At 38.7% G+C, this 57671-nt stretch carries 57 protein-coding genes and 1 other annotated feature (1 of these 58 running past the window's edge); of the genes, 51 read left to right on the plus strand and 6 right to left on the minus strand.

Annotated features, from left to right (window positions below; genetic code table 11):
- The 21 genes from terL to BMX40_RS16685 all read left to right on the plus strand — a co-directional run.
- On the plus strand, positions 1-1777 hold a 1777-nt coding region (gene terL / locus BMX40_RS16585), incomplete at its 5' end, for a phage terminase large subunit (RefSeq protein WP_342028690.1).
- A gap of 22 nt (positions 1778-1799) precedes the next feature.
- A complete protein-coding gene (locus tag BMX40_RS16590) occupies positions 1800-3335 on the plus strand; it encodes a phage portal protein (RefSeq protein WP_090872016.1) in 1536 nt (511 codons plus the stop codon).
- An 82-nt stretch (positions 3336-3417) separates the two neighbouring features.
- Entirely contained in the window at positions 3418-4116 is a 699-nt protein-coding gene (locus BMX40_RS16595) for a phage scaffolding protein (protein ID WP_090872018.1), read from the plus strand.
- A 67-nt stretch (positions 4117-4183) separates the two neighbouring features.
- Entirely contained in the window at positions 4184-5266 is a 1083-nt protein-coding gene (locus tag BMX40_RS16600) for an SU10 major capsid protein (RefSeq protein WP_090872020.1), read from the plus strand.
- A 65-nt stretch (positions 5267-5331) separates the two neighbouring features.
- A complete protein-coding gene (locus BMX40_RS16605) occupies positions 5332-5541 on the plus strand; it encodes a hypothetical protein (protein WP_090872022.1) in 210 nt (69 codons plus the stop codon).
- A 15-nt stretch (positions 5542-5556) separates the two neighbouring features.
- Positions 5557-5910, plus strand: coding sequence for a hypothetical protein (locus BMX40_RS16610; RefSeq protein WP_090872024.1), 354 nt, complete (start codon positions 5557-5559; stop codon positions 5908-5910).
- Positions 5907-6725: a structural protein gene (locus BMX40_RS16615; RefSeq protein WP_090872026.1), complete on the plus strand. Its 819-nt coding sequence runs from the start codon at positions 5907-5909 to the stop codon at positions 6723-6725. The genes BMX40_RS16610 and BMX40_RS16615 overlap by 4 nt, the downstream gene beginning before the upstream one ends.
- Before the next feature lie 161 nt (positions 6726-6886).
- Positions 6887-7120, plus strand: a complete 234-nt coding sequence (locus BMX40_RS20415) for a hypothetical protein (protein WP_170840832.1) — start codon at positions 6887-6889, stop codon at positions 7118-7120.
- Positions 7120-7479, plus strand: coding sequence for a hypothetical protein (locus tag BMX40_RS16625; protein ID WP_090872029.1), 360 nt, complete (start codon positions 7120-7122; stop codon positions 7477-7479). The genes BMX40_RS20415 and BMX40_RS16625 overlap by 1 nt, the downstream gene beginning before the upstream one ends.
- Positions 7480-7481: 2 nt before the next feature.
- The gene (locus BMX40_RS16630) at positions 7482-7919 is read left to right on the plus strand and encodes a hypothetical protein (protein ID WP_090872031.1); all 438 of its coding nucleotides are present in this window, start codon (positions 7482-7484) and stop codon (positions 7917-7919) included.
- Positions 7920-8378 (plus strand): phage major tail protein, TP901-1 family, encoded by a 459-nt coding sequence (locus BMX40_RS16635; protein WP_090872033.1) that lies wholly within the window; start codon positions 7920-7922, stop codon positions 8376-8378.
- Positions 8379-8445: 67 nt separating this feature from the next.
- Complete coding sequence (locus BMX40_RS16640) at positions 8446-8811, plus strand: tail assembly chaperone (protein WP_090872035.1); 366 nt, start codon at positions 8446-8448, stop codon at positions 8809-8811.
- An 89-nt stretch (positions 8812-8900) separates the two neighbouring features.
- Positions 8901-9185, plus strand: a complete 285-nt coding sequence (locus BMX40_RS16645; RefSeq protein WP_090872037.1) for a hypothetical protein — start codon at positions 8901-8903, stop codon at positions 9183-9185.
- Complete coding sequence (locus BMX40_RS16650) at positions 9182-12442, plus strand: phage tail tape measure protein (protein ID WP_090872040.1); 3261 nt, start codon at positions 9182-9184, stop codon at positions 12440-12442. The genes BMX40_RS16645 and BMX40_RS16650 overlap by 4 nt, the downstream gene beginning before the upstream one ends.
- A 15-nt stretch (positions 12443-12457) precedes the next feature.
- Positions 12458-15271, plus strand: a complete 2814-nt coding sequence (locus BMX40_RS16655) for a DNRLRE domain-containing protein (RefSeq protein WP_090872042.1) — start codon at positions 12458-12460, stop codon at positions 15269-15271.
- A complete protein-coding gene (locus BMX40_RS16660; RefSeq protein WP_090872044.1) occupies positions 15272-16384 on the plus strand; it encodes a hypothetical protein in 1113 nt (370 codons plus the stop codon).
- Positions 16381-16626, plus strand: coding sequence for a hypothetical protein (locus tag BMX40_RS16665; protein WP_090872047.1), 246 nt, complete (start codon positions 16381-16383; stop codon positions 16624-16626). Before BMX40_RS16660 ends, BMX40_RS16665 begins: the two co-directional genes overlap by 4 nt.
- A 51-nt stretch (positions 16627-16677) precedes the next feature.
- Positions 16678-16980, plus strand: coding sequence for a hypothetical protein (locus tag BMX40_RS16670; protein ID WP_090872049.1), 303 nt, complete (start codon positions 16678-16680; stop codon positions 16978-16980).
- 17 nt (positions 16981-16997) lie between these two features.
- The gene (locus BMX40_RS16675; RefSeq protein ID WP_090872051.1) at positions 16998-17267 is read left to right on the plus strand and encodes a phage holin; all 270 of its coding nucleotides are present in this window, start codon (positions 16998-17000) and stop codon (positions 17265-17267) included.
- Positions 17267-18391 (plus strand): N-acetylmuramoyl-L-alanine amidase, encoded by a 1125-nt coding sequence (locus tag BMX40_RS16680; protein WP_090872053.1) that lies wholly within the window; start codon positions 17267-17269, stop codon positions 18389-18391. Before BMX40_RS16675 ends, BMX40_RS16680 begins: the two co-directional genes overlap by 1 nt.
- Positions 18392-18489: 98 nt before the next feature.
- A complete protein-coding gene (locus tag BMX40_RS16685; RefSeq protein ID WP_090872055.1) occupies positions 18490-18834 on the plus strand; it encodes a DUF2614 family zinc ribbon-containing protein in 345 nt (114 codons plus the stop codon).
- Here the strand turns inward: BMX40_RS16685 and BMX40_RS16690 are convergent.
- Positions 18831-19082, minus strand: coding sequence for a helix-turn-helix transcriptional regulator (locus BMX40_RS16690; RefSeq protein ID WP_244513644.1), 252 nt, complete (start codon positions 19080-19082; stop codon positions 18831-18833). The two genes, BMX40_RS16685 and BMX40_RS16690, sit on opposite strands and share 4 nt — an antisense overlap.
- 140 nt (positions 19083-19222) lie before the next feature.
- Between BMX40_RS16690 and BMX40_RS16695 the strand changes: the two genes are divergently transcribed.
- From BMX40_RS16695 to BMX40_RS16760, 14 genes are all read left to right on the plus strand, one after another.
- Complete coding sequence (locus BMX40_RS16695) at positions 19223-19408, plus strand: hypothetical protein (RefSeq protein WP_090872059.1); 186 nt, start codon at positions 19223-19225, stop codon at positions 19406-19408.
- Complete coding sequence (locus BMX40_RS16700; protein WP_090872061.1) at positions 19405-20211, plus strand: ParM/StbA family protein; 807 nt, start codon at positions 19405-19407, stop codon at positions 20209-20211. The genes BMX40_RS16695 and BMX40_RS16700 overlap by 4 nt, the downstream gene beginning before the upstream one ends.
- A complete protein-coding gene (locus BMX40_RS16705; RefSeq protein WP_090872063.1) occupies positions 20199-20405 on the plus strand; it encodes a hypothetical protein in 207 nt (68 codons plus the stop codon). The genes BMX40_RS16700 and BMX40_RS16705 overlap by 13 nt, the downstream gene beginning before the upstream one ends.
- Before the next feature lie 122 nt (positions 20406-20527).
- The gene (locus BMX40_RS16710; protein WP_090872064.1) at positions 20528-20815 is read left to right on the plus strand and encodes a hypothetical protein; all 288 of its coding nucleotides are present in this window, start codon (positions 20528-20530) and stop codon (positions 20813-20815) included.
- 196 nt (positions 20816-21011) lie between these two features.
- Positions 21012-22229, plus strand: a complete 1218-nt coding sequence (locus BMX40_RS16715; protein WP_090872066.1) for an FtsK/SpoIIIE domain-containing protein — start codon at positions 21012-21014, stop codon at positions 22227-22229.
- The gene (locus BMX40_RS16720) at positions 22171-22782 is read left to right on the plus strand and encodes a replication-relaxation family protein (protein ID WP_170840833.1); all 612 of its coding nucleotides are present in this window, start codon (positions 22171-22173) and stop codon (positions 22780-22782) included. The genes BMX40_RS16715 and BMX40_RS16720 overlap by 59 nt, the downstream gene beginning before the upstream one ends.
- A gap of 415 nt (positions 22783-23197) precedes the next feature.
- On the plus strand, positions 23198-24178 hold the full coding sequence (locus BMX40_RS16725; RefSeq protein ID WP_090872068.1) for a tetratricopeptide repeat protein: 981 nt from the start codon (positions 23198-23200) through the stop codon (positions 24176-24178).
- Between the two features lie 373 nt (positions 24179-24551).
- Complete coding sequence (tig, locus tag BMX40_RS16730; RefSeq protein WP_090872070.1) at positions 24552-25838, plus strand: trigger factor; 1287 nt, start codon at positions 24552-24554, stop codon at positions 25836-25838.
- 363 nt (positions 25839-26201) lie between these two features.
- Positions 26202-27479 carry an ATP-dependent protease ATP-binding subunit ClpX gene (gene clpX / locus BMX40_RS16735; protein WP_090872072.1) on the plus strand — a complete coding sequence of 426 codons (1278 nt, stop codon included), beginning with the start codon at positions 26202-26204 and terminating at the stop codon, positions 27477-27479.
- Between the two features lie 248 nt (positions 27480-27727).
- Entirely contained in the window at positions 27728-30058 is a 2331-nt protein-coding gene (gene lon / locus BMX40_RS16740; protein WP_090872074.1) for an endopeptidase La, read from the plus strand.
- Positions 30045-30626 carry a ribosome biogenesis GTP-binding protein YihA/YsxC gene (gene yihA, locus BMX40_RS16745; protein ID WP_090872076.1) on the plus strand — a complete coding sequence of 194 codons (582 nt, stop codon included), beginning with the start codon at positions 30045-30047 and terminating at the stop codon, positions 30624-30626. Before lon ends, yihA begins: the two co-directional genes overlap by 14 nt.
- A 618-nt stretch (positions 30627-31244) precedes the next feature.
- The gene (locus BMX40_RS16750) at positions 31245-32060 is read left to right on the plus strand and encodes a transporter substrate-binding domain-containing protein (RefSeq protein WP_090872079.1); all 816 of its coding nucleotides are present in this window, start codon (positions 31245-31247) and stop codon (positions 32058-32060) included.
- Positions 32061-32114: 54 nt separating this feature from the next.
- Positions 32115-32777, plus strand: a complete 663-nt coding sequence (locus tag BMX40_RS16755) for an amino acid ABC transporter permease (RefSeq protein WP_090872135.1) — start codon at positions 32115-32117, stop codon at positions 32775-32777.
- 14 nt (positions 32778-32791) lie between these two features.
- Positions 32792-33529: an amino acid ABC transporter ATP-binding protein gene (locus BMX40_RS16760; RefSeq protein WP_090872081.1), complete on the plus strand. Its 738-nt coding sequence runs from the start codon at positions 32792-32794 to the stop codon at positions 33527-33529.
- Positions 33530-34051: 522 nt separating this feature from the next.
- On the opposite strand, the gene BMX40_RS16765 is transcribed toward BMX40_RS16760, so the two are convergent.
- On the minus strand, positions 34052-34534 hold the full coding sequence (locus BMX40_RS16765) for a LiaI-LiaF-like domain-containing protein (protein ID WP_090872083.1): 483 nt from the start codon (positions 34532-34534) through the stop codon (positions 34052-34054).
- Between the two features lie 235 nt (positions 34535-34769).
- Here BMX40_RS16765 and hemA point away from each other — a divergent pair, with 235 nt between their 5' ends.
- The 8 genes from hemA (at position 34770) to BMX40_RS16805 (ending at position 43896) form a co-directional block, all read left to right on the plus strand.
- Positions 34770-36143 (plus strand): glutamyl-tRNA reductase, encoded by a 1374-nt coding sequence (gene hemA / locus BMX40_RS16770; protein ID WP_090872085.1) that lies wholly within the window; start codon positions 34770-34772, stop codon positions 36141-36143.
- Positions 36144-36157: 14 nt separating this feature from the next.
- Positions 36158-36976, plus strand: coding sequence for a cytochrome C assembly family protein (locus BMX40_RS16775; RefSeq protein WP_090872086.1), 819 nt, complete (start codon positions 36158-36160; stop codon positions 36974-36976).
- 21 nt (positions 36977-36997) lie between these two features.
- The gene (hemC, locus tag BMX40_RS16780; protein WP_090872088.1) at positions 36998-37927 is read left to right on the plus strand and encodes a hydroxymethylbilane synthase; all 930 of its coding nucleotides are present in this window, start codon (positions 36998-37000) and stop codon (positions 37925-37927) included.
- Entirely contained in the window at positions 37927-38709 is a 783-nt protein-coding gene (locus tag BMX40_RS16785; RefSeq protein WP_090872090.1) for a uroporphyrinogen-III synthase, read from the plus strand. Before hemC ends, BMX40_RS16785 begins: the two co-directional genes overlap by 1 nt.
- A 1-nt stretch (position 38710) precedes the next feature.
- Positions 38711-39691: a porphobilinogen synthase gene (gene hemB, locus BMX40_RS16790; RefSeq protein ID WP_090872091.1), complete on the plus strand. Its 981-nt coding sequence runs from the start codon at positions 38711-38713 to the stop codon at positions 39689-39691.
- Between the two features lie 18 nt (positions 39692-39709).
- The gene (gene hemL, locus BMX40_RS16795) at positions 39710-40999 is read left to right on the plus strand and encodes a glutamate-1-semialdehyde 2,1-aminomutase (RefSeq protein WP_090872093.1); all 1290 of its coding nucleotides are present in this window, start codon (positions 39710-39712) and stop codon (positions 40997-40999) included.
- Between the two features lie 690 nt (positions 41000-41689).
- Complete coding sequence (gene spoVID / locus BMX40_RS16800; RefSeq protein WP_090872095.1) at positions 41690-42805, plus strand: stage VI sporulation protein D; 1116 nt, start codon at positions 41690-41692, stop codon at positions 42803-42805.
- Between the two features lie 83 nt (positions 42806-42888).
- Positions 42889-43896, plus strand: a complete 1008-nt coding sequence (locus tag BMX40_RS16805) for a phosphotransferase (protein ID WP_139177961.1) — start codon at positions 42889-42891, stop codon at positions 43894-43896.
- Here the strand turns inward: BMX40_RS16805 and BMX40_RS16810 are convergent.
- Positions 43893-44081 carry a hypothetical protein gene (locus tag BMX40_RS16810; protein WP_090872099.1) on the minus strand — a complete coding sequence of 63 codons (189 nt, stop codon included), beginning with the start codon at positions 44079-44081 and terminating at the stop codon, positions 43893-43895. The genes BMX40_RS16805 and BMX40_RS16810 overlap by 4 nt on opposite strands.
- Positions 44082-44248: 167 nt before the next feature.
- Positions 44249-44476 (plus strand) — a binding site (T-box leader).
- Between the two features lie 107 nt (positions 44477-44583).
- Between BMX40_RS16810 and BMX40_RS16815 the strand changes: the two genes are divergently transcribed.
- Positions 44584-47226: a valine--tRNA ligase gene (locus BMX40_RS16815; protein ID WP_139177962.1), complete on the plus strand. Its 2643-nt coding sequence runs from the start codon at positions 44584-44586 to the stop codon at positions 47224-47226.
- 16 nt (positions 47227-47242) lie between these two features.
- Here the strand turns inward: BMX40_RS16815 and BMX40_RS16820 are convergent, their stop codons facing one another.
- Together BMX40_RS16820 and BMX40_RS16825 are read right to left on the minus strand one after the other, a co-directional pair.
- Entirely contained in the window at positions 47243-48115 is an 873-nt protein-coding gene (locus tag BMX40_RS16820; RefSeq protein WP_090872103.1) for an ATP-grasp domain-containing protein, read from the minus strand.
- Complete coding sequence (locus BMX40_RS16825; protein WP_090872105.1) at positions 48116-49021, minus strand: ATP-grasp domain-containing protein; 906 nt, start codon at positions 49019-49021, stop codon at positions 48116-48118.
- A gap of 64 nt (positions 49022-49085) precedes the next feature.
- On the opposite strand from BMX40_RS16825, the gene BMX40_RS16830 reads away from it, so the two are divergent.
- The 4 genes from BMX40_RS16830 (at position 49086) to radC (ending at position 54172) form a co-directional block, all read left to right on the plus strand.
- Positions 49086-50366 carry a bifunctional folylpolyglutamate synthase/dihydrofolate synthase gene (locus BMX40_RS16830; RefSeq protein WP_090872107.1) on the plus strand — a complete coding sequence of 427 codons (1281 nt, stop codon included), beginning with the start codon at positions 49086-49088 and terminating at the stop codon, positions 50364-50366.
- Positions 50367-50478: 112 nt separating this feature from the next.
- On the plus strand, positions 50479-52203 hold the full coding sequence (locus BMX40_RS16835; protein WP_090872109.1) for a sensor domain-containing diguanylate cyclase: 1725 nt from the start codon (positions 50479-50481) through the stop codon (positions 52201-52203).
- Positions 52204-52328: 125 nt separating this feature from the next.
- Positions 52329-53288 carry an SPOR domain-containing protein gene (locus BMX40_RS16840; protein ID WP_090872111.1) on the plus strand — a complete coding sequence of 320 codons (960 nt, stop codon included), beginning with the start codon at positions 52329-52331 and terminating at the stop codon, positions 53286-53288.
- Positions 53289-53482: 194 nt separating this feature from the next.
- Positions 53483-54172: a RadC family protein gene (gene radC, locus BMX40_RS16845; RefSeq protein WP_090872112.1), complete on the plus strand. Its 690-nt coding sequence runs from the start codon at positions 53483-53485 to the stop codon at positions 54170-54172.
- A gap of 839 nt (positions 54173-55011) precedes the next feature.
- Here radC and BMX40_RS20420 read toward each other — a convergent pair.
- The gene (locus tag BMX40_RS20420) at positions 55012-55149 is read right to left on the minus strand and encodes a hypothetical protein (protein ID WP_170840834.1); all 138 of its coding nucleotides are present in this window, start codon (positions 55147-55149) and stop codon (positions 55012-55014) included.
- Between the two features lie 406 nt (positions 55150-55555).
- Here BMX40_RS20420 and BMX40_RS16860 point away from each other — a divergent pair, with 406 nt between their 5' ends.
- The 3 genes in view from BMX40_RS16860 to mreD are tightly spaced (at most 13 nt apart) and all read left to right on the plus strand, a layout consistent with a single transcriptional unit that may run on beyond the window.
- The gene (locus BMX40_RS16860; protein WP_090872118.1) at positions 55556-56596 is read left to right on the plus strand and encodes a rod shape-determining protein; all 1041 of its coding nucleotides are present in this window, start codon (positions 55556-55558) and stop codon (positions 56594-56596) included.
- A 13-nt stretch (positions 56597-56609) separates the two neighbouring features.
- On the plus strand, positions 56610-57473 hold the full coding sequence (gene mreC / locus BMX40_RS16865) for a rod shape-determining protein MreC (protein WP_090872120.1): 864 nt from the start codon (positions 56610-56612) through the stop codon (positions 57471-57473).
- Positions 57470-57671: the 5' portion of a rod shape-determining protein MreD gene (gene mreD, locus BMX40_RS16870; protein ID WP_090872122.1), read on the plus strand. Its footprint extends 332 nt past the window's final position; only the first 202 of its 534 coding nucleotides appear in the window; it begins with the start codon at positions 57470-57472; the stop codon falls past the right edge of the window. The genes mreC and mreD overlap by 4 nt, the downstream gene beginning before the upstream one ends.

Genomic DNA, 57671 nt, shown 5'->3' on the forward strand with positions numbered 1-57671 from the left:
GATAATGATCGCATGGGTTGACGGAAGATGGCTAGAACGAAAAGAACGGCGAGAATTAATCGGAGTATACGACGACTATATCGCAATGTTAGACGACAAGTACCCGGACATTGACGCTATGCCTAGCGAAGTTATCGCCGACTATATGGAAAAGGCGAATGAACTCGATAGGTTGCGAAGGATAGATCGATGTGAAGACGATAATCTACAGTTTGCGATCGAATACTTTTCCGAAGCAATGAATCCGGGTAATGACGGAAATTGGGAAGGCTTTGATATATCCGATAAATCGCAGTCACCGGAGTTCCATAAGGAAATAACCGACATTATGAACGAGGTATCAACGGATAAAGTTAATGCGAAAGTGGCAGTAGCTGCTCCGCGTTCCCACGCCAAGTCTACGTATCTATCGAAAGGGTTTCCGGTACATGAAGTCGTTTATCGAAAACGTAAATACACGATTATCATATCGGAAACACCGACGGTATCAATCGGTAACATGGAGTGGATACGTAACCAACTGAAATATAACGAAAAACTACGGAATGACTTTGGCCCGTTATTATCTCCGAAAGATCAATCGAATATAACCGATAAGTCCGATGCGTTTATAGCGTGGTATCAAGACGGAGATAGGCGGAGACAAATTGCGCTGGTTGAGGCGGCTTCAACCGGCCAAGCGTTGCGCGGACGTAACTGGAACGGCTCTCGTCCGGACTTAATCGTATGCGATGACTTAGAGGATGCGCGCCCAGGAGGTAACGCCAGTACGCCGGAGCAACGGTCGAAATTACGGGATTGGTTCTCGCAGACAGTCGTACCGTTAGGCGATCCAAAAGGCGAGAAAACGGCGATTGTGTACATGGGTACTACCGTCCATTGGGAAGCGCTCTTGATGAACGTATTATATAAGCGGTCGGACTTCGAATCGAAAGTATACCGAGCCATTATCGAATTTCCGAAACGGTCGGACTTGTGGGAAGAATGCCGAGAAATTTACACGGACCGCGAGAATCCGAAACGTAAGGACGAAGCGGAGGCGTTCTACAAGAAACACGAAAAAGAAATGCTCGAAGGGTCGAAGGTATTATGGGAAGATGTTCAGCCGTTATTTAAGCTGATGAAATGGAAGTGGGATAACGGAAGTAAAGCGTTTAACACAGAGTATATGAACAACCCTGTCGACGAGGAATCAATGATATTCAACCCGGAAACATTTACGTATTGGGACGAGAAATTTCCGAATCAAACGTTTGACCATAAGTCATATACAATTGCATTCGGTATTGACTTTGCGTTAGGAAAACAACGAGGAGACTATTCGGCAATATCCGTAGTAGCAAAGCACAAAGAAACCGGAACGATTTATGTAGTAGATTCATATGGCGACAGAATTAAGCCGGACGGATTTATTGAGGAAATTGTAAAGTACGTTAATAAGTGGCAACCCGATATTATCTCCGTAGAGGCGCAATTTGCGCAAGAGTTCTTCGGTATCATACTTAGCGAGAGGTTAGAAGCAGAAGGTTATCCCGCAAAAACGCGGTTGAAAAAGATATACCAACGGTCTCGGAAAGAATTACGTATCGAGACGATGTTACCTTATATCGAAAATAAAACGATTCAATTCTCGCGTAGGCATCATTTATTACTCGAACAATTTGAGAGATACGGACAAGGTTCCCACGATGATCTACCGGATAGTCTTGAAATGGCGGTATCTGCAAGTAGACAAAAGAGCGTATCTATAACGACGTCAGCGAAACGAATGCGATAACAATACGAAAGGAGGGCGTTATATGTCGATAATGGAAATCAATAGCTGGCTACGACCGGATCAAGAATGGATCGGAGCCGACGAATTAGAACGAATTAATCGCGTAATTAAATTGTACGAACGATACGAAGGTCAGCAAGTTTGGCGGTATTACAAGAAGCCCGGCGGATTAGAGTACGACCCTACGTTACTTACCGTTAACCATGACCGACTACTTATAGATACTATGGCGGCGTGGGAGTTCGAAATGGAGCCGAAATGGGAAGTTGAACCGCAAGTGATCGACGACCCTATCGATATGGTTAAGCCGGGTTACAAGCAATCTGACGAACAAGAACGCGAAAATAAGCGAGCTGCGGCAAAAGAACGATTGATTAACCGCGTCCATAAAGATAATAGGACGCACGAGAAACTACTTGAAGCGGCAAAAGACCGTAAGATTGCCGGTACTGTTTGGGCGAAGTTGTTTTATGATAAAAGGCTCGGAAGGATTCGATTAAGTTTCCGACCGGATTTCGAAGTTATTTCGAAATACAACCATGATGACGAGGAATTGCTAGAAGAAGTACATTTTCACCATTACCTAGACGACGAAAGTCGAATCTTATGGAAGCAGTCTTTTACGCTCGAATGGGACGAGGAAAAATACGATTATGAGTGTTGGTTACACGAGGCGGTATATGAGATCGACGAGAATAACGATATTTGGTTAAAAGATACGAAAGTAGAGAAGTCAAAAATGGGATTAAATTTCATCCCTGTTGTTGAAATACCGAATGAACGATTAACGGGAATGGATCGAGGATTTTCCGAGATTGAAAAATGGTCGGAACTAACCGACGAAATCAATAAGAAATTAAGCGACTATTCCGATGCGATTCGCTTCGAAATGTTCGCAATCACGTTATTAATGGGCGTCGATAACGATAAAGGTTTAAAGGTCGCACCGGGCGCAATGTGGAACCTTCAAGGGGATGGCGGACTATTAGAAGGAGAAAGACCTGACGCTAAGAAGTTGGAGTCTAATTTTAAATTTAAAGACGCAACAGAGTCGTATTTAGACCGCATGTACTCGAATTTATATAAGATTGCAGAAGTACCTAGCGTCAATACTGCGGAAATGAAAACCGGGGGAGTAAACGACCAAGCCGTTAAATTGATGCACCGAACAATTATCTCGAAAACGCAACGCTCATGGGTCGTATGGAAATCGAGGTTACAATTACTGAACGAATATATTTTGCGATACATGGAAGCGCGTGTTGATGACCCGCGTTTTTCTTATGATCGAAAACTAGTCGAACAAATGGACGATGACCGTTACGATAATGTCGTACATTTACGGTTGCCGTTACCGGAAGATCAGAACGAACTAGTAGAACGATTAACCAGCGAAATGAGCGCCGACTTAGAATCAATTAAAGGCGCATTAGCGAGAAAAGGTGTAGAGAATCCGGAAGCTAAGTTAATGGAGATTCTTGCAGAAGAAAAGTTAATGAAGCAAGAGGAGGACCCGTACAATGAACGCGGGTCAGTCTTAGAAAATAACGAAGAATAGTGTCTATGTCCGAACGTTAAGACGTTAAAAGAAACGGAAATCAATAGTCTACGCGGACTAAAAAACGTGGGAGGAATTTATCATGAGTGAAGAAGTAAAAAACGAGGAAGTAAACGAAGAAACAACGAAAGTGGACGAAACTAAAGAAACGTCTGAAACGACGGAAAAAACTAACGAAAAGTCCGATGACACATTCGTACCACAGTCGAAAGTTAACGATATTGTTCAGAAACGAGTTGCTCGCGAAAAAGAAAAGTACGCAGATTATGACGACTTAAAGGCGAAGTTGACCGAGTATGAAAAAGCAGAGCAAGAACGTAAAGAGGCAGAAATGACCGAATTAGAACGGTTACAGTCGCAGTTAGAACAATATCAAAAGACCGCAGAGGAAGCGGAACAAATTAAACAACAAACGCTAGAAAGCGCTAATCAACGGTTAATCAAATCCGAGTTTAAGGTATTAGCGAAAGATAGCGGTATTCGTAAAGATGCGTTAGAAGCTGCGTTCAAATTAGCAGACTTCGAAAGCGTAGAAGTAGACGAGGACGGAAACGTAAAAGGCGTTGATTCCGTGATTGAGTCGCTGAAAGAGTCGAGCAAATTCTTATTCGGCGGAAATGATTACGCTGACCCATCGCCGGGGCAACACGAGGCAAAACGAGATCCATCTAAGGATCAAATTAGGAAGAAACTTGAAGAATTAGAAACGAAAGCGCGTAAATCCGGCCGGATTGAAGATAAAGTAGCATACGCGAGTTACAAACGTGAAGTAGGTTTATAGTTTTGACGTCGACTTAATAGGCGTCTTTTTTAATACAAAAAAACTAACTTAAAAGGGGAAATATTAAATGTCAAAAATCTATGATGCTAGCTTAATTGGAAAAAAACAGTCTGTAGTTGATGAAATTATCATGCTTAACCCACATCAAACACCATTACTTAACCTATTAGGGTTTAGTGAAGCCGTAACACAAACTACTCACCAATGGTTTGAGGATGAAATGTTTGCTGACGAATCAACTGTAAATGGAGATAAATTAGCGGCGGATACTACTGTTACAGTAGCGGATGCCGAGCCATTCAGAGCTGGTCATGTTGTAAAAGTTGGAGACGAATTAATTAAAGTAACGGCAGTTTCGGGTAATGACTTAACTGTTGAGCGTGGTTACGCTTCTACAACTGCTGCGGACATCGCAGACGGTGCAAAAATCGAAGTCCAATTCGTTGAAGGTGTAGAAGGTGCTGACGCTCGTAATGCACGCTACAAAGCACGCAAAAAAGTGTCTAACCTAACTCAAATCTTCGATGACACTATCGAAATCAGTGGGACAGCTTCCGCAGTTCAGCAGTACGGAGTAAGTGACTTGTATGAGTACGAAAAGCAAAAGAAACAATTAGAATTAGCGCTTCAACTAGAAAAAGCGCTAATTAACGGTGTTGAATATGAAAACGGGCAAATCCGTCAAATGAAAGGTATTCGTCAATTCATTCAGTCTAACGTAGACGCAGTAGATGGCGCGCTTTCTGCGGACGCTATTAACAACTTAGCGCAAAAAGTTTACGAAAAAGGTGGTTTCGCTAACGGCGGAGAGTACAAAATCATCGTTCCTGCGAAACAAAAACGTGCATTGTCCGGTTTAGAGCAAGATAAAATCCGCCTAGAGCGCGCAGAGAATACTCGTGGTCAAGTAGTAGATCAATTCGTATCTGACTTCGGACAATTCGAAATCGCTGTCGACAATAACCTAGCTGCTGACGAATTATTCTTAGTAGATGCTAACCGTGTGGCTATCCGTCCATTAGTTGGTCGTGAATTCTTCCATAAATACATGGGTGAAAAAGGCGATTACACAACTGGTACTCTTGTCGGTGAATACACTCTTGAAGTACAACAAGAAAAAGCACACGGACGTCTGAAAGGATTAGCGTAAGTAATAATTAAATCAATAATGAACCCGTCGTTTCTCGGCGGGTTTTAAAGAGGTGATGTAAAAGTATGGCGAAATATAAATCGAAATATCCGGAGTTAGGATTCTATGTAAAAGACGAACGTAAGCAATTTATGAACGGTAATTACACAACAGAAAAGAAAGCGGAAATTGACGTTTTAGACAACTTAACAGACGTCGAAAAGGTGGAGGAAGAAAAAGCAGAACCGAAGCCGAAAGCGCAACCGAAGAAATCCGGTAGTAAAGCGAAAAAATAACGGAGGTGACGCCACTTGGCGACAGTAGAAGAACGAGTATTGAATCGACTGACGAAGATACCCGGCGTTACATCTGCGGATGTCGCCAGGTGGGTCGGTGAAGCTACGAACGAAAGTGGTATAACAGAAGGCGAAGAATCGTATCTTGATAACGCACTCGTATACTTGTCGTTACACCTTGCATACGAAGAAATATCGACCGACGCTGCCCGTTACTTTACGTACACAGACCGAGACGAAACCGTAGATAAGACGAATGTATTCGAAAACTATAGTAAATTAGCGAATCAAGCACTACGGAAGTATCGGTATCATCGTAATGGAGGGACGTCAATCACGGTAACGCCTGAAAGGGCGGATCACCGATGACCGCACAAGAACGGATTAACACGCAACTAGCGACTGCATTCGAACGTTACCAAACGGAGAACGAACGACTGCAACGATTCGCAATTTCCGAAATTGATCGCTCACGCCTCGAACTAATCGACTTACTCAACGAATACGCGAAAAAGGATAATACGATAAGTAGAGCGCGAGTTAATTCGTTGTTACGCGATTTAGACGAGGTAGAGCGTATCATTCGGAATAACGGAATTACGGCGTTAAACAAAGTAATCGAAGATTCGGCGGAATCAGCAGTTACGGCGAGCGCAACGGCATTAGGCGCTATTGTTGCGGTAGATGCGATTAGTCCACGGAGAATAAATCGGAACGTGTTACGTTATGTAACTAACCGATATTCTGACGATGGACTAGTCTTGTCTGACCGCATATGGCGGTTAGCAGGCGAACAACGGGATGAACTAAACAAGACGTTACGAAGCGGAATATTACAAGGACGTTCCGTTAATCAAATGACGGTAGATATACGAAAAGTGTACGATAACGAAACGTGGAAGATACGGAGACTCGTTACAACCGAAGGAAATACGGCACACCGCGTAGCAACGGCATATTCGGCGTCCGATTCAGATGTTGTTAAGGCGGTACAAATTATCGACCACCCCGGACACCGACGACACGAACATCACGAATGTTATCGATTGTCTCGGCAAAATCCGTACGGTTGGGGCGCTGGTATGTACCGACCGGAAGATACGTATATCTACGCTCCGCACCCGCAATGTCGCGCTAGTTTCCGTTATATCTTAAAGGACGAATATTTAGGCGGTGATAATTGATGATTACGCAACACGACATCGCATGGATTAAATCCAACCGCAAGGAAGTTACGCACAACCGTACGGTACCTATTACGCTAATCGGCAAAACAGAAACCGGTCGGCATCCGATAACTGACGAACCGATTACCGAAGAAGTGACGGAATCTACTGTCGCCGTGGTGGTCGAAATATCATCCGCGTTTAAACTAGACCGCGACCTTATCGACGGAGTAGAAGTCGAAGAAGGCGATATATGGATCGACATAGACATCGATGATTTACCGATACCTGCGAAGGACGTTATATCGGTAGAATACGGGGACGATGACGACGACTATACGATTATGGCGAAAGATAACGCAGGCATTGGCGCAACGAATCGCGTCATTATGGTCGGGAGGTTGACGGGGTAATGGCGAAATCAACCGTAAAAGTGACCGGTATTCATACGACTGTTCGTCGAAAATTAACCGACCAAACTGCGGAATCTGATATCGATAAGATAACGGAAGCCTATGCGCGTAAGATTGCGAGTGAAGCGTCGGAAAAGGCGCCTATATTGACGGGATTATTGAAAAATACGCTAGTTAGTGGCGTGCAACGGTCGCCTGTCAATCGTACCGGTATATGGGAAATTATCGCAGGTACCGACTACACATTACGCCAAGAGTACGAACACAAGACGCATAAAGGGTTCATACGGAGGTCTATATGGGATAACGAGGACGCGTATAAAAAAGCGGTTGAGAAACGAGCAAAGGACGGTGAATAAACGTGCAATTAGAACTCGGATATTCTATACAGGTGTTTCTCGAAGATAAGACGGGTATACCGTCTGTTTTAATATATGACGGAATAAAGCTGCCGGATGAAAAGCCGTTTATCACCGTCGAACAAATGCAGAATAACTTGACGGCTATTTCGAAACAGAACGAATCCATAGCGACTACTTTCCGTTTTCAACTCGGATTGTATGCGAGGACACATGCGGAGCGCTCATCGAAACAAGACGAGATACGAGAATTATTTCTATTCGAAGATATTCCGTTATATAACGAAACCGGGGGGCTAACCTCCGGCTTTTTTAACGTGTCGATAACAAACGAAGTACCGATTATACCCGAAGATATTTCGGATCAAACGAGAATGCACCGACTTTATTTCGATATTGAGGTCGAGCGTATTTCACATAAAAATAAGGGGGAAATATAAATGGCTGCTGAATACAGAGGCGATGAATTTTTATATTTAGTGGAGATTGAAGAAGAAGATGGTTCCGGAAGTACCACTAAAACAGACTACCGACCTTTTAACCAAACAAATGGATCTAACTCCATAGAAGCTGACTCTATTGACTTGAATACAAAAGATAAAACTGGTTCCGATTACTCTAATGTAACGGAATCTTTGTCTTTAGAGGGTGTTTTTACTGAGAATGACCCAGCTATTCCTTATATTAAAAAATCAATTAGGCAGAAGAAACTTGTAAAAATAACAACAGTAAATACTCGAACACTAGATACTGAATTCGGAAAGTACAAACTAGATTCTTTCGAACAATCGAACTCAAACGGAGAATTTGCGACATATTCTCTTGAAGCGACATTAAACGGCGATATACAAGTAGGAACTCTAACGGAAGTTCCGGAAGGTGCACCTGACGAAGCGTAATTTATGGCGGGCGGTATGCTCGCTTTTTTCTTTTTAAAATCGAAAATAAAACGGAGGTAATACGATTATGGAACGTTTTGAAATAAATAACGAAGAACACGAATTGAAAATCACACTAGATAGCGTTAAATACTTAAACGGATTATACGAAGGTGGAGCCTTTATGTTGATTCAAAAGGCGATTTCCGGCGACATTGACACGTATGTTTCTATCGTCTACGCAGGTCTTTTCCATACCGAAAAAGGATTCAAAAGAAAAGATGTTGAGAAGGCGATTGAGGACGGAATTGCCAACGAAAATATCGATTTAGACCTTATTAACCGTACTTCATACGGTGTGGTGGCAGAGAGTTTTTTCTACAAGAAAACGCTAGACAAGATGTTCAAGAACGATCCGGATGCGAAGAAACAGATCGAAGCGTTGATGAAGTAGACGAAGAAAAAACGAATTATATCGACGTCGACCAATGCGTCCGTCACGGTTGGCGGTATTTAGGATTACAACCTATCGAAGTCCTCCGAATGACGTACCGTGAATTTGCGATGATATGCGAAGAAAATATCGAACGAACACATGATGAAAATGAACGCGAAGCGATGTACGCAATCATGTACGCAGCGGCGTCGCGCGGAAAAGGTAAGCAAGGAAAGTTACCGAAGTTAGACGATCTATACAAGCGTCCTTCGGCAGAAGATATAGCAGGTAAAACGGTCGAAGAAATCCGCGAACAACAAGAGCATACGAAAGAGTGGCTCGCGCAATTCGACCTATCGAAACTAAACGGAAAGGAGGACGACGATAAATGATAGGTGACGTATTAGTTCGGATTGGTGCGGATATATCCGACTATCAACGAAGTCTAAATACGGCAGGGAACGACCTACAGAATTTCGGTAATAAAATGGAGACGGCAGGATCAACAATCGCAAAAACTTTCGGAGTGATCGCGGTTGCGTCCGCTGCCGGAATCGGTATTGCCGTTAAACAGGCGTCTGACTTTGAAAGTGCGTTTGCGGGAGTGCGTAAAACAATCGACGCAACTGAATCCGAATACGAAGATTTATCGAAAGCTATACGCGACATGTCGAAAGAGATTCCGGCTAGTGCCGAAGAAATTGCGTCTGTTGCCGAAATTGCCGGTCAGTTAGGTATCGAAAAAGACAACGTGATCGATTTTACGCGGACAATGGTCGACTTAGGTGTCGCTACCAATATGGGCGCAGAAGAAGCCGCGACGAGTCTTGCGAGATTGGCGAACATTACCGGAATGTCTATGGACGATATCGGTAGACTCGGTAGTACCGTAGTGTCTCTCGGTAATAATCTAGCGACAACAGAGTCGGAGATCACCGAAATGGGATTACGTCTAGCAGGTGCCGGTAATCAAGTCGGACTTACCGAAGATCAGATTCTATCGTTTGCGGGTGCGTTATCATCCGTTGGTGTGAATGCCGAAGCCGGAGGAACAGCGTTTTCTCGCGTTATGCTCGAAATGAATACTGCCGTAATGAACGGCGGAGACTCGCTCGAAAATTTCGCTAGAGTTGCCGGAATGTCTGCGGGAGATTTTGCGAAAGCATTCGAGAAAGACGCAGCGAGCGCTATGATTACGTTCATTGATGGTTTAGGGCAAATGTCCGATGAGGGCGCGAATACTGCCGAAGTGTTAGCCGAATTGGGACTCGGTGAAATCCGTGTACGAGATTCCTTAATGCGTGCTAGCGGTGCATCCGAAGTATTTACGGACGCATTAAATCTCGGCTCTAAAGCGTGGGAAGAAAATACGGCGTTAACGAACGAAGCGCAGGAAAGATACGACACGTTTGCGTCAAAAATGTCGATATTAAGAAACCGTATCGGCGGCATTGTCCGCGACATTGGCGGTCCATTTATGAGTACATTAAGCGGAATGATCGACGCGCTTGATCCTGTAATATCCGCCTTTGAGCGATTAGCCGAGTGGTTCACAAATGCGAGCGACAATACGAAGTTATTCATTACGACTATGGGAATTGTAATTCCGATACTAGCGACCTTAGCGGCTGGGTTCGGACTATTCCTCGTAATTATCGGAATGGTTACGTCAGCGATCGGAACATTAGCGGTAACGTTCGGAGGTTTAGGTGCTGCGATCTTAGTCGGACTAAAAGTAGTCGGTCTTGTCACCGCGTTTGGCGCAGTTGCATCGGCAGCTATCGCATTAGCAACCGTTATCATCAAGAATTGGGGAAATATTGGCGATATGACGTCCGAACTAGTAAGTACGGTCGGAGAAAAGTTAGGCGAACTACCTGACGCAATAAGCGGTATCGCTTCGAAAGTATCCGGAGCAGTGCGGTCGTTTCTACCTAATTCGGTCGTTAAGTTTCTTTTAGAAGCTACGGAAAAGATTGCGGAAGTGTTTAGCGACATGGTCGGTATGATAAAGTCCGTTATTAACGGTGATATAGATAAACTTGGCGAAGTATTTGCGAAGTTATTACCGAGCATAATCGGAATACTTGTCGGAGGAATTCCCGGCTTAATAATCGCAGGGTCGCGGTTTTTACCGGCAATAAGCGAAGGAATTACGAGCAATATCGATGTAATAACGGAAACTGTGACTTCGGTTATAAACGGATTCCTAGAAGCCATAACGACGTATTTACCGGTCATTCTCGAAGCAGGCGTCGGAATTATTGAAAACATCCTAACCGGAATTGTTACGGCAATGCCGTTAGTTATAGAAGGTGTGACGACGTTTATTACGACAATAATCGAAACGTTAGCGGTACTGCTACCTACGATAATGGAAGCGGGAGTAACGATCCTTACGACATTAATCGGCGGAATCGTTATGATGTTACCGTTAGTTATCGAAACATTGACTACGCTAATACAAACGATGGTCGGCGTAATAACTGAACTACTTCCATTAGTTATCGAGACCGGAATTGAAGTTCTAATGTCGCTCATAACCGGAATAATCGATACACTACCACAGTTAATCGACACTGTGACGATGTTAATTACGGAAACAATTAAGACGGTAGTCGGTATGTTACCGCTTGTATTGCAGTCCGGTATCCAAGTATTGATGGCAATAATCGAAGGATTGATCGATACATTACCGCAATTGATCGATACTACCGTAATATTAATTGAATCGCTAATTACAACGATAGTAGACTTACTGCCTACGATCCTAGAAACGGGTATCCAAGTTCTTATCGCCTTAATTGACGGGATTATAGACGCACTGCCGAAGCTGATTGAAGCAGCGGTATTATTGATAACGAGTGTAGTTAAGACATTAGTTAAGAACCTACCGCGAATTATCAAATCTGGTGTTCGTATTTTGGTGTCGTTAGTAGACGGTATTATTCGTACACTGCCGAAGTTACTTTCCGCAGGTGTTACGCTAATAATCGAGTTGGTCGGCGCAATAATCGGAATGTTACCAGATTTACTGCAAGCAGGCGTCGAGTTAGTCGAAGAATTAGTAGTCGGAATACTACGTATGCTTTACTCTGTAGGCGAAGCAGCGGTAGATATTGGTACCGAGTTAGTTAGCGGAGTAGGCGACTTTGTAGGCGACATGTTAAGCGCCGGTAAAGACTTAATCCAAGGATTAATCGACGGTATCGCAGGTATGAAGGATAAAGCGATCGAAAAGGTAAAACAAGTTGGAAGTAATATCAAAAATACGCTAACAAGTTTCTTCGGAATTAAATCGCCATCCCGCGTAATGAAGAACGAAGTCGGTAAAATGATCGGTCTAGGACTTATCGAAGGTATGGCGGGAGAGATTAGTGGGATTGCGAAAATGGCTCAAAAAGTCTCCGAAGCTGCAACGCCTGAACAACCGGAATTAGCCGGATTTAAAGTCGGCGATATGCGGGGGTATCACGGGAAAGTATCGGCGGAGTTACAAGCGGAAACGAAAAGATTTACTGACAAAAAACCGAATGTAACGCAGGATAACCGGAAAGTCAATATAACAGTAGACGCCGGCAATATTGATGAAGTGCAACAAGTTATAGAATTATTTACAGGTCTTAAACAAGCATATACGGCAAATTAGAAAGGAGGAATTCTATTGCCAACACAATCATTTAAAGTCGGAGAAATGAGAAACAAACGTACTCATAATAGTAAAACTTGGATAAATTTCGATGGGAGCTACACAACAGAAATACACCAAGGCCAAATTCACTATGATGATGAACACGGGAATCTCCATAACATCAACACTGATCTATATGACGAAGCAGACTTTGATGTGATTGATGAACCAGTTGCACTTGAAGGTTGTGAACGATTTAAACAAGCAAAAGTGGAATCTAAACAAGCGAAGGATAAACGTGTGTTGAATCGGAATAACCATAACTTCCAAGCATTGCGAGTGCCGTTTGATGCTCACATTCCACGTAATTTTCAACGAGGTTATACGATCGGTAAAGGTGTTGATAAACTTACGTTTAAACCCGTTAAGGCTTCACCAAGTATGGGGCAAGTCGAAAGTGTAGATAGAAGTATCATCACGTATCAAGATGTGTGGAATGATACGGACGTTGAATTGAAGATACAGCCTAATGGCATAAAGGAGACTATTCTTTTAAAAACGGATAGAGCTCCTTTTTCATTTGCATTTGAAGTTAAAGGGAAAGATATTGCTGACGATTTTACTGCTGGATCATTAAAATTAATTCCTGCATGGTTACGTGATGCTAATGGTACAGAACGTGATGTTGAAATGGTTGTCAATCGACATAACGACAACAAGGTATATGTAGAATTAAGTGCAGATGTTAGCGACTTAGTTTATCCTATCGAGATTGATCCGACTGTTACGATACAGCCTGGTGCAAGTACTGGTAAAGATTCATATATAAGAACTAGTTCACCTGATGCATCATACAATAACTCCGACGAGTTGTTCGTTGGGCAAAACGATGGTTTTAGGTTTTTAATTCAGTTTGATTTATCCACGATAGCAAAAGGGTCATTTATTAACAATGCCATTTTGTCTTTAGGTGGTAGAGGTGGCATAGGATCTGGATATATAAAGGCTAAACCATATGTGGTTACAGAGGCGTGGAGCGAGGGAGTTACTTGGAATAACCAACCACAACATACAGATGTCGGTATAAATGAGATTAGATTCTATACGGGACACGCTATTCAAGTTGATATTACCAATATTGCTCAAAATTGGTTTACAAATGAAAATAATGGATTGATGTTCAAACAAACCGACACAACAACAGTTTCAGCTTCATTTCATTCTAGTAATTCAGTAAATGAAAGTAATCGACCTAAATTAGAAATAACTTATAACGTTCCACCTTCTAAACCAAACTTGTTAATCCCAAACGGAGGAGAAACTTGGAATAGTTTACACACAATAACTTGGGATTCTTCGAACGATGGGTCTGACAGTAATTCTACACCAACGGGAGACTTACAATATAATATACAGCTATCTACAGATAACGGCGAAAATTGGCATGACGTCGTTGGACTAACTTCTTCCGGTGTAACTAGTTATGAGTATGATTTTATTAATGAATCAGAAACAAGCATTGCGAAGATAAGGATAAGAGCTTATGATGGATATTCTTATGGAGAATGGGATGAATCAGACGGTGTATTTACAATTGAACATAACTTTGCTCCTACTATCCCAACAGATTTAATACCGAGTGGTGGTTCTCCCCAAAATAGAGAGGAGTTAGTGCGTCTAGAGTGGAAACACAACGATTCTAATGATGATCCTCAAGCAGAATTTGATTTGCAGTGGAGGTTGCAAGGTAATACAACATGGAACACTGTTAATCAAGTGACTATCAATGAATACTATGAACTTAGTAATCTGCCACACGGGACAATTGAATGGCGTGTTAGAACATATGATCAAGAAGGATTAGCTAGCCCTTATTCAGATACCGCGGTATTCTTTGCTGGGGATAAACCAAGTGCGCCAACAATTACGAGCCATAATAATGGAGAAGTTATCAGCACTGCTAATCCTACGATTCAGTGGTCATCTAGTGGTCAAGTGGGTTACACCTTACGAGTATTAGAAAGCGGTGTAGAAGTTTATAGCTACTTCGGCACGACGAATAAAGCACATACAATTCAATATGATTTGGAAAACCAAATGAAGTATGTTGTGGAATTGACGATTACTAATTCAGATGGGCTGGAATCTGATGCTGATACAGCAACGCTAGATATTAGTTATACACCGCCAGCTGAACCAATTCTAGCTACATCAACAGAAGATGCTGCTATTGTAATTCATATTGATAATCCAACACCAGTAGACACTGAGCCCACTGTAAAATATAACAACTTGTATAAACGTATTGATGGAGAATTTGTTCGGATAGCAACGAACATTGAACCAAACGGACAATACACTGATTATGCAGTAGCTAGTGGCGAACAACAGGAATACTTTGTTAGATCGCATGGAGATAACAACACGTATTCTGACAGTGGTAGTATTTTAGAACTATTAATTTTAAACGTGGCGATTATAGCCAGTGCGAAAAATCCGTCTAATTTCGTAAATATTGAGTACGGTTCCGGAGCAGTTGGTCCGGATGTTAATGCTAACTTGCAGTTAGAACGCACTTTGTTAAACTTCGCGGGTAGAGCAAAATCCGTTGCAGAATTCGGCGGGAATATTACCGAATCTTTACCGACAACGTTCATTGTTAAAAGTAGAGAAGAACTCGGAAAATTACGTAATTTAGTTCGGAATATGGAGACTTTATTGTACCGAGATTATCGGGGGAGAAAAGTGTACGTCACAGTAGGCGGGTTAGAAGAACTCGATATATCGAACGGCATGTATGAAGTTTCGGCGATTTTTGACGAGGTTGACTATAAGGAGGAAGTTTAAATGCAGAAAATTTCAAGACAAGGGTATAGTAAGGAGACAGTTAAAAATGCTCTCCACGCCGTATATCAACCTCGTAATATACGCTTTAAGTACAATTTATTAGATAAAGATAACAATTATATACGTACTTTGAGTAATGTTTTAAGTGGCGAAGTATCGTGTAATTCAAACGCCAATATAAAACGAACCGCAGTCTTTAGGTTAGAGGATGACAATTCGATTAACTATTTAAGCGATAGGATACAACCTTTCTTTGAAATAAAAATGTTTGACGGTAAATATATCTCTTTCCCGTTAGGCATCTTTTTATTATCAAGTCCAACGAGAATTGAAAAAGATAACTTAATAATTCGCGATATTGAAGCATATGACGGCTTAATTATTCTTAAGGAGGATAAGTTTTCCGAACGGTATGTGATAGAGAAGGGTACTAATTATATAGACGCGGTTAAAAACATTCTAACTAGCGCTGGGATTACGAAGTGGAATATTGATTATACAGACAAGAAAATTGATAAAAGAATCGAGTTTGAGCCGGGAAAAGAAAAGTTATTTGCTATTAACCAGTTACTTCGACAGATAAATTACAACGGAATCAAAGTAGACGTAAATGGGTACTATACTTCGTCTTATTATAGAAGTCCTTCGCAGCGTTCGGCTGAATATACGTATATTGACGATAAGATTTCTGTTACACTTCCCGGAATGGAAGAGGAATTGGATCTAGTGGCAGTGCCAAATCAATTTGTTGTAGTACGTACTAACGGAGAGCAAGAACCGTTGCGTAGTTCTTATACCAACGATAGCATAGATAGTCCTACGTCTACAGTCAATAGAGGGAGAGTAATCACCGACCACCGCGAGATTAACGACATCGCCGATCAAGAAGCTTTAAACGGATATGTACGGAGAATAGCAAATGAATCGAGTCAAATATACGGCAAGATTAAGTTTGAAACAGCATTAATGCCGATGCATGATATAGATGACGTGATAAACATTGAATACTCAAAGCTAGGTGTCAAAGCGAAGTATGCAGAAACGTCTTGGAAATTACCTTTAAAAACCGGAGGGAGAATGGTTCATCAACTAAGGAGGGTGATCGACATATGAGTATACCAACCGCAAACGAGTTCATTAGTATGTTTAAAAACCCTGAAAGTGAAAAGATACTCGAATTTGCAAAAGTTGATCCGAACTACGTCGAGGGTGACGCGAAGGTGATATACGATATAGACGTAGGCAGCGGGACTTTATCCGAAGTAACTTGGGCAGATCACATCAACCCTACAGCTAATAAATCAGTCATGATTATAAACGGGGTCGTAGTTGCACAGTACGACCGCACCAATTAATACGCCAACTAAGGCGTTATTTTTATGCCGTAAAACGGGAGGTATCGAACATTGGACGAAAAGGAGTACGCGCAGACGATCGCAGAAATACGCGAGTGGCTCGTTAAGATTGATACGAACCAAACGCACCAAACGAATTTACTCGAAACGATTAACACGCAGGCAACGAACGCCTTTGCCAAAGCGGACAATGCCGAGGATAAGGCGGACAAGGCGTTAAGCCTAGCGCAACGTAACGAAGAAAACTTCGACAACTACGTCGAGAATGAGCGGACAGGTAGGCGTTGGCTTATCGGAATATTGATAACGATTGGCTTGGCGCTATTGCCGATTATGAATAGCTTTTATATGTAACGAAAGGGGACGGTAATATGGCGAAAGTAAATTGGAAGGTACGCGTTAAGAATAAGTCGTTTTGGTTGGCGATAATCCCTGCGGTATTAGTTGTCGTACAACTTGTCGCAGGATGGTTCGATATTCCGATTGCAGCCGACTTAATTGGCGCAGAACTGGCGAAATTGGTTAACGGAGTATTCACCGTACTAATCTTGCTCGGAATTGTGACCGACCATACAACCGACGGAGTAGGCGATAGCAAGCAAGCGTTAGGTTACGTTAAACCGCGAAAGGATGACGAGTAATGAGTAAGTCGTTATTTATCGACCCGGGACACGGCGGAAGTGATAACGGAGCAAACGGATTCGGCGTTAACGAGAAAGACTGGACGCTAAGAATATCGTTATACCAATACGATAGATTAAGCGAACTTGGTGCGGATGTTACAATCGGACGGAAAACGGACGTAACGCAGGACAGCGTTAGTCGTACCAATGCGATCAAGAATAAATACGACTATTGCATGTCGAATCACTTTAACGCATTTAACGGAAAGGCTCGCGGAGTTGAGACGATTTATTCGATTTATTCTGACGATGAAATTGCGGAACGTATCGCGAATGCTATCGTTGACGAATCCGGACTTCCGTTACGTCGCGTATTCAAACGGAAAGGTAGTCGCGGAGACTACTACTTTATGCATCGTCTAACCGGAAGTACGACGACTATTATCGTTGAATACGGATTTATCGATAATAAAGTCGACCACGACTTCTATAAGGACGAGGACAATTTCTACGCAGTAGCCGAGGCTGTCGTCGAGGTATGGTGCGACATTCTAGGCGTAGAATACAAGGCGCCTAATGACGAAGAACCTACGAAAGAACAGTCGCAAGCTAACGAAACATACACCGTACAAAAAGACGACACACTAAGCGCTATTGCGAAATCACACGACACAACTGTCGCAGTATTGGCGCAGATAAACGACCTAGACGATCCTAACGTTATTCATGTCGGACAGAAAATCGTATTACCGGACGGAGTTGTATCGGAATCTAAACCGAAACCAAAGCCGAAGAAAGAATCGAAGCCAAAGGCGAATTTGACGGTCGATGGTTCGTGGGGTCCGGATACAACTCGCGCATTACAAGCGTATTTAGGCACGCCAGTAGACGGAGTAATTAGCGGACAGTCTCGACATTCCATTACCGAAGCTATTCCGAGTGTATCTTACGGAAATGGCGGAAGTCTCGTAATTAAGGCGCTTCAAAAGAAGATCGGCGCAAAGCAGGACGGACGTATTGGTCCGAATACTGTACGCAAATTACAAGCGTACTTAGGTACGGAACAAGACGGCGTCATAAGCCGACCATCTTCGCTAATGGTTGCGGAGTTACAGCGGAGATTAAATCGCGGAAATCTATAATACTAACGCCTACCTTAACGGGTAGGCTTTTTATTTTTGCGTAATATTAGAAGTTGTGCGAAAATATACATATGTATAAACGAAAAGGAGGCGTTGTTATGTCGCACGCATACGAATATATGACGTTAGAAATTACGAAGAAAAAACCGAAGAAGTTGAGTTGGGCGTGGCGTATTCCGGCAATGGTCGTATTACCTGCGATTGCATTATTCATGACTCTAATAGGATTATTAATGTCGTTAACTATTATCGGATTCATATTCGCTATTCCGTTATTTATGGGAGCTTTAGGGATGGCTGTATATCCGTTTGCACCCGGTAAGTTTAAATCGTATAAGGTAACGTGTCCTAACTGCGATAAGAAGGCGACCGTTCTACAAGATAGAGAGGATTTTAAATGTCGCCGTTGCGGAATGCCAGTTGCGCTAAAATGGCACAGTTAATCCTCGGTGTATTCGTACAATTCGTCAACGGATTTGCCAAGTAATTTCGCTAGTTTAAATAAATCTTCTGCTTTCGGCGTTGTCTTTCCTCGGCACCAATTAGAAAGAGTATTTGTAGATACTTCCATATGTTTTTCTATATAATCTCTCCGATAAGGGGAGTTTTTTATTATCTCTCCAATATTGCTTTTTAACATGATATCACCTCTATTAATACTTTCTACACCAACTACTAAAAATCCTTTCACAACATTACCTTAAAATTTTTCCAAACAAATTTGTGTAAGACAGGCAAGTTTCTAGGTATTCGCCCATAGATTAAAAGTAAGTTAAATCTAATTTAGTTAATATAACGTTAGATTTAAAGTAAATTAAAGGGGTGAATGAATTGGAAATTACCGTTATTCAATTTAAACGAAGTAAAGACGCTCAATGGGAACTCGGAGTTAGTTTAGACACGGAACTAGTCGTCGACCATAACTCGCGACCTGTTGACGAAATATACGACGCAATGCCTTCCGAACTATTTCACGTTAATATCGCGCCTATCCTAAAAGGCGGAGATACCCGATGATTGTCGGAATTGATTGGGGCAACTATCGCACGAAAATTTGTACGGATACTACGGTAGAATCGTTCCCTTCGGACATTCTGCCGTACCGTACGCAAAAGGTAACGAACTCTATGCGAAAATACGACTTTATCTTCGAATATAACGGACGACGCGGAATAGCTGGCGAACTGGCTCACGATGAGCGGACGTTATTAGACCGAAATAAACGCGGAGATACGAAGCTACACGAAGATGCGCTTATACGCGCGTTATTGGCGCTCTCAACGCTTTCTCTAACGGAGCCAGTACGTTTGGTCGTCGGTCAGCCAATCGCACGCCACAACGCCGATAAGGACGATATCCGACGTATGTTAATTGGTACGCATGAGATTACGGTCAATAACGTCAAGAGGCGTATTATCGTCGACGATGTGGCGGTCGGAGTTGAGGGCGGATCGGCAGCGTTAGCGGGATTACCTTCGAAATCCAAGTCGTACTATATCGATATTGGTAGCGGTACGATTAACTTCGCATCGGTATCGAGTGGGCGCTTCATCAACGCAGAGAGCGACACGGTTTCTCGCGGAATGGAGAATATCGCAGGCGGTAACGAATCCATTGCGGAAAGTATCCGGAATATAACGATTGATCTCGGGTGGAGTCCGAATGCTAGCGTCCAACTAATCGGCGGAGGTGCGGAGGAGTTATCGGAATATCTCGGCTACCCTCCGTTGTATTCGATTTATAACGGAAAGACGTATCCGCCGGAGTTTGCGAATGTAATCGGCTATTATCGGATAGGTGAGCGATTATGGCGAAAGTAGTACGGTTAAAGACGAAAGGTGTATCGTTCAACGTGGCGGACGATGGCCAACGGGAATTATTCGAGCATTGCGAAGGGAAATCGAATTTTAGTGCGTATGTTAAATCGTTGATATTGCGGGATATATTAGGTGAGCCGGTTGTTCCGAAGGTGGAGCCGGAAAGTCAAGAAGCCGATGTAAATTCATTTATATAGGAGGAGATAGTATGATTAGGTGGATTTGGGAGAAGCGTTATTGTCGTTGGTGTGGGAAGGTTGCGGAATTTGCAACTACTGATTCGAGTGATATGTGTAATAGCTGTAAAGGAGCGTAGAGTATGGGCGTTAAGATTAGCGTTAATGGCGAAAAGATAGGTGACGTAGTAAATGGGGAGTTTGAACCAGTGAAAAGTTTCTTCGATTTTCTCGACTATACAACGCCTACAGAGCGGGTTTATAACGTCTGTTATACGAATGAATTAATATGTGAGGCGGATTATGCGGTTAGTTCTATTGCAGATACACTTAAATTAGATTGGGCATACAAGTGGATAAATCACAGCATCGATGTGGTTAACGAAAGTGTCGCGCAGGAATGGGACCATGTTTTGTCTCTACTATTCTAAAAAAATCCGCCACCGAGAAGTTGGGATAGAAAGGAATGATAAGAGCAACTTCTAAAGAAGTGTTCAAGTTAACTGGAATAGATAAATAATAACAACAAGAGCGAGAATTCAACTTTCCTAGTATACCATCTACCAATTCTAGGGTGGTCAATTAAAAGAATATAAAAAGGAATAAGTAAAAGGAAGGGGGAATGTTATGTTTTCTGTTTTTGCATACACATCCATAGCGGCGTTAACCGCTGCCGTATTTATGCCTGAAACTAACATGTCGTACAAAAGACGGTTATCGATCATTTTCCGCCGTACCGGTTTTCTCCGGGAATATCGCGACCTCTACGGAAACCTTAAGCAAGGATTACCGAAATACCTCGGAGAAACGACGGCAGGAAATTACGCGGAGTATTCGTATTCTATCCCGTTAGGTAACGTATTATCCGAATCACTCGAAAAAGCAATCGTAGAGGCGTTCGATGTCCCCGTTAAGGTTTACGCAGAGGGTGGTCGATTATACGTCCGATTCTATAACGAAAATTTACCGGAGAATATTTCATACGCTAAGGTGCCGAATCGTGGCGGTTACGTTGTGCCGATCGGAAAGTCGCTTGACGGGTGGTTATTCCATAACTTCGATAAAACTCCGCACATGACGGTAGCTGGCGCAACTCGGCAAGGTAAGACGGTGTTTTTGAAGAATGTACTGACGTACCTATCCGAACGGCACGGCGAAGATATACGCTTTTATATGATCGACCTAAAGGGCGGATTGGAGTTCGGGAGATATGCGAAATTACCGCAAGTGGTCGAGGTAGCCTCGGATGCGTCGGAAGCTGCGGAAGTATTTACGAAACTCCGTCAACAGATGAACGAAACAATGGCGTATTTCCGCGATAACGGCTATACAAACATCGTCAATACTCCGATCAAACAACGGACATTTATCATTATCGATGAAGCTGCGCAGTTAACGCCGGAACCGTTTATGGACGACGAGGAAAAGAAACTCATGCAGTATTGTCAGTGGTGTATGGCGGAGATCACGCGCATTGCAGGAGCGCTAGGTTGGCGCCTTATACACGCGACCCAGTATCCGACTGCCGATTCGCTCCCTCGCGCGGTCAAACAGAACGCAGACGCTAAGATGGCTTTCCGATTACCTACCGAGTTAGCTTCGCGCGTAGCGATCGACGAAAATGGCGCGGAATATCTTCCGAATCCGGGACGCGGAATATACCGCACGGTTGACCGCCAAATCGTACAGGTGCCGTATTTATCCGACGAGGAAATGGCGAAGCGCCTAAAGCTTACGAAAAGGAGCGTTATCACTTGGGGCGAATTAGGCGAAAGGAGGGACGATCGTGTACGCACAAACGAAGTTCCAACGGAGAACGACCGAGATATTATCGAGTTTGAATAAGCTAGTATTCGCCACTAGATCGCAATTACAAACGGCTTGTAACCTCGGAGGAGTCCGCAATGCTAACCGTATACTTGCACGCTTAGAGTCCGATAATTTAATACGGTCGATACGGTGGCAACAGAAGATATACGGACTAACGAAAGAGGGGCGCGAGCTGATAGGCGAAGATAACAAGACGCCATTTAAGCGGAGGTATGTCGAACATACCATATTATGTAACGAGGCATACCTTGCGCTAGATATGCCGACGGACTGGGAAACGGAAAGGGAAGCGTCCTTTCGCGGTAAGTACGGAAAAGTCCGGTTTGTTTCCGACGCTACATTTACGCAAGGCGGGCGTAGGTGGTTCGTCGAGATTGATCGGACGCAACGGATGACGGAGAATCGGAAGAAAATCGAAACCTATGCGGAGTTGCAAAGTGTTCATGCCCGAGCGAAAAAGCGACCGCCTTACGTTAAATTTTACGGAATAGATACGGCTAGGGTCGATAGGCTTCGCGAAATGATGGCGGAGGAAGGTGTCGAGGGGACGGCGGAATTAATATCGTAGTTAGTCCGACATACAGACACTATATAATAGGTAGATTCTCGTTCCTTATTGTAATTCGACATAAAATCGGATATAATAACACCGTAAGACTAATAAATGCGGTGATTGTCGCCCCTTAAGGAAGTGCGAGGACTAGTTTTCACCGGTAACTTACCGTATAGACCACCGCCAGAGTAACGTTTGAGTGGTCGGAATACATAACGGATAGACTCCGAACCTACCTTCTAAGCTGTGGGTCGCAGGTTCGAATCCTGCCTGGGACGTTTACCTAGAAACCTATTTCATGTAGGTTTCTATTTTTTTTGGAGGTACACGTACGTCAAAGGGGATCTTGCTGTCGCTTCTCTGTTTAAATTTTGCATGAACGGGAATGTATATTACTATTAAGTAAATAATAGGAAAAAGGAGGGAAGAAATGGAAGGTGAAAAGGACAAGGTTATTCTCTTTCCGAAGTGGAGAGTGACCTTAGAAGAGGAAAGCTTGGAAGCATTAAAGGAAAAAAGATATGAAGAAGCATTAGGGAAGCTAAATGAGCTTCTAAACTATCAAATACATAGTCATGAAATCATTATTGGTAAGCTAATTTGTCTAATGGAATTAGGTAGACACGAAGAAGCTCAAGTGCTGTGTGAAGAGGCAATGAGTCAAAAGGATGAAGATTACTACCATTATGTACATATATATTTAACGATTTTATTTCAAACAAATCAATACAGTCTTCTAATGGAACAAGTTGATCGTGAATTGGAAGGTTCTAATGTACCGTATATGATGCGGGAACAGTTCCGGCAATTGTATGATGTGAGTTCAAAAATGGCAAAAGAAGTGAACAGTGAAGAATCAAACGAATATTTAAAAGAATTGAAAACAGCAGTCGAGTCTCAAAATCACGAAAACCAATGGCGAATTATTAATCGTCTACATCAATTAAATGCTACGCCAGACAAAAAATTATATTCTTTATTGAAAGAGGAATATATTCACCCAGTAATCAAAACAGCGCTGTTTCGTTGGTTTCAAGATCAAGAAGTATCTGATTTAATTGATGTAGAAAAGTTAGGCTCTCAACTACATGTAAAACCAATTGATGTAATTGGCCTAAAGACACATCCTACAATGAAACAAACAATGCTGCTAATTAGTGAATTGGAGCAAGAAAATCCAACGCTATTCCAGCTTATAAAGCAATTATTAGATCGGTATGCATATGTAAGGTATCCATTACTTCCACCTAGTGAAGAAGCAGTACATATAGCTGGAGCATTACGATATATTGGCGATCAGATGTTGAATATTCCTAATGAAACTAGGGAAGAACTTAATCATAACCAGTTTCACTATGTTGACGAGATAAAAATGTGTGAGCAGCTTTATTTAAGTATCATAGAAGACTAACATCACGGCTTTCATAACGATTTGATTACATAAAATCAACATTTTTCATTACCATATTCTATTAAGTGAATATCTTTCAATACTATTTTACGTTTTCTGGGCAGATAAAAGGTATTACTATTTTCTTATATATATAACAATATTGGTGATTCATACGATAGGCTTGGTACATGGCAACTTTTCTAATGTAATTGCTTGAAAGGCGATATAATTATGTTATAATTAGGTGGTTGTAAATATGAGATTTACCATAGCTTCTATATACATATTTATCGTACTTATTAGCTGAAATGAGTAATTATGAAAAAATATGATTGTTGATTTAAAATAATAGAAGTAATAAATGGAAATAATAGATTTTGGAGGGAATTATATGTCAACAAAATGGGAAAAACAAGAAGGCAATGAAGGAGTTTTAACTTTTGAAGTTACAGCAGAGGAATTTGATACTGCTTTAGATAAAGCCTTTAAGAAAGTAGTAAAAACAGTACAAATTCCAGGTTTCCGTAAAGGTAAAATTCCACGCAGTATTTTTGAAAAACGTTTCGGTGTTGAATCTTTATATCAAGATGCTGTTGATATTGTATTACCAGATGCTTATATGAAAGCTATTGAAGAAGCTGGAATTGAGCCTGTTGATCAACCATCAATCGACATTGAAGAAATTGAAAAAGGAAAAGAGCTTATCTTTACTGCAAAAGTTACAGTTAAACCAGAAGTAACGCTAGGTGATTACAAAGGTCTTGAAGTAGAAGAGCAAGATGTAACTGTTACAGATGAAGACGTTGATTCTGAATTAGAACAGCTACGAGAGCGTCATGCTGAACTTATTGTTAAAGAAGAAGGAAAAGTTGAAGAAGGCGATACCGTTGTGATGGATTTTGAAGGATTCCTTGATGGAGAAGCTTTTGATGGCGGAAAAGGTGAAAATCATTCACTAGAAATCGGTTCTGGTCAATTTATTCCGGGGTTTGAAGAAAAATTAGTTGGTAAAGAAGCAGGAGAAGAAGCTGAAATCGAGGTAACTTTCCCTGAGGATTACCATGCTGAAGAACTAGCTGGTAAAAATGCTACATTTAAAGTGAAAATTCATGAAATCAAAGCGAAAGAGCTTCCAGAACTTGATGATGAATTTGCTAAAGATGTTGACGAAGAAGTGGAAACACTTGCTGATTTAAAAGCTAAGAAAAAAGAAGAACTTGAAACGCAAAAGAAACAAGATGCTGATAATCAAATGCGTGAAACATTGATTGAAAAAGCTTCTGAAAATGCACAGGTTGAAATTCCAGATGCAATGGTAGATACAGAGTTAGATCGCATGGTCAAAGAGTTTGAACAACGTCTACAAATGCAAGGAATGACAATGGATATGTATTTCCAATTCTCTGGTCAAGATGAATCAGCATTAAAAGAACAAATGAAAGAAGATGCTGGTAAACGTGTGAAAACTAACCTTACGTTAGAAACAATTGCTAATGTGGAGAATTTAGAAGCTTCAGATGAAGATGTTCAAGCAGAATTAGAAAATATGGCGTCTATGTATGGAACAGATGTAGAGCAATTAAAACAAATGCTTGGTGGAAATTCAGATGCGATTAAGGAAGATTTGAAATTCAGAAAAGCGATTGACTTTTTAGTTGAAAATAGCAAAACTGTTTAATATAATAGCATAACATCCTTTAACATAGTGAATAAAACAAGGTGCGGATTTTCGCACCTTGTTTTACACTATATAAATAAATTTCATCAGAAAACATTTATACAATGAATGAGTCATGATGAAAATAAGGGATAAATAAGCAACAAAAAGACATGAATAACATAGGTTGTATCATATACTACATTAAGTATTAGGAAAATAATTGCTTTTACTCACGCAACATGCCTCTATACTTCATCCAGATTATTGATTAAAGAGTATATTGTTTTGTTTTCTAAATTTGATCTGATATGATTACTATGAGTTGAAACAAAAATCGTAGAGCTTAGAAGTCGATTCAAACTTTTAGGGGTGAAAAATTTAATGTTTAAATTTAATGAAGAAAAAGGGCAATTAAAATGTTCATTCTGCGGTAAAAGCCAAGAGCAAGTCCGTAAATTAGTTGCTGGCCCTGGCGTTTATATATGTGATGAATGTATTGATCTTTGTACAGAGATTGTTGAAGAAGAACTTGGTACGGAGGAAGAAACAGAATATAAAGAAATACCTAAGCCAAGAGAAATTAATGAAATATTAGATGATTATGTAATTGGACAAGGGAAAGCGAAGAAAAACCTTTCTGTTGCCGTTTATAATCACTATAAGCGTATTAATTCTACAAAAAATACGGATGATGTAGAGCTTTCTAAAAGTAACATTGCTATGATTGGTCCAACAGGTAGTGGTAAAACATTGCTTGCTCAGACACTAGCTAGAATATTGAATGTACCCTTTGCTATGGCAGATGCTACATCATTAACAGAAGCTGGCTATGTAGGAGAAGATGTGGAAAATATCCTGTTAAAGTTGATTCAGTCTGCTGACTATGATGTAGAGAAAGCTGAAAAAGGAATTATCTACATCGACGAAATTGATAAGGTAGCACGTAAATCTGAAAATCCGTCAATTACAAGAGATGTCTCTGGTGAGGGCGTTCAGCAAGCACTATTGAAAATCCTTGAAGGAACGGTAGCAAGTGTACCACCACAAGGCGGACGAAAGCATCCACACCAAGAATTCATTCAAATCGACACTACAAATATTTTATTTATTTGTGGTGGTGCATTTGATGGAATCGATCAAGTAATTAAACGTCGTTTAGGTAAAAAAGTAATCGGTTTTGGTTCGAACGAAAAACAAGAGGATTTAGACAAAGGCGAATTATTATCGAAGGTCTTACCAGAAGATTTATTACGCTATGGATTGATTCCAGAGTTCATCGGAAGACTACCGGTAATCGGAAGTCTTGAACCGTTAGATGAAGACGCGTTAGTTGAAATTTTAACAAAACCAAAAAATGCTCTCGTAAAACAGTATGAGAAGCTATTCCAAATGGATAATGTGGAGTTAGAATTTGAGGACGATGCGTTAGTTGAAATTGCTAGAAAAGCAATCGAACGTAAAACAGGAGCACGTGGTTTACGCTCTATTATCGAAAGTATCATGTTGGATGTTATGTTTGAGTTACCTTCACGTGCAGATATCGAAAAATGTGTTATAACAAAAGACACTGTGGTAAATGAAAATGGAAGTCCAAAATTGATCTTTACGGATGGTACGATTAAAGAAGGTAATGAAACATTACCGAGAGAAAGCGCATAGTAGTAAATTAATCCCCATCATTTTGAGACTGACATAGCTATGAGGTCCTTTGATCATTTTAAAAAGGTATCCTTCATGCTTTGTTAGTCTCTTTCTTTTATATAGTATTTTGGATGATCATGGATCTGGAGGGAATACTAAGTAGGCGCTAAGTTTTACAAGTTAGGTAATTTTTTATAAACTTTAAAGAAACATAATACATATGAAGCAAGAAAATAATTTCATAACATTTTGGAGGTACATACTAAATGACTAATGATTATAAACAACTCCCCCTCCTTCCTTTACGTGGATTACTAATTTTCCCGTCTATGGTACTGCATCTTGATGTAGGTAGAGACAAATCCATTGCAGCTTTGGAAAAGGCAATGATGGATGATCAAACGATATTTTTAGCTGCGCAGAAAAAGGTCAGTATAGATGACCCAAAACCTAATGAAATATACCAAATAGGTACGTTAGCACGTGTGAAGCAAATGTTAAAACTCCCAAATGGTACGGTTCGTGTACTAGTTGAAGGGTTGTATAGAGGGGAAATTGTCCGCTTTGTAGAGGAAGAAGAGGAGTTCGTTGTAGAAATAAATGAACTAGAAGAGATTTCAGGAGACGAGAATGAACAAGAAGCGCTAATGCGTTCACTTTTAAGTCAATTTGAAAATTACATCAAAATATCTAAGAAAATAACGAAGGAAACGTTAGCAACCGTTTCAGATATTGATGAACCTGGAAGAATGGCTGATATTATCACCTCTCATTTATCATTAAAGATCAAAGATAAACAAGAATTACTGGAGATTGTTCACATTCAAAAAAGGTTAAAACACTTAATTAAATTAATTTCAAATGAACAAAAGGTATTAGATCTAGAAAAGAAAATTGGTCAACGAGTAAAAAGCTCGATGGAAAAAACCCAGAAAGAGTATTACCTTCGTGAGCAAATGAAGGCAATTCAAAAAGAACTAGGCGATAAAGATGGAAAAACAGGCGAAGTTAGTCAACTGAGAGAAAAGCTAGAAGAATCCGACATGCCTAAACGTGTGATGGAAGTTGCTATGAAAGAATTAAACCGTTATGAAACGGTTCCACAAAGTTCAGCAGAGAGTTCTGTTATTCGTAATTACTTAGAATGGCTTTTAGCTTTACCATGGACCGAGAAGACAAAGGACACAATTGAAATCGAGCAGGCGAAAGGCATCTTAGATAAGGATCATTATGGGTTAGAAAAAGTAAAAGATCGAATACTTGAATACTTAGCAGTACAGAAATTAACCCAATCCATTAAAGGACCGATCTTATGCCTGGTAGGACCTCCTGGTGTTGGTAAAACATCACTAGCAAAATCTATTGCATCATCCATTAACCGAAATTTTGTTCGCATATCACTAGGTGGGGTTCGAGATGAAGCTGAGATACGTGGCCATCGTCGAACATATATAGGAGCAATGCCCGGAAGAATTATTCAAGGGATGAAAAAAGCGAAGACAGTCAACCCAGTATTTTTATTAGATGAGATTGATAAAATGTCTAATGATTTTCGAGGAGATCCATCTTCGGCGATGCTTGAGGTATTAGATCCAGAACAGAACAGCACATTCAGTGATCATTTTATTGAAGAAACGTATGATTTATCAAATGTGTTGTTTATTGCAACGGCAAACTATGTCAATAATATACCTGGTCCTTTACTTGATCGGATGGAATTAATCTCTATTTCTGGTTATACAGAAGTTGAAAAACTACACATTGCTAAAGAACATTTAATTAACAAACAATTAAAAGAAAATGGGTTAACGAAGAGTAATTTACAAATTCGTGATGAGGCTTTGTTAAAATTAATTCGGATGTACACAAGAGAAGCGGGGGTTCGTGGACTCGAAAGACAAGTTGCGAAGCTTTGTAGAAAAGCAGCAAAAATTATTATTTCCGAGGAAAAGAAACGCGTCATAATTACGGAAAAGAGTATCGAAGACTTGCTTGGTAAGCCGATGTTTCGTTATGGTCAAATGGAGAAAGAGGACCAAGTGGGTGCTGCAACCGGATTAGCTTATACCGCAGCTGGTGGAGATACCTTGTCGATTGAAGTTTCCCATTATCCTGGGAAAGGCAAGCTTACGCTTACCGGCAAATTAGGCGAAGTGATGCGTGAATCTGCCCAAGCAGCATTTAGCTATATTCGCTCACGTGCTGATGAATTACAGATTGATCCTGATTTTTATGAAAAGTATGATATTCATATTCATGTTCCTGAAGGTGCAACACCAAAAGATGGGCCTTCAGCTGGTATTACAATGGCAACGGCGCTTGTATCGGCACTGTCAGGTCGTGCAGTACGAAAAGAAGTAGGGATGACTGGGGAAATTACGTTACGTGGACGTGTATTACCTATTGGTGGTTTAAAAGAAAAATCATTAAGTGCACACCGTGCTGGTATTACAACGATCATTATGCCAGAGGAGAATAAAAAAGATTTAGATGATATTCCTAAAAGCGTTCGTGAAGAACTAACGTTTATTCCAGTAGGTCATTTAGATCAAGTTTTAGAGCATGCTCTTGTGGGGGAAAATCATGAAAGTAACTAATGCAGAAATTGTCATAAGTGCAGTAAGTCAGAAGCAATATCCAAATGATCAGTTGCCAGAAATTGCTTTAGCAGGACGTTCTAATGTTGGAAAGTCTTCTTTTATTAATAAACTGATCAATCGTAAAAACCTTGCTCGAACATCTTCCAAACCTGGGAAGACACAAACATTGAATTTTTATAAAATCAATGAAGCTTTTTATTTCGTTGATGTACCGGGATATGGTTATGCAAAGGTTTCAAAAAAGGAAAGAGAAAAATGGGGAGTTATGATGGAGGAGTACTTCCAAACAAGGGAGACTCTGAAAGCAGTACTGTTAATAACAGATATCCGTCATGAGCCAACTAGAGATGATATTCAAATGTATGATTTCCTCAAACATTTTGATTTACCAGTAGTCATTGTGGCTACAAAACTAGATAAGATTCCTAAAGGAAAACGATCAAAGCATTTAAAACGAACAATCCAAACGTTACAAGTTGAGCAAGGGGACATCGTCCTTCCTTTCTCAGCTGAAACAGGAGAAGGTAAAGAAGAAGCATGGGGAATCTTAAAAAAATATCTTTAGTAATAAGAACCTATTCATTCTAAATGGATAGGTTTTTTGATGTTTTCGAGGTTCACGAAGCTAATCTATCCATTTTTAAAAAGGCAGTTCCCCCTCGGCTCACGTAGCACATTCGGCGCAATTATATTTATGAGGTGAGTATATACGTATATCTAGCGAAACGACTAAGTATGTATTCATGCTAAACGACGATAGATAGGTGACCCATTATCGAAAGCAAATACTATGGGTGGACGAACCAGACATTTCACTTTGAATGGCCCACACTTAACCTTATAGGTTTGAAGTGGGGCAGGACATCGCGTTTAAGTCAGTCTGCTAGCTATGTGCAGGAAAACCTCCCTATATCAAACTCGGATTTCTAGTGTCTTTTTCTGAAAATTTCAAGCATGCTGGAGGTATAAATAGAATCGCAAAGGATATATAAGGTTCTGGGATTTATTTCATATTAATAAATCAATATCCAAATGAATAAAAATATATTAAAGAATATGCCATTGGTTGTTTATGTATAGTCTTGGTATACTTATAATGAAAATGTGCGAGTGTTAATATTATTCCGTATTTTCTATTAATACATACGCACGAAAAACTCAAAGAGAGGGATGTTTCAACGGAATGAGAAAACTGAAAATTGCATTATTTCTCGCTATGTTTATATTTGTGTTGGCTGCATGTGGAACAGATAGTTCATCTAATGGTGATGATGGAGAAGGTAATACGAATAATGGATCCGAATTTGATTTGATCGAGGATGGAAAACTTACTTTTGCTGCATCCGGTGAGTTTAAACCATTCAGTTATATGGATGGAAATAAAATGATCGGCTATGATATTGCCGTAGCAGAAGCAATTGCTGATAAATTAGGATTAGAAGCTGTACAGCAGAAGGCTAAATTTGATGGAATTGTAACAGGAGTAAAAGAAGGGCGTTATGATATTGCTGTTGCTAGCCATACCATTACCGATGAACGTTTAGAAGAGGTTAATTTTTCAGATCCGTACTATTATTCTGGTCCGGTTATCTATACTAGACCAGACAGTGATATTAACACAGCAGAAGATTTAAATGGAAAGGAAATTTCTGTATCAAGGGGATCCACATATGTGGAAATGGCACAAGAATATACTGATAATATTCCTAAAGTAGATAGTGATGTTGTAGCGCTACAGTCATTAGCGTCGGGACACCATGATGCCGTAATAACAGACGATATCACTGGCCAAACAGCAATTGAAAATGGCTTAGAAATAGAGAACCGTGGCCAGTTAGGTGTTAGTGAACAAGCGGTTGCAGTAAGTAAAGAAAAAGAAGCTTTATTAGAATCAATTAATGAGGCTTTACAAGAGCTAAAAGAGAGTGGGGAATTGGCTGAGCTTGCTGAAGAATGGATTGGAGTAGATATAACGCAGGAACCTGAAGAGTTAGAATAAAGTAAGATTCAAATGTGCGCAGATTGATGCGCACATTTGTCCTTCACAAAGGAGTTGACCTTTTTGTCTCATTTAATAGAAGTATTTATTGATACCTACGACCTATTTTTAAATGGGTTATGGATTACATTGAAGCTTTCAGCAGCTTCGTTATTTATTGCTTTTTTTATTGGTTTGTTTTTTGCAATCTTAAAAATATCGAATATTAAAATTTTAGAATGGATAGCAGACGCCTATATTTGGTTAGTTCGTGGGACACCGTTAATTGTTCAAATTTTTGTTTTATATTATGGTTTAGTTGAGATTGTTTTAATTCCAATGTTTTGGGCTGGGGCAGCTGGACTAGCGTTTCATAGTGGAGCCTATATTGCGGAGATTATTCGTGGAGCTATTCAATCGATCGATAAAGGGCAAATGGAAGCTGGGAGATCTCTTGGAATGACTACGGGGAAGACGATGAAACGAATTATTTTACCACAAGCATTTCGCCGAGCGGTTCCTTCGTTAGGTAACCAGTTTATCATTGGTATTAAAGACTCCTCGCTTGTTTCATTCATCGGATTACAAGAGATATTCGGTGTTGCAAGTTCAGGAGGCTCCAATAACTTTGATTACTTAACCTATTACTTTATTGCTGCAATTTATTATTTAGTCATTGTACTTGCCTTAACATTGATTGTGAATTATATCGAAAATAGAATGGCTAAAAGTGATTAGAGAGGAGGACTGGCATGAACACCAACGAAATGATTAGGGTTGAAAAATTAAATAAATTCTTTGGAGACTTACATGTTTTAAAGGATATTGATTTAAAAGTAAATGAAAGTGATGTAGTAGTACTTGTTGGAGCGAGTGGTTCTGGAAAAAGTACGCTTCTGCGTTGCCTCAACTTTTTAGAAATAAAAAATGACGGAAAAATTATCATTGATGGGGAACAAGTAGAAAAAGAAACGCATGACTTAAATAAGATACGTGAGCGTGTTGGGATGGTTTTTCAACACTTCAATTTGTTCCCTCATAAAACCGTGATTGAAAATGTCATTGAAGCCCCGACACAAGTGAAAGGTATTGCGAAATCTAAAGCGATCCAAGAAGGGAAAGAATTACTTGACAAAGTAGGTTTGGGTGATAAATATGATGTTTATCCGTCTACTTTATCCGGCGGACAGAAACAACGCGTTGCGATTGCTAGAGCCCTAGCCATGAAACCAGATGTAATGCTGTTCGATGAGCCTACTTCAGCTTTGGATCCTGAATTAGTTGGAGAAGTACTTGCAACGATGAAGGAATTGGCTGAAGAAGGCATGACAATGGTGGTTGTGACGCATGAGATGGGGTTTGCGCGAGAAGTTGGCGATTGGGTTGTATATATGCATGATGGCAAAATCGTAGAATATGGTCATCCAAGTGAATTATTTGATAACCCTAAAGAAGAGCGTACCAAAGCTTTTCTAAGTTCCATTTTGTAAGGATAAGAATTAAGTATTACACCATCAGCCGATTACTAGAATATCAATTTTTTAGTACGTGATATATTATATCGACTTTGAATGAAGTTTAACAATGACCTTCCTATCATTAGATCTCGTCATCCGTCAGTGGTGGAATAAAACAAGATTCAACGAAAAACCATTAGGTCTAAATAGTGGAATGAGGGTCATCATCTTAGATGAAGTGGAACCCCATTCCACTAAATGAACGAAATAATTCGTCTAGAGCATGGTTTTGGTTCCTCATTCCTTTATTTACCTTTATCCAGTACAATTTTCGCTAATTTATGTCTAATAGCGGAATGAGGATCATCATACTCATTGTTTGGGCTGTATTTTTGCTATTTAGAGGAACCACGATCCTCGTTATTCCAACATAGTTAATAAACCAAAACCCATCCGACGATATTTTAAGGGGGGAGAGTTTCAAATGGTGGATGGGATTAACTTTTCCCATTCTTAGCTTATAAGCATAAAAATAATCCAGTCCATGCGACTGGATTATTTTTTCTTTTTTAAGACATATACTCCAACTATAATAAGTGCAATTGGCCAGTATGTTTCCAAAAATTGAATGATCGGATAAATCCAATGGAAGGTACTGGGTAATTGAATTGAAAAAATCATGATAACCGAAATTCCTATTAAGATAATACTCGTCAACAGCCCCTGTTTCGTTTTTACATAACGAATAAGAAACGCGATTCCTACAATTAACGGGTACACTGCCCAATGGTCGATCCAAAAACGGTAATGCTCCAAACCATGAAAATGAATTCCTAAACCAAGAAGAAGTGTTCCAGTAAATAAATTTTGATAATCTTTGGAACGATAACTATATATTAAAAATGCGATCCCTATGATAATCAATAATGTAGGCCACGAATAAAAATCCGTGAAGATAGGTACTTTCAATTGCTTTAGTAAAAAATATAGGCCAAAGCCTACTAACAAATAACCAATAAATGGATTCGACTTCTTCATGTCGATCACCTCTTTCAACATTCAGTCTGATTTCTTGCTTCTTATAGGTTGTTATGATAGAGTACAATCGAGTTCGAACATAATATACGTTTTATCCTATCATATTGTTTCAAATTATGTTCACAAATTAAGAAAATGTGTATAATTACCTATGTTATAATAGATTGTGCATAATAAGTGTGAGTTCAAATTTTATTCTTTTTGAACCTCTTGTTTTAATGGAGGAGAGATAAAGGTGCATATACTCAAAGTTGGCTTCAACTATAAAACTGCTCCAGTAGAGATTAGAGAGAAACTTTCATTTTCAGAGGAATCCCTACAGGAAGCAATGACTGAACTGAAAAAGCAAAAAAGTATTTTAGAAAATGTAATTGTTTCTACTTGTAATCGTACAGAAATATATGCAGTTGTAGATCAACTCCATACTGGACGTTATTATATTAAGCAATTTTTAGCCGATTGGTTTGCTATTGATAAAGAAGAATTTTCTACGTATTTACGAATTACAGAAGATGACGGAGCCCTGGAACATTTATTCCGTGTTTCTTCTGGTTTAGATTCCATGGTACTAGGAGAAACTCAAATCCTTGGACAGGTTAAGCAATCCTTCTTAACCTCCCAAAAAATTCAAGCTACAGGAACCATTTTTAATGAGTTATTCAAACAAGCAATTACATTTGCCAAACGAACGCAAAAAGAAACAGCCATTGGTGAGCATGCTGTTTCTGTAAGTTATGCTGCTGTTGAACTGGCTAAAAAGATTTTTGGAGAGCTACAGGAAAAACATGTTGTCATTTTAGGCGCTGGTAAAATGGGGGAACTTGCTGCAAAAAATTTGCAAGGCTCCGGAGCAACTAAAATAACCGTTGTTAATCGTACGTATGCCAAAGCAGAGCAATTAGCGGAAAAGTTCGAGGCAAAGGCAGGTCACATAGATGACCTACAGGATGTAATGCTTACAGCAGATATATTAATTAGCTCAACCGGATCAGAGAATGTTGTGTTGACGCAAGCAGACTTAACTCCTATCCAAAAGAAACGAAAAGGAAAACCATTATTTTTGGTCGATATTGCTGTACCAAGGGATTTAGATCCTGCTATCAGTACATTGGATAATGTGTTCCTATATGATATTGATGATTTACAACATATTGTTGATCAGAATTTAGAAGCAAGAAAACAGGCTGCAGAAAAAATAGAACTGATGCTAGAGCAAGAAATTGTTACGTTTAATGAATGGTTAAAAACATTAGGCGTTGTGCCAGTTATTTCAGCTTTACGGAAGAAAGCATTATCTATTCAATCTGAAACAATGAAAAGTATTGAAAGAAAAATGCCCGATTTGACGGATAGAGAGAAAAAAGTTCTTAATAAACACACGAAAAGTATTATTAATCAGCTTTTAAAAGAGCCGATTACGCAAGCAAAAGAACTTGCTGCAGGAGAACAAGCGGAAGAAGCACTTGATTTATTTATAAATATTTTTGGAATTGAAGAAGAGGTTAAAGAAGAAGTAATTAATCAAGCAAAAAAAAATGAAACTGTGATAAAAGTAAGTCAAGATGATAAAGTGTCCTTTCCATTATTTGAAAAACTAGCAGGTCGTTAAGAGGGGATTTCCCTATGATTGAGACAAAATGGCTTTACGAAATTATATTATTCGTATATGGATTAAGTCTAACGGGGTACTTTATTGACTTTATACAACAAAACCGGAAGGTGAATCAATTTGCCTTCTGGTTACTTAGTATGGTTTGGACATTGCAAACCGTTTTTTTATGTATTCAAGTCTTTATTGTCCACAGCTTTCCAATCGCTACATTAACAGATAGCTTATTTTTTTATAGTTGGATTTTAGTGACTTTTTCCTTGATTATAAACCGGATATTTAATGTACATTTTATCGTCTTTTTCACAAACCTTTTTGGTTTTTTTATTTTACTGTTATTCATATTAACTAGGGCACAAGAAAGCATGCAGGATAGCGGAATACAACTTGTAAATGAAGTGCTTATCACCCATATTGTATTAGCTATCGTATCCTATGGATTTTTTACCTTGTCTTTTCTTTTTTCAATTATGTATATCATGCAATATCTTTTTCTAAAGAAAAAGAAAGGGTTAAAATGGATGTGGAGGTTCGGGGACTTAGGGATGCTTGATACCTATTCCTTTAAATCTATTACAATTGGAGTACCTATTTTATTGATCGGCATTATTATGGGGTTTGTTTGGGCTTTTGTTTCTGGAGAGGAATTTTATTGGTTTGATTTGAAAACTATTGGCTCGATCCTTGTACTATTGGTTTACTCTACTTATTTATTGCTAAGAATAGTCTTAGGATATACAGGAAAATCAATCGCTAAATATAATATCGCAGCATTTTTAATTTTACTGATAAATTTCTTTTTATTTAGTATGCTGTCTAATTTTCACTTTTGAAGACTTTAAGGAGGAAAATACATGCGCAAGATAGTCGTTGGTTCAAGGAAAAGTAATTTAGCACTAACCCAAACAGAATGGGTAATTAATCAATTAAAAGAAGCAGGCATTCCAAATGAGTTTGAAATCAAAAAAATCGTAACAAAAGGGGATCGTATTCTTGATGTTACGTTATCAAAAGTAGGAGGAAAAGGCCTGTTTGTTAAAGAGATTGAGCAAGCAATGTATGATAAAGAGATTGACTTTGCTGTACATAGTATGAAGGATATGCCTGCCGTATTACCAGATGGACTGGTTATCTCTACCATTCCAATACGAGAAGATCACCGAGATGCATTTATTTCAAAGGGGAATGTTCTTTTAGCTGACCTACCTAATGGCGCTATCGTAGGAACCAGTAGTTTACGACGTGGTGCTCAAATATTAGCAGAAAGACCGGACGTTACCATTAAATGGATACGAGGAAATATTGAAACACGTATTCGCAAGTTAGATGAAGAAGATTATGATGCTATTATATTAGCTGTCTCAGGACTGAAGCGTGTTGGGTTAAGTGAAGAACTAATCACCGAATACCTAGAACCGGAAGTTTGTGTGCCGGCAGTTGGCCAAGGTGCATTAGCTATTGAATGTCGTGAGGACGATAAGGAATTAAGAGACCTATTAGCGAAAATTAATGATGATCATACAACTAGGACCGTACGTGCGGAAAGAACCTTTCTACATTTACTCGAAGGTGGTTGTCAGGTTCCTATCGGTGGATATGCGTATTTAGATGGTGAAGATGTTGTCCTGACTGCACTAGTTGGTACGCCTGATGGGAAAACTATTTTAAAAGAGGTTGTACGTGGAAATGATCCTGAACAGGTAGGAGAAATTGCTGCGAAGAAATTAATTGATCAAGGTGCCAAAGAAATCGTGGATCGTGTTAAAGAGGAGCTGGACAATTAATGTCCTTATCTTCATTACATGGAAAGAAAATAATTGTTACTCGGGAGAAATCGCAAGCGAAGGCATTTTCTGATAAAATTCAACAGCTTGGTGGAATTCCTATAGAGGTACCATTATTAAAAATTACATGTAATAATACGGAAGAAATTCGACCTGTAATGAATGGGTTATCTGATGGACAGTGGGTTTTTTTCACGAGTTCGAATGGAGTACACTGTTTCGTTCGATTACTCGAAAAGTATAGAATTGAAATCGATAGGTTAAATCGTTTTAAGATAGCAGTTGTTGGTGAAAAGACAGGTATAGCAGTAGAAAAATATGGCTTAAAACCTACATTTAGTCCTTCGATATACAATGCAGAAATAATGGCAAAGGAATTTCTTGAATCTATTTATGATGGTGAACCCATTTTATTAATACGTGGGAATCGATCGAGAGATGTATTACCGAATATATTTGAACAGCTAGGTATAGATTTTCAAATGGTCGAAGTTTATCAAACTTCATTTCACATGGAGAGTAAGGCTCTTCTACATAAGGTTCTAGATAATTCATTTGATTTTCTTACATTTACGAGTCCTTCATCGGTTGAAGCGTATGTAGAGTTAGGATCTGATCATCCTAATCTTGAAAAAAGTCTATATAATAGATGTGTTTGTATTGGGACGACAACGGAGCAACGCGCAATAGAATTAGGGTTTAACGATACTTATGTCCCAGAAAGTTTTACGATTGACGGAATGATAGGATGTATGAGAAAAATTAATAGAGAGGATAGTTAGTATGGAACAAATGCCAGAATTTAAACGTCACCGTCGCTTACGCTCTTCCCATGCAATGAGAGCGGCAATACGGGAAAATCATTTGCGAACGGAAGATTTTATTTACCCAATGTTTGTCATTGAAGGGAACAATATTAAAAATGAAGTACCTTCTATGCCAGGAGTATTCCAAGTTTCCTTAGACCTTTTGAAAGAAGAAGTCCAAGAAATCTATCAGTTAGGTATTCGATCTATAATTTTCTTTGGTGTTCCAAATGATAAGGATGAAGTAGGAACAGGGGCATACGTGGATGATGGAATGATTCAGCAAGCAACCAGACTTGTTAAAAAAGAATTCCCTGAAATGCTTATTGTAGCTGATACTTGCTTATGTGAATATACGTCACACGGTCATTGTGGCGTCATTCATAATCATGATGTCGATAACGATGAATCCCTTAAACTTCTTGCTAAAACTGCTGTTTCACAAGCAGAAGCGGGAGCTGACATTATTGCACCATCAAACATGATGGATGGTTTTGTTGCAGTAATTCGTAAGGCACTAGATGACGCAGGTTATCAACATATTCCAATTATGTCCTATGCTGTAAAATATGCCTCTGCGTTTTATGGGCCGTTCCGTGATGCTGCAGATAGTACACCTCAATTTGGTGACCGTAAAACATACCAAATGGATCCGGCAAATCGTATGGAGGCATTACGTGAAGCGGAGTCAGATGTTAATGAGGGTGCAGATTTCCTCATTGTAAAACCAGCAATGTCTTATTTGGATATTGTTAGAGACGTGAAAAACAACTTTCATTTACCTGTAGTAGCTTATAATGTTAGTGGGGAGTACTCCATGGTAAAAGCTGCTGCCTTAAATGGTTGGATAAATGAGAAAGAACTAGTAATGGAAAAATTAACAGCAATGAAGCGCGCAGGTGCAGACCTAATCATTACATACTTCGCCAAAGATGTAGCAAAATGGCTTAGCGAATAAAATAGTTGAGGTGATAAAGTGAAGAATTTTCAAAACTCCGTAGATGCTTATAAAGAAGCGGTTGACTTAATGCCAGGTGGGGTGAATTCACCCGTCCGTGCATTTAAATCTGTTGGGATGTCTCCAATTTTTATGGAACAGGGAAAAGGCTCTAAAATAGTTGATGTTGATGGCAATGAGTATATTGATTATGTATTAAGCTGGGGACCACTCATTTTAGGACATGCTGATGACAGAGTTGTTGAAAAGTTACAAGAAGTTGCAGCCAAAGGAACGAGCTTTGGAGCTCCTACAACTTTAGAAAATGAGCTTGCCCAATTGGTAATTGATCGGGTACCATCCATTGAAATGGTACGAATGGTTAACTCAGGTACCGAAGCAACCATGAGTGCGTTGCGTCTAGCTAGAGGCTATACAGGCCGTGATAAGATCTTAAAGTTCGAAGGGAATTATCACGGTCACGGGGATTCCTTGCTTATTAAAGCAGGATCAGGAGTGGCTACACTTGGATTGCCTGACAGTCCAGGAGTTCCAGAATCAATTGCCCAAAACACAATTACAGTTCCTTATAATGATTTAGAAAGTGTCCGTTATGCTTTTGAAAACTTTGGTAAGGACATTGCAGCGGTTATCGTAGAACCCGTGTCAGGGAATATGGGAGTTGTTCCTCCACAGGATAATTTCTTACAAGAATTACGAACGATCACCGAAGATAATGGTACCGTTCTAATTTTTGACGAGGTAATGACAGGATTCCGAGTTGGGTATAATTGTGCCCAAGGTCATTTCGGTGTAACACCTGACTTAACTTGTTTAGGTAAAGTAATTGGTGGTGGATTACCTGTTGGTGCTTATGGTGGTAAAAGAGAGATCATGGAGCAAGTTGCCCCAACTGGATCAATTTATCAAGCTGGAACATTATCTGGTAACCCATTGGCAATGACGGCTGGCTATGAAACCTTAAATGCTTTAGCAGAATCTTCCTATGAAGAAATTAATCATAAAGTGGAAAGGTTAATGGAAGGCTTTCGAACAGCTGCAGATGAGAATGGCATTCCACTAACAATTAATCGAGCAGGTTCTATGGTTGGTGTGTTTTTCACAGATGAACCTGTTATTAACTATGAAACAGCACAGAAATCAAACTTAGACTATTTTGCACAATATTACCGTGCAATGATAGAAGAAGGGATATTCTTACCACCATCCCAATTTGAAGGACTATTCCTATCCACTGCACATACAGACGAAGATATTACGAAGACAATCCAAGCAGTACGGAATGCATTTGCCAAGATTGAAAAATAAACACACTCCCAAAATATTGAGGCTACTCCATGTGAGTGGCCATTTCTATTACAGTTTTTACCTAAGGTGTATCCTATGATTTGTTGCGCATTACGCATATAATACGACGTAACATTTGGTTTCGCCTAATGGAAATATTGTTGATAGCCGCTACGGCAGAATGCTTCGCTTTCCGTGGATTGCCTGAGCCTATATAAAGGAACGAGGTTCCACTTCGTAATTGATGAGGATCGTGGTTCCGTTAAATGACAAAAACACAGCCCAAACAAGGAGTATGATGATCCTCATTCCGTTATTAGTCATAAATCAGTGAAAATTATAGTGAAAAATGGTGAATAAAGGAATGAGGAACCAAAACCATGCTCAAACGTCTTATTTCTATCATTTAGCGGAATGAGGATCCACCTCGTTTTTGATGAGGATCGTGGTTCCGCTATTTGGATCCAATGACGGTTAGATGAATCCTACTTCCCCCATTGGCGGATTACGTATTCCACCATCAACTTCATTTTTGAATACATTTTTTACGTCGCATCATACATCTACTATGAATCATCACTTGAATTAGCCGGGGCTTTTAATAAACAGCTTCAAACAATTTCATCTCGACAAGCATATCCTTTTACATGCCCTCATATAGATAATTAAGACATGTAAGTATATGGATTTATGCTGAAGGGAGGAAGCCACTTGTCTAACGATCAATCCGTGTTTAGTTTTGAGTTGAACGAGTCTCTTTATTTTGAAAGAGGACAGGAAGTTGGAGAAATTATGGGGATATCCTTGGAGCCTGAGATTTCAATTCAGCCTTTTAATGAGTATATTTCGATACGCGGGGTAGTAGAGTTGCAAGGGTCATATTTAAAAGCAGAAAATGAAAACGAAGTGAGTGATGAACCTTATTTTACAGAATCCTATCATTCCAAACGTTATATGGAAAGAGTAGTAGATATAGAGAATGGAAGTGCAGAATTTGTTCATCGCTTTCCGGTTGAAATATCTGTGCCTACTTATCGAGTAGATGATTTGGATGATGTTACGGTTATGATTACTTCGTTCGATTATGAATTGCCAGACCCAAATCAATTACAATTAAAATCAACGATTGAAATTCACGGGATCAATGATCAAGCAGAGGAGTCTCGTGAGGTAGAAAGCCCTGTAAATGAACTGTCAAATGAAGTAGAACATCGTGTAGAAGAAGTAGTAGCTCGTGATGAGGAAAAATCTGAGGAGAGAGAGGCTGAAGATACATTTGAGTTTGAAATAAAGAAACCAAAAGAGGAATCTTCCAGTGAAGTTGAATTAGCAGATCAACCCAATACACCTACCTTATCAACGAATGTAGAAGATACAGAGTCTGACTCAAGTGAGGATGGCAGATGGAAGTATAAGCAAACGCAAACATTCTCGGAATTTTTCAATAAAAACAAACAAGAATCTAGTGAATCTTCACCGGAATATGCTGAAGCAACCGATGATTCACCAGATGACATATCCTCTGATTATCTGGATTTAGAAGAATCCCCTAGTCCGTTTGAAAGTAGTGAATTGAGTAGGGAGAGCAATGAAGGTGAGTCAAGAGAAAAGGCTGATTTAAGCTATTTATCCGATATGTTTCGAAACGATGAGGAAAGCTATTCTCAAATGAGATTATGTATTGTACAGGAGTCTGATACACTCGATTCCATTGCAGAGAGGTACGAAACAACCTCTATACAAATTGTGAATCAAAATCATTTGGATGATGACCATATTAAAGAAGGTCAGTTATTGTATATTCCCTATCGAAAGCAAGAAAAATAAAGTGAACATTGTACCCCTTGATTATCAAGGGGTATCTATTTTTCATCCAGTTATATATTGTGAAACCTGGTGGTGAACGTACAATGGAACAAATACGTGCAGTATTACAGGAATATGGTATTACCTCTGTTGAGATAGAACCTATTACCGACCGACTATATCGTGTAATAGATCCATACCATAACCAATATGCTTTAAAAAAAAGCACGCTTACGGAGAAATCAGTTATGAATTGGAAGCATGTTCTTCATACTGCCAATTCCAACAACCTAGTAAACGTTTCCCCTGTTTATCTTACGAAGCAAGGGGAATTGTATTATGAACGAAATAATGAGATATTTTATTTGACTCCATGGCTATTGGCAAAAAGTGAACCAAAAAATCTGGGAAAAATCTTTCAAGCGATCGGTTTCATACATCGTACTACCAAAAAAACACAATCCTTCTCTCCAGAATCAACAACTACTTCCTTTAAGGAATATAAAAAGCACTGTGATTCAGCTCGGCTATCGTTGTTATCTTATGTGGAGCAATTTGAACAGAGGCGTTATATGTCCCCATTTGAATTACTTGTTTGTACCCAATTTCACGTATTGAACAATGTATTTAGAGAATTGATACGAAAACTGGATCAATTAATCTCAAATTTAGATGAAGATGATGGTGTTTGGAGTACTAGTTTGTGTCATGGGAATTTAAGGATGGATCATATTATAGAATCAAATCAATTATTATTTATTAATTGGGAGAACGCCTCGTATCATAATGCTATACAGGACTTGGTCAGCTTTTTTAAGAATAATGTTATTTATTACGATAGTCCTACAGATGATTTGTTAAATAACTTTGCAAATTACATGAATGAAAATAGCCTTGAAAGTAGTGAGATTTATTTATTAACGATTTATTTGTTGGATCCAACTTATTACATGGATCTCATCCGTACGTACTATGATGGGAATGATACATCCATGATTGATCAAATAAAAAAACTTCAACAAACGTATCGTCAATTGATATTTGCGTTGAAGTTTTCACAACACGTTGAAACAGAATATGAAAGTCTTTCTTTAGAGGATCTAGAAAGCTAGATCCATTTCATATAAAAGCAAATAAATATGCCACCTAACATTAGTGTTAGTAACACATCAAAAGTAGTTGGAAAAAAGATTGTTCGAATAAGTTGAAAGATGAATAGTGGTAATGTAACACTTTCTGCAACCACAATACATTTCTTAGCCCATGGTGGAAGCCGGTAGCGATAATACCTTGCCATTCAATCACTCCTTTAATTGATACTCACCTTATACATTGGTTTCATACACATCAATCCTGTAATAATATATGTATACAATGAATGAATTCGTGCAATGATTATTATAATAGTTGATTTTATTTGAGAAGTTGGCTAAAATATATAATTATAATATGAAATTAGCGTAATGAAAGGCTAGGAGAGGGAAGAGTACAAAATGATCACCTTCAGAGAGGGAAACCATGAGCTGAGAGTTTCCTAGGAAGATGTTTTGGAAGGTCGCCCTTGATGCTGCTTCTTTGAAATATTAGTAGAAGAATGCCGGTAGTTGACCGTTATCAATGCAGAGTGTGCAAGATATAATTGTCTTGTAAACAAAGGTGGTACCACGGAAATATACCCTTTTCGTCCTTTTTAGGATGAAAAGGGTTTTTTTATGCAGGTGGAAGCTAGCTTCGGAACCTTGCAAATCAGCTTAAGGACTCCCTTAAGTGTAAATTATTTATTCTTAGGAGGTTAAATGATGAGTGAAAAGGAAACATCCCTACCGTCCAAATATGATCCGCAGGCAGTTGAAAAGGGTCGCTATAAGTTTTGGGTTGATGGTAAATTTTTTGAAGCAACAGGAGACGATGAGAAAGATCCATTCTCCATTGTTATTCCACCCCCAAATGTAACTGGGAGGCTGCATTTAGGGCATGCATGGGATACGACGATGCAGGATACCATTTCTCGAATGAAACGAATGCAAGGGTATGATGTACTGTGGTTACCTGGAATGGACCATGCAGGGATCGCAACACAAGCCAAAGTTGAAGCCAAATTAAAAGAGCAAGGTCAAAGTCGTCATGACCTAGGTCGTGAAAAGTTTCTAGAAAAGTCCTGGGAGTGGAAAGAGGAATATGCCGATTTCATTCGTGCTCAATGGGAAAAATTAGGCCTTGGTGTGGATTATTCGAGAGAACGTTTTACGTTAGATGAAGGACTTTCCGACGCTGTAAAAGAGGTTTTTGTAAAGCTTTACGAAAAAGGTCTCATCTATCGTGGTAAATATATTATTAATTGGGATCCACAAACGAAAACAGCATTATCTGATATTGAGGTTATTTATGAGGAAGTACAAGGTAAGTTTTATCATATGAAATACCCTATCAAAGATAGTGATGAAACGATTGAAATTGCAACAACAAGACCTGAAACAATGCTTGGTGATACGGCAATTGCCGTTCATCCAAAAGATGAGCGTTACCAGCATTTAATTGGGAAGACGGTTGTATTACCGATAGTTGGCCGGGAAATAGAAATCGTGGCAGATGAGTATGTTGATATGGAATTTGGGTCCGGAGCAGTTAAGATAACTCCAGCACATGATCCAAATGACTTTGAAATAGGGAACCGTCACAACCTTGAGCGTGTCCTTGTTATGCATGAAGATGGCACAATGAATGAAAATGCAGGGAAATACGAAGGTTTAGACCGATTTGATTGCCGAAAACAAATCGTTAAGGACCTCCAAGATCAAGGTGTATTATTTAAAATCGAAGACCATATCCATCAAGTTGGTCATTCCGAACGTAGTGGGGCAGTAGTAGAGCCTTATTTATCGACCCAATGGTTTGTAAAAATGCAGCCATTAGCAGATGAGGTTGTGGGGATGCAAGAAACAGATGATAAGGTTAATTTTTATCCTCCGCGTTTTGAACGTACGTATTTAAATTGGATGGATAATATCCGAGATTGGTGTATTTCACGTCAGTTGTGGTGGGGACACCGGATACCAGCATGGTATCACAAGGAAACAAATGAAATCTATGTTGGAAAAGAAGCACCTAAAGATATAGAGAATTGGGAGCAGGATGAAGATGTATTAGACACATGGTTTTCTAGTGCGCTGTGGCCGTTTTCTACGATGGGGTGGCCAGATGAAGAGAAAGAGGATTTTAAACGTTATTTCCCTACAGATGTTCTTGTTACAGGATATGATATTATTTTCTTCTGGGTTGCACGAATGATTTTCCAGTCCAAAGAGTTTACTGGAAAACGGCCTTTTAAAGATGTGTTAATGCATGGTTTAATACGTGACTCTGAAGGGCGCAAAATGAGTAAGTCCTTAGGTAATGGTGTTGATCCAATGGATGTTATTGAAAAATATGGAGCAGACTCCTTGCGCTACTTCTTGTTAACAGGATCCACACCTGGTCAAGATTTACGATTCTATTGGGAAAAAGTAGAGTCTACCTGGAACTTTGCGAATAAAGTTTGGAATGCTTCTCGCTTTTCATTAATGAATATGGAAGGATTTACGTACGAAGATATTGATCTAAGTGGTGAAAAGTCGCTTGCAGATAAATGGATTTTAACTCGTTTAAACGAAACGATTGATCAAGTGACTAAAAATACAAATAAATATGAATTTGGTGAAGCGGGTCGTCATTTATATAACTTCATTTGGGATGAATTATGTGATTGGTATATAGAAATGGCAAAGCTTCCTCTATATGGGGAGGATGAAGAGCAGAAGAGAACGACTCGTTCCGTTCTTGCCTATGTTCTGGATCAAACAATGCGTTTATTACATCCATTTATGCCATTTATTACCGAGGAAATATGGCAGAAGCTTCCACATCAAGGTGACTCCATTACAGTTGCGTCTTGGCCAGTAGTTCGTAAAGAGTTTCATGATGAAAAAGCTTCCAACGAAATGAAGCTGCTCGTATCTATTATTAAATCGGTACGTAATATTCGTTCGGAAGTGGATACGCCAATGTCGAAGCAGGTTAGTCTATTTATTCAAGCAGAGTCAGAAGCAATCCAAGAAGAGCTGGAGACGAATCGTGCCTATTTGGAAAAATTCTGTAACCCAAGTGAGTTAATTATCAGTACCAAAGTAGACGTTCCAGAAAAAGCAATGTCTGCCGTTGTTACCGGAGCTGAATTATTCCTTCCTCTTGAAGGCTTAATTGACTTTGATAAGGAAATAGAGCGTTTAGAAAAAGAACTTGAAAAATGGACAAAAGAAGTGGAACGTGTTCAGAAAAAATTAGCGAACCAAGGTTTTGTTAGTAAGGCACCACAGGCTGTAGTTGATGAAGAGAAAGAAAAAGAAAAAGACTATCTGGAAAAACAAAGCAAGGTACAAGCACGTTTGACAGAGTTAAAAGGGTAAAACAGAAGCGGGAATTTCATGTATTGAAATTCCCGCTTAGTTTATTTTTTATAAAGGTTACATAGCTTTCAAGTATATTCTTGTTACTCACGGCACTAAGGGTTCGTGAGCCAACAACATCTTCAATCTCATTAAAAATCAGGGTTCCATCCTCACCTACGAGAAAATCGATTCCAACCATTCCAAAATCAAAGTGATTTATTATTTTGGAGATCATAGCTACTTCCTCCAAGGAAAGTTCATACCATTTTGCAGAACCGCCGAGTTTGTAATTGGCTCGGAAATCTGAATTACTTTCACGTAAGACAGAACCAATGATCTCTTTGCCGACTACAAATACTCGAATATCCTTCCCCAACTGCACATTGGATGATGATTGGATCAAAAACTCATTTGTTAATTTCTCTTGGCAATTTTGCCATTCTAGTTGATCTTTAATGAAAAAGACTTGTTTGCCCCCTCTCCCCGTAACCTCTTTGACAACAAATGGAAATGGAATCGGAGAAGAAAATGGAATTCCTTCTTTTTTATAAAAATATGTATCAACCATTGGGATGTTTAATTTATGAACCTCCATATGGGTAATTCCCTTGTGGTTACTTAATCTTGATACAGATGATGAATTGAAGACTTCAACTCCAAGCTCTTCAAGGTGTGCGTTTAATAAAGGTTCAACAGTCCGAACGATCGCAAAGGTTGGTTGTTTTACTGGTGAATTATTTAATAAGATCTTTTGGTTTTGGTTCACTATTCCTATTTGTAGATGTTCTCGTAAAATTAATTTAAGGTTTAATCCTTGTTTCGAAGCTTCTTGGATAAACCAATTGATATACGACTTGTTTTCGTTTGCATCCTGTTCACTATAGATTAACCAACCTGTGTATTCCATTTATTTATCCTCGCTTATCTGTTCTAAAGTATAGTCAATGATGTAATCGGCAGTATTTATGCCTGTGCATTCTAGTAAATTCCGTATATGAGCATTTGAATTAATTTCACAAACTAGGGGCTGTTCATTTGGTCCAAATAGTAGATCTACACCAGCAAAGTCTGCTTGAATTGATTTTGTAGCTTGTATCGCTAATTTTTTTTCCGGTTCTGACGGTTCATATGCTTCCATTGTTCCACCAGCAGTAACATTAGCCCGAAAGTCATCGATTGCTTGTCTTTTCATTGCGGCTACAACTTGATTACCTACAACTTGAATTCGAATATCTTTTCCAAAGCTTGATTTTATAAATTCCTGGAACATGAATGGCTTTCCTTGTAATTCATCAATCTTGTTACGTAACTCCTCTAATGTGCGGATGAGATAAACCTGTTCTCCAAATGAGCCAAATGCTTCCTTAACAATCATTGGTATACCGAGTGTATTTATTACTGTTTCCAAGTCAGGAAAACTAGGATAGTTTGTATTCCTAATAAATATTTTTGGTGCAATAATCGTTTTCGGTATGGGTAATTGGGAATATGCTAGTCGTTGATAGGTTGCAATTTTATCATCGCTTATTTCAATGGCGCGTGCACTATTAAAAACAGGGACACCAAGCAATTCAAATTGTTTAGCTAAATATAAGTCTTTATCCGTAAATAACACATAATCAGGTAAAGCATTTGGTAATTGGTTTAGGATTTGTAGTTGATCACTGTCCAAAAGTGCTAGTAATTCAGTATTTTTATAGATTTTCGTGTGACTATTTTTTCGAGTTGCAGCCTCTTGGAGCATCTGTGCAAAATCAAAAAATTTATTTCCGGGTAAATTGCCATTGTATATAATCCAACCTGTCTTATTCATTGTCGCTATCCTTTCTATGTATGCTATACTATCTTTTAATTCTAACAAAAAGATGGTGTTTTTTATGATAAAAAATATGTCTCAAGTAAACGAATTTTTTCAAAATAGACGAAAATTTGGAATTAAACCAGGTTTGGAGCGAATAAATCGTTTATTATCGATACAAGGTAATCCCCAACATCGTATGAAAGCTATACATGTTGCGGGGACGAATGGGAAGGGCTCGACCATACATTTTCTAAAAAACGCCTTGATTGCTAATGGATATCGAGTAGGTGTATTCACTTCTCCAAGTCTTGATGGAATACGTGGCCATATTCTAGATAATGATCAACCAATCGATGAAACAATTTTCATCCAACTTTTCAATCAACTCCAACAATCCATTTTTGAGCTAGATAATCAGGAGATGCATCCCTCTGAATTTGAAATTATTACTGTTTTATCCTTTATGTATTTTGCCTCTACCGTGGATATAGCTTTGATTGAAGCGGGAATGGGTGGTCGTGATGACACGACAAATTGTTTTATCCCCATATTGTCTATTATAACAAATGTTGATAAAGATCATATGGCTTATTTAGGGGATTCACTTGAACAAATTGCGTATCATAAAGCTGGGATTATAAAGCAAACGGTGCCAGTTATTGTAGGAGATTTACATGACGAATCAAAAATAGTCATTGAAAAAGAAGCTCGTCTGCAAAAAGCACCTATTTTGGAACTTAACAAAGATTTCCTATATAGCGATTTCGAGTGGGAGGACAATCTACAACGTTTTCAGTGGAAGAATCAACATAATGAAGTCTTTCAGGTAAAGCTACAAATGCAAGGGTTGCACCAAATTAAAAATGCTTCCGTTGCATTAAAAGCGTTAACGATGCTTTTGGAAAAAGGAATGAACATAAATAAAGAAAAAGCACTAAAAGCAATACAAGCTACCAAAGTACCTGGAAGGTTCGAAAAAATTTCTGAACATCCAGTTGTAATCATAGATGGCGCACATAATCTAGCGGGAATTCAAGCATTTTTAGAAACGGTTTCCGCCATTCCAAATGGTCTCGAAAAACAATTAATATTTGCTGGCTTCAAGGATAAGGATTTAGAAGCAATGATTACTAGTTGTATCCCTTATTTTGAATCCATAACATTGACTTCGTTTGACCATCCAAGAGCGGCAAAAGAAATAGAGTTATTATCGTTAACTAGTGAATCGAAAGTTGATATAGAACCAAATTGGGAAGTGTTATTAGATAGAATTACAACGAATCAACAAAGAAAAATGTTTTTTGTTACTGGTTCATTACATTTTATCACAATGGTCAGAAAATACTTTCTAAAATAGATTTTCCTATGCTATAGTTAACTTATCAGAAATTTTTATAAAAATAAGTATAAAGTCATAATTTGAGTCTTTTGTACTATCTACTATAAATAAGGGAGACGGGATCGTTACGATGATACCAAAATGGAAAATCAATATATTATGGGTAGTAGCTTTAATAGCCTGGCCATTTGTCTTGTGGATTTCTTACCATCATTACTTTATAAGCATTGAGGGGAATGTGTTAGACATTTTCCTATTTGCAATCTTTATGTGTATCGTTGCACTGTTTCCAATTACAATACAAGAAGCACCGGTCTTTTTTGTGAATGGTATAAGTATTGCGGTCTTTCTATCATTCGGTCTGTTTGTAGAAATAATTCTTACAATTGTAGCTGTATTATTGGTGCTATTTCGCTCAGGAATTAAGCGTTCACAGTCCTATCGTATCCCACTTAACATGCTTATGTTTGCTGTTATTTCCATACTTAGTGTAGAAATTTACAAAATGTTCGGTGGGAGTCATGGCGAGATATTGCATGGCAATACTACAGAGATCGTAGCCATTTTCGTTTATGCTATCTCCATTTTTATTATAAACCAACTACTTATTAAACTGATTAACTTCGCACTCCTTGGACAAAAAAGTAAATTCTTTGACAAGGGGTTACGTTGGGAACTTACTTCTTCATTACTAGTTATACCTGTAGGATTTGTTCTATATATTCTCTACTCAGAAATAGGTAGGGCTGCAATATTTTATTTGAGTATTCCATTTATTAGTATATCTGTAATTTTAAAACTTTTATATAACTACCAAGAGGTTAACCGTTATTTAAAACGAACTGGTGAAGTTGGGCACCGTCTAGCACAAAATTTAGAAGTTACAGAAGTATTTAATGTTTTTATGCATGATCTAGTAAATTTGTTACCTGTAAATGGTGCGTATGTTTATCAGGCTGTTGGCGAAAAGGAATTAAAACTAATCCGTTCTGAACATAGTACTACTAGCTCTAATGAATCATATGATGGACCTGAGTCATTTAGCATGGAAGTGTTATCTACAAAACAACCTATCCTATTTAAAAGCTCCAAAGAATGGGCAAAAAGTATGCATTTTTGTAGTTTAGATAATGCAGAGAGTGTTCTCTCCTTGCCTATCGAGTACAATGATCAAATTATTGGCGTTGTAACGGTTATTTCATCCGAAAAGAAAAGTTACGATAAAATTCACCTGCGAATCTTAAATATTGTAACGAGTTATCTTGGAGTTGCAATTAAAAATGCGCAGCATTACGAGACGACGAAAAACGACAGCGAAAAAGACGGATTGACAAATTTATATAACTATAGATTCTTAGAAAAAACACTAGAACTACATTTCGAAGGAAACCCAAAGGACTTGGGAGCAACTTCTATCATTATCTTAGATATAGATCATTTTAAGATGATAAATGATACCTATGGCCATGAAGCTGGAAATGAAATCTTACGTGAGCTTGCGAATCGCCTTAAGATTATAATAGGGGATGAAGGATTAGTCGCTCGATACGGTGGAGAAGAATTTATTGTCTTCTTACCAGGTGTTGCTCTATCGGAAGCAAGTCGGATGGCAGAGATGGTACGAAGGGAAATCCAAAAACGATCGTTTCAGGTAGATAATCATATATTAAATCAGGATGAACCAGTAGACATTGCTATAACAGCGAGTGTAGGAGTAGCTACGTATCCAGAGCATTGTGAATCTCCAACTGATTTGATTCGTTACGCTGATCGAGCCATGTATATCGGAGCAAAACAAAAAGGGAGAAACAAAGTTGGGGTGTATAATGATCTAAACAGTGAGTTCATCTTATAGGGAAATCACCACTGCTACAATTTGTAGAAAGAAAATTTAATAGTGTGACAACATTCGCCTTACTTTTTAATATCTCTATGCTAGAGTTGAGTAAATGATGATTCTAGCTAAGTGAGGGCGGGTCTATGGAAAATAAAAAACCAATTGTAGTTAAGATAGACGATAAAAAAATAGAATATCAGAAAAAAATTCGCTCTGAAAAACGACCTGATAGCAATGGATACACTACCACTACAATCAGTAGGGAACAACAAGCAGCAGCGACAGATCATTCCCATGAAGATGAAATACAACCATTTGATCGACAATATGACAACCAATTGGTTCATTCTAGTTTTAAGAAGAAAAAACTACATTCTGGAAGGATAAAAACCTTCGTCTTTTCCGGTGTTTCTGCAATTATAATTGGGAGTATACTAGGGATCGCACTATTAAATATGTTTGTAAATATGGACGAGTTAACAGGGACGGGAAATTCTAGTCCTGTATCCACATCTAGTAATAACGATTCGATTGATAACACCAATAGTTCTCAATCAGATGGAGAAGCAAGCGGTGGGAGTAGTCAACATACCATTTCTGCAATGAATGGATATGTATTACAAGGAGGCGTTTTTTCAGAGGAAGTAAATGCTTCAAATGAAGCTACTAAGTTTGAAGAACTAGGATACACCCCGGTTATTTGGGAACAAGATAATCAATATTATGTTTTAGTTGGATTGACTAATACAGAGCAGCATGCAAAGTCACTAGCACAATCATTGAAGGAGGAAGGTTTAGAGGTATTTTCCAAACCATGGAGTAGTGAAGCAATTGATCTTGAACTAACAACAGAAGAATATACTTGGTTTCAGTCTCTGCAACAACAGTGGGAGGAGGCAACAACCTCATTAAGTCAAGAAGATACGCTAGTATTAAATGATTGGCAAGACATTATCGATAACTCACCTCAATCATCAGAAATGATTGGGAATTTTATCGAATCGATAGAACCTTTTCAACAAGATTTACAGGATGTAGGTCATAAAGAATCTCAATATATATTATTAAGTATCTGGGATGAACTGGCTCATTTAGCAGGCTAATAATATTGTGTAACTCGAGGTTCATTTCTGTTTATTGTATTTTCACTTAACAGGTACGAAGGAAAATACAATTATGTTATACAGTAGTAACGATTTTGCCTAATCTGAAATAGTTGATTTTTACATTTTATCCATTTGTATATCATGATCAAATACGCTATCCTCTTTTTAACTTACTAAAAGGAGGAAGTGTAATGAGTACATCCACAATTATGATAAAAGATGTACCTAAAGAAGACCGTCCACGCGAACGGTTATTAAAGTTAGGAGCAAACCAACTTTCGAATCAAGAATTGTTGGCAATCGTTCTAGGCAGTGGAACGAAAAATGAATCAGTTATGACGCTTGCCAACCGTGTGTTAATGCATTTTGAGGGATTAAACTTGTTGAAGGATGCCACGATTGAAGAATTAACTGCAATTAAGGGAATAGGTAGTGCAAAAGGTGTATTAATACTTTCGGCAATAGAGATTGGAAAGCGGATGAGTCAATATAAACCGAATGAACGATATGTCATTCGGTCTCCTGAAGATGGAGCAGATTATATTATGGAGGAAATGCGTACCCTAAATCAAGAGCATTTTGTTGTTTTGTTTTTGAATACAAAAAATCAAATCATACACCAACAGACTATATTTATCGGCAGTTTAAATGCATCCATTGTCCACCCCAGAGAAGTCTACCGAGAGGCGGTGAAACGCTCTGCCGCTTCCATCATTGTAGCCCATAACCATCCCTCTGGAGACCCAACCCCATCCCAAGAAGATATCCATGTAACAAGGCGATTAGTTGACTCAGGAAAGATGATTGGTATTGAATTACTAGATCATCTTGTAATAGGCGATCGAAAATTTGTATCTTTGAAAGAAAAAGGATATGTTTAGTACTATTAAATAATAATATAACAGAAGCGCGGATTTACTAGAATCCACCTCCTTTTTTTATACTCCTAAAATGATAAAATCTTATTGCGGTTATAAGGAAAGAAGTTCATATTATTTTGTTAAATCATAAAGCAAAATTCCCTTATATTTGATAAGTTTAATTAAAGGAATATTTATTTTTTTGTCGAATTCGGTTTAGTAGGAGAGAAGGGAGGGTATTGTTTTTACTTTTAACAACTGTGAATCAGTTGGGATAGTTTTGTTATTAATAGACTCCTACACTCTAAAATAGACTGTCCTATGTGTCATGGTGATGGTGAATATTTATATAATGGTACCTTACAAAAGTGAGGAGATCCAGGATATATTGTATAAAAATATACACCATACTATTTTTGGCTGGCCGATAATAGCATTAGGTTTAAACATTGTTCCTGGTTCAATAAACTTTGATGGTAAAGATGCAAGAGATGTTATCATGCTGGAGTATAATTATGAATATAGGAACCTTAATGGTTAATTATCAATAAAATTATGTTAGAAGGTAGACATACATGGAGATATTTGTACTATTTTTTGGATTATATGGTTACTTTCTCTTGCCTATATTTGGAGTAACCCTATGTTTAAATTTAATCAAAATCGTCTGGGACTTAGTTAATAAAAGTTATCCCGAAACTAAAAATATTTTCTGGTTAACTATATCTTTTGCTATGATTTTGGTTATATTTGCTTCGTTAATAATTATTAGTTTTATAGATAGAATATAATTATGTAATAACTTAACTCTTAGTACTTTGTAGCATAAGTATCATTGAATTAATTTCTGATTTAAAGACTTATGCTTCAGAGTACTTCTTCCATTTTACAAAAAGTTCAGAAGCACTTGGCATAGGTAATATTCCCTGAACATCTTCAGAATTCACTTTTTTCCTCCATGCCTCAGCTAACTCTTTATCTGTTTGATCTTCACTCATTATGTTCCACCTCCTTTCTTTCGTATAGATCATCACATAAATTAATTAAGAAAAAATATAACTACACAATTACAAACAAAACATTTTTTAAATGTAATCGAATAAATACCTTTACTTAAATATGGAATAAATCCTAAAAATAAATCCAAAAAACCAAATATAAGATATGTTTAGTACTATCTATTTTTATTGTTTTTTCGTATAATTATATAGACGGTCAAAATAAGCGCCATTTTTCCATGTTGAAAGTGGCGCTTCTTAAAATTGAAGAACATTATCAAGTTATTTACATATTATCCAATCTTTGTTTTTTACTAACGGAATCTAATTGCATCACATAAAATTAACCGATATAGTAAAGCTACATATATAGAAAATTGCTTAGCAACTGGAAAGGGAGATTTCTTTGGGAAGATTAAGTTTGTCACAAGATTTAGGGATTGATTTAGGTACTGCAAATACACTTGTTTTCATAAAAGGGAAAGGTGTTGTGTTACGTGAGCCTTCTGTAGTTGCAAAAAATATTGAAACGGGCGAAATAGAAGCCGTTGGAAGTTCTGCGAGAAACATGATCGGTCGAACACCAGGAAATATTTCGGTTATTCGACCAATGAAAGATGGCGTTATCGCAGATTATGATACAACTGCAATTATGATGAAATATTATATAAAAAAGGCAATGAAAAGTAGATCTTTTTTTGCTAAGAAACCGAATGTTATGGTTTGTGTACCCTCTGGAATTACCATGGTGGAAGAACGTGCGGTAATTGATGCTTCTAAACAAGCAGGGGCAAAAGATGCGTTTCCTATAGCTGAACCTTTTGCTGCTGCAATTGGCGCGGGGTTACCTGTTTGGGAACCAACTGGAAGTATGATTATTGATATTGGTGGTGGTACAACAGAAGTTGCTGTTATTTCACTGGGAGGTATTGTTACAAGCATGTCAATTCGGACAGCTGGTGATGATATGGATGAAGCAATTATACAATTTATTCGTAAAAATTATAATTTAATGGTTGGCGAAAGAACAGCAGAATCCATTAAAATAGATATAGGTATGGCTGGTGAGGTTAAAGAAAATACCGAAATGGATATACGTGGTCGGGATTTATTAACTGGATTGCCGAAAACAATTACGATAACCGCAAAGGAAATAGCAGAGGCGTTATACGATTCCGTAGAAGCAATTGTAGAAGCTGTAAAAAATACATTAGAAAAAACACCACCAGAACTTTCTGCAGATATTATGGATCGTGGTATTGTGCTTTCTGGCGGTGGATCGTTATTGAAGAACTTGGATAAAGTTATTAGTGACGAAACAAAAATGCCTGTATTTGTTACAGATAATCCTCTTGATAGTGTCGCAATTGGAACAGGTAAGTCCCTAGAATATATTCAACACTTTCGCTCCAATCCAAATGTTTCCAGTCGTCCAACGGTTGAATAAGTAGGTGTTCTAGATGTCGTTTTTTCGAAAAAAAAGATTATTTATATTGTTAATAGGGATTATCGTACTTGTAGCTTTAATTGGTTATTCTTTAAGCAATCGCGGGAACCTTACTACAGCAGAGCAATTTATTAATGATTCTGTTGGCGTTGCACAAAGGGTAATTCACAAACCAATTGATTTTATCACGAATATTTTTGGTAATATAGATGATATAAAGAATACGTATAGTGAAAACCGATTACTACGAGAAAAACTAGCAGAATACAAAGGTTTAGTATATGAAGTCCAAGAAATTAAAGAAGAGAATGAAGAGTTACGAGAAATTGTAGAAAAGACTGAATCAATCAGGGATTTTAATCCAATTCAAGCTACAGTTACAGCGAGATCTCCTGAAAGATGGGTGGAGCAAATAACGATAAATAAGGGTTCCCAAGCTGGGGTGAAACCTAATATGGCAGTTATTACAGCGAATGGGATGGTTGGCAAGATACAAAGTACATCACCATTTACCTCTACCGTGCAATTATTAACAGGATTTGATCAATTTAACCGTATTTCAGCTACCGTATCGCGTGAAGAAGAAAGTGATATTTTTGGCTTAGTTGAAGAGTATGATAAAGAGACAGATTCATTACTATTTAAAATAATTGAAGAGTCCGAGAAAGACCTAGAAGAAGGTGAATTAGTGGTTTCTTCTGGTTTGGGTGGTGTTTTTCCTGCAGGCTTAGTCATTGGTGAAGTAAAAGAAGTTATTCCAGATCAATATGGGCTAACACGTACTGCACTCGTAAAACCAGCCGCAAATTTTTACGAAATTGATAATGTAATTGTAGTAGATCGTGTACTACCAGGTGTTGAGGAGGAGGAGCAATGAAGCGAGTAATTCTTCCTCTTATCTTGTTTATTTTAGTAGTTCTCGAGGGGGTTGCGATTGAATTCTTACCTCGTTTTTTAGTTGGGAATGGATTTTTAGTTACTCCCCATTGGGTCTTGGTTACGTTATTATTAATAACTACCTTCTACGATTTGAAGGATACGTATCACTCTGTTGTGTATGGATTGATTTTTGGAC

It is taken from the genome of Oceanobacillus limi (assembly GCF_900111445.1).
Lineage (GTDB): Bacteria > Bacillota > Bacilli > Bacillales > Amphibacillaceae > Ornithinibacillus > Ornithinibacillus limi.

Bases quoted from the DNA above. Each gene is read 5' to 3' on its own strand.
- BMX40_RS16590 (WP_090872016.1), top strand. From the start codon at position 1,800: ATGTCGATAATGGAAATCAATAGCTGGCTACGACCGGATCAAGAATGG.
- BMX40_RS16595 (WP_090872018.1), top strand. From the start codon at position 3,418: ATGAGTGAAGAAGTAAAAAACGAGGAAGTAAACGAAGAAACAACGAAA.
- BMX40_RS16600 (WP_090872020.1), top strand. From the start codon at position 4,184: ATGTCAAAAATCTATGATGCTAGCTTAATTGGAAAAAAACAGTCTGTA.
- BMX40_RS16605 (WP_090872022.1), top strand. From the start codon at position 5,332: ATGGCGAAATATAAATCGAAATATCCGGAGTTAGGATTCTATGTAAAA.
- BMX40_RS16615 (WP_090872026.1), top strand. From the start codon at position 5,907: ATGACCGCACAAGAACGGATTAACACGCAACTAGCGACTGCATTCGAA.
- BMX40_RS16625 (WP_090872029.1), top strand. From the start codon at position 7,120: ATGGCGAAATCAACCGTAAAAGTGACCGGTATTCATACGACTGTTCGT.
- BMX40_RS16635 (WP_090872033.1), top strand. From the start codon at position 7,920: ATGGCTGCTGAATACAGAGGCGATGAATTTTTATATTTAGTGGAGATT.
- BMX40_RS16640 (WP_090872035.1), top strand. From the start codon at position 8,446: ATGGAACGTTTTGAAATAAATAACGAAGAACACGAATTGAAAATCACA.
- BMX40_RS16645 (WP_090872037.1), top strand. From the start codon at position 8,901: ATGACGTACCGTGAATTTGCGATGATATGCGAAGAAAATATCGAACGA.
- BMX40_RS16650 (WP_090872040.1), top strand. From the start codon at position 9,182: ATGATAGGTGACGTATTAGTTCGGATTGGTGCGGATATATCCGACTAT.
- BMX40_RS16660 (WP_090872044.1), top strand. From the start codon at position 15,272: ATGCAGAAAATTTCAAGACAAGGGTATAGTAAGGAGACAGTTAAAAAT.
- BMX40_RS16665 (WP_090872047.1), top strand. From the start codon at position 16,381: ATGAGTATACCAACCGCAAACGAGTTCATTAGTATGTTTAAAAACCCT.
- BMX40_RS16675 (WP_090872051.1), top strand. From the start codon at position 16,998: ATGGCGAAAGTAAATTGGAAGGTACGCGTTAAGAATAAGTCGTTTTGG.
- BMX40_RS16680 (WP_090872053.1), top strand. From the start codon at position 17,267: ATGAGTAAGTCGTTATTTATCGACCCGGGACACGGCGGAAGTGATAAC.
- BMX40_RS16685 (WP_090872055.1), top strand. From the start codon at position 18,490: ATGTCGCACGCATACGAATATATGACGTTAGAAATTACGAAGAAAAAA.
- BMX40_RS16700 (WP_090872061.1), top strand. From the start codon at position 19,405: ATGATTGTCGGAATTGATTGGGGCAACTATCGCACGAAAATTTGTACG.
- BMX40_RS16705 (WP_090872063.1), top strand. From the start codon at position 20,199: ATGGCGAAAGTAGTACGGTTAAAGACGAAAGGTGTATCGTTCAACGTG.
- BMX40_RS16710 (WP_090872064.1), top strand. From the start codon at position 20,528: ATGGGCGTTAAGATTAGCGTTAATGGCGAAAAGATAGGTGACGTAGTA.
- BMX40_RS16715 (WP_090872066.1), top strand. From the start codon at position 21,012: ATGTTTTCTGTTTTTGCATACACATCCATAGCGGCGTTAACCGCTGCC.
- BMX40_RS16725 (WP_090872068.1), top strand. From the start codon at position 23,198: ATGGAAGGTGAAAAGGACAAGGTTATTCTCTTTCCGAAGTGGAGAGTG.
- tig (WP_090872070.1), top strand. From the start codon at position 24,552: ATGTCAACAAAATGGGAAAAACAAGAAGGCAATGAAGGAGTTTTAACT.
- clpX (WP_090872072.1), top strand. From the start codon at position 26,202: ATGTTTAAATTTAATGAAGAAAAAGGGCAATTAAAATGTTCATTCTGC.
- lon (WP_090872074.1), top strand. From the start codon at position 27,728: ATGACTAATGATTATAAACAACTCCCCCTCCTTCCTTTACGTGGATTA.
- yihA (WP_090872076.1), top strand. From the start codon at position 30,045: ATGAAAGTAACTAATGCAGAAATTGTCATAAGTGCAGTAAGTCAGAAG.
- BMX40_RS16750 (WP_090872079.1), top strand. From the start codon at position 31,245: ATGAGAAAACTGAAAATTGCATTATTTCTCGCTATGTTTATATTTGTG.
- BMX40_RS16760 (WP_090872081.1), top strand. From the start codon at position 32,792: ATGAACACCAACGAAATGATTAGGGTTGAAAAATTAAATAAATTCTTT.
- BMX40_RS16765 (WP_090872083.1), bottom strand. From the start codon at position 34,534: ATGAAGAAGTCGAATCCATTTATTGGTTATTTGTTAGTAGGCTTTGGC.
- BMX40_RS16775 (WP_090872086.1), top strand. From the start codon at position 36,158: ATGATTGAGACAAAATGGCTTTACGAAATTATATTATTCGTATATGGA.
- hemC (WP_090872088.1), top strand. From the start codon at position 36,998: ATGCGCAAGATAGTCGTTGGTTCAAGGAAAAGTAATTTAGCACTAACC.
- BMX40_RS16785 (WP_090872090.1), top strand. From the start codon at position 37,927: ATGTCCTTATCTTCATTACATGGAAAGAAAATAATTGTTACTCGGGAG.
- hemB (WP_090872091.1), top strand. From the start codon at position 38,711: ATGGAACAAATGCCAGAATTTAAACGTCACCGTCGCTTACGCTCTTCC.
- BMX40_RS16805 (WP_139177961.1), top strand. From the start codon at position 42,889: ATGGAACAAATACGTGCAGTATTACAGGAATATGGTATTACCTCTGTT.
- BMX40_RS16810 (WP_090872099.1), bottom strand. From the start codon at position 44,081: ATGGCAAGGTATTATCGCTACCGGCTTCCACCATGGGCTAAGAAATGT.
- BMX40_RS16815 (WP_139177962.1), top strand. From the start codon at position 44,584: ATGAGTGAAAAGGAAACATCCCTACCGTCCAAATATGATCCGCAGGCA.
- BMX40_RS16820 (WP_090872103.1), bottom strand. From the start codon at position 48,115: ATGGAATACACAGGTTGGTTAATCTATAGTGAACAGGATGCAAACGAA.
- BMX40_RS16825 (WP_090872105.1), bottom strand. From the start codon at position 49,021: ATGAATAAGACAGGTTGGATTATATACAATGGCAATTTACCCGGAAAT.
- BMX40_RS16830 (WP_090872107.1), top strand. From the start codon at position 49,086: ATGATAAAAAATATGTCTCAAGTAAACGAATTTTTTCAAAATAGACGA.
- BMX40_RS16835 (WP_090872109.1), top strand. From the start codon at position 50,479: ATGATACCAAAATGGAAAATCAATATATTATGGGTAGTAGCTTTAATA.
- BMX40_RS16840 (WP_090872111.1), top strand. From the start codon at position 52,329: ATGGAAAATAAAAAACCAATTGTAGTTAAGATAGACGATAAAAAAATA.
- radC (WP_090872112.1), top strand. From the start codon at position 53,483: ATGAGTACATCCACAATTATGATAAAAGATGTACCTAAAGAAGACCGT.
- BMX40_RS20420 (WP_170840834.1), bottom strand. From the start codon at position 55,149: ATGAGTGAAGATCAAACAGATAAAGAGTTAGCTGAGGCATGGAGGAAA.
- mreC (WP_090872120.1), top strand. From the start codon at position 56,610: ATGTCGTTTTTTCGAAAAAAAAGATTATTTATATTGTTAATAGGGATT.